We start from the raw sequence: 57671 nt of genomic DNA on the forward strand, positions 1-57671 counted from the left end.
GATATTAAAATCCAACAAGCCAAACTTTATACAAAGTATAAGCTTTTAGTAGAGCAAGCTTATAACCTTAGACAAACAGATTCTGCTTTGAGTGATATTTCAGAATATAGAGCTATTAAGTTACTTAACAAGTTAAATAGGTTGGAATATCTTCAGAGAGAACAACTTCAAACTAACATTTAGGTTTATTTAATAATTCTTTAACATCTTCATTACATCTAAAACTCTCATTTACACGTACTTTATATATATAAAAAGAACGTAACATGAACACACAATTTTGTAGAGTTGGAAAAATTAAAGCCAACCTAAATCAGTCAATTAGTTTAAAAGAGTTTGAAAGAAGAATAGCAAACTTTGTAGATGATACTACTAAAGTTGATTATTCTGAAGATTTAAACGGAGCGTTTTAAAGTAAACAAACGCTTTTGTTAATCTAGAGCCATACCAAGAAAACATTTCACCATCAGCTAATATTATAGTTGCATTGGGGTAAAATTCTTGTAACCCTTTTTTATGTGTTTCTTTGAACGGAAAAGGTTCAGAAGAAAGCATTACCAAATCTATATTTTTAGATTCTTCAGAATTTGCTAGTTCAATTTCTGGATATCGTTCTTTGTTCTCATATACATTTTGGAGTTTATTTAATAGAAGTAAATAATTTATAAATGTATTATTTCCTGCTACCATCCATGGATTTCTCCAAATAAAATAGGCGACTTTTAATGTCGGTTTGTTTTCAATAAAGGTGTTGAAGCTATTTAATTCGGTTTCAATATCATTTATTAATGATAAGACTTTTTCTTTACAATTAAAGATTTCACCGTACTGATGAATTAGTTCTAAGCTATCTTCAATATTATAAATATCAGATATATGAACAGCACAGATTTGTTCGCAAAGTCCTACTATATCTCTTGTGTTTTCTTCCTTATTACAAAGAATAATATCTGGTTTAAGTGCTTTTATTTTTTCAAGATGAATTTGTTTTGTGCCTCCAACAACTGCAACATTAGTTTTAATATGATGCGGATGCACGCAGAACTTTGTAACACCAACTAAATAGGATTCTAAACCTAAATCACAAAGTAATTCGGTTTGACTTGGGACTAATGAAATGATTCTCTTTGGAGTTTCTTTTAAATCAATACTTCTGTTCAGTTGATCTTTAAAATTCTGCATAGTATCAGAATTTCAATTAACTCAAAATAACTTCCATCTCTTTTTGAAGTTCTTCAGCTTTTTTAGCTGCAGCTTCACCAAAGTCATCATCGTTAGAAGCATAAATAATACCTCGCGAAGAGTTTATCAATAACCCAACATTCTCACTCATTCCGTATTTACAAACGTCTTGTAAATTTCCGCCTTGAGCGCCAACACCAGGAACTAATAAAAAACTATTAGGTATTATTTTTCTAATATCTACCAAATACTCTGCTTTAGTAGCGCCGACAACATACATTAAATTTTCAGAATACTTCCAAGATTTTGAAGTTTCTAAAACATGTTTGTAAACTTCTTTACCATCAATGTCTTGTGTTTGAAAATCAAAAGCTCCTTGGTTTGATGTTAAAGCTAAAAGAATAGTGTGCTTATTTTCAAAAGCTAAAAAAGGTTCTACAGAATCTTTCCCCATATAAGGTGCAACAGTAACAGAATCGAAAGCTAAATCTTCAAAAAAGGCTTTAGCATACATGGTACTTGTATTACCAATATCTCCACGCTTAGCATCAGCAATTGTAAAAATTTCTGGATGGTTTTCGTTTAAATAGTTAATCGTTTTTTCAAGAGCTTGCCACCCTTTAATACCATAGGCTTCGTAAAACGCCGTGTTAGGCTTGTATGCAACACATAAATGATGTGTTGCATCAATAATCGATTTATTAAAAGAAAAAATAGGATCTTCTTCTTTTAAAAGATGTTTTGGTATTTTATTTAAATCAACGTCTAACCCAATACATAGAAAGGAGTTCTTCTTTTTGATTTGCTTAACAAGTTGGTTTGTTGTCACGTAGTTTATTTTAGATTACATCAGTATTAGCCTTTAACTTTTCCGTATTGTCAGCTAGTTGTAATTCATCTATAATTTTTTGAATATCTCCATTTACTATGTTTGATAAATCATAAAGTGTTAACCCTATTCTATGATCTGTAACACGACCTTGCGAATAGTTATATGTTCTAATTTTAGCACTTCTATCACCGCTTGTTACCATAGTACCGCGTAGAGCAGCATCTTCCTCCATCTTTTTAGCTAACTCTAAATCGTATAAACGCGAACGCAGCACTTTAAAGGCCTTCTCTTTATTTTTATGTTGAGACTTTTGGTCTTGACATTGTGCAACCAATCCTGTTGGAACATGCGTTAATCTAACAGCTGAATATGTAGTATTTACAGACTGACCTCCTGGACCAGAAGAACAGAAAAAATCAATTCTAACATCTTTTGGATTTATTTCTACATCAAACTCTTCGGCTTCAGGAAATACCATAACGGTTGCCGCACTTGTATGCACACGCCCTTGTGTTTCTGTTTGAGGTACTCGTTGTACACGATGCACGCCGGCTTCAAACTTTAACGTTCCGTAAACATCATTACCAGTAACTTCAAACTGAATTTCTTTAAAGCCTCCATTAGTTCCTTCACTAAAATCGACAGTATCAACCTTCCAACCTTTACTTTCACAGTATTTAGTGTACATTCTAAATAAATCGCCTGCAAAAATACTAGCTTCGTCTCCTCCAGTTCCTGCACGTAATTCTACAACAGCATTTTTAGAATCTTCAGGGTCTTTTGGTATTAAAAGCATTTTTATTTCCTCTTCTAATTTAGGAATACCTTCTTTAGCCTCGTCATATTGCATTTTAGCCATTTCAACCATTTCTGCATCACTTCCATCTGAAATAATCTCTTCGGCTTCAGCTAAATTATTAGTCAATTCTAAATATAATTCTCGCTTATCCATAAGAATTCGCAAGTCTTTATATTCTCTATTTAATGCAACGTACCGCTTTTGATCAGTAATAATATCTGGTTGGATAATTAAATCACTAACCTCATCAAAACGCTGTTTTACTATTTGTAATTTCTCTAACATCTGCCTTTTTAATTGGGAATCAAAAATACGATAATTTATGAATTTTCAATGATTACACACTACCGTTATTGGCTAAATAAAAAATATTCTTTAACAAACAGCGTTATTATAGATACTTATGCAACAACTAATATCCATATTAATATTTTATAGACCTTTTATAATATGGTCTTTGGTTGTAAATATGTTCTTTTCTTTTTTAAGATTTGAAGTTGTTATGATAATGATATCGAAATTGTTTTTGTTTTTTTTATTATGGCATATTTTAAATGAAACTCGAGCTAAAAGGGTATTAAGACTCTATAAGGGTTTGGGAGTATCTACAGCAAAATTATTTTCACTTTTATTTCTAATGGATTTAATTATAAGCATTCCTTTTTTATTAATTTTAAAAGAATTTATTTAAATTTAATAAAAAACAAAAGGAAGCCAATTGACTTCCTTTTATAACCAACTAACTTATTATTAACCACACTTAGAGGAACCGCAATCTTTACATGTTAGGCAGCCCTCTTGGTATATTAAATTTTCAGATTTACAGTTATCGCATGTTTGTCCTTTTACCTTAGTTCCATCGGCCACGTAACGTTTTAAAGCGCGTACAACACCATTTTTCCATGTATTTATAGACTCACTATCCAATTGTAAACTATTAATTAAATCTACAATCTTATCTATTGGCATGCCGTGGCGTAGTGTACTAGAAAACAGTTTAGCGTAATTCCAAAACTCTGGATTAAATTTATGTGACAATCCTTCAATAGTTGTTTTATACCCTCTTGTATTCTTATATTGAAAATCGTATCGAGAAGTACCGTCTTCATTTCTATTTTTAATGATTAGCCCTTTATTTACCCAACGCGGAATTAAAATACCGTCTTCATCATCAACAAGACCTGTAAATACTTCATATGGTTTATCATCAATTAACCCAATAAATGCAATCCACTTTTCTTTATTATTTTGAAAGCGAACCACATCAGCTTCTAAAACTTGAGGTCGTTTTATTGGAAATGCCGTTAGTATATCCTTATTTTTTTCTTCTTTATTATCATCGTTAGAAATTAAAACCCCAGAACGTGAACCATCTCTATAAACTGTAACGCCTTTACAACCAACTTCCCAAGCTTTTAAGTATAAATCCCCAACTAAATCTTCAGTAACGTTATTTGGAAGATTAATTGTTACGCTTATAGAATGGTCTACCCATTTTTGAATAGCTCCTTGCATACTTACTTTACTTAACCAATCAACATCATTAGATGTTGCCTTATAATACGGTGATTTTTTAATCAACTCATCTATTTCGTTTTGCGAAAAATTCTTAGCGCTATCAATACCATTAACTTCCATCCATTGTTTAAAACGATGATGAAATACAACGTACTCTTCCCAAGAATCTCCAACCTCATCAACAAAATCTACCCGTGCATCCTTATCATTGGGATTAACTTTTCTTCTACGCTTATAAACAGGCATAAATACAGGTTCAATTCCAGAAGTAGTTTGAGTCATTAAACTCGTGGTTCCTGTTGGTGCAATGGTCAATAATGCAATATTTCGTCTACCATGCTCTAACATCTCGTAATACAACTTACTATCTGTTTCTTTCAAACGCTTAATAAAAGGATTGTGTTTTTCTCGTTCTGCATCAAAAATTGAAAAGGCTCCACGCTCTTTAGCCAAATGGACGGAAGCACGATAAGCTTCAATAGCAATAGTCTTGTGCACCTCTAAAGAAAAAGCATTCCCTTTTTCGCTTCCATATTGAATACCCAAGGCAGCTAACATATCACCTTCGGCAGTTATACCGACACCGGTTCTACGTCCTTCTTCGGCTTTATGCTTAATATTAACCCATAAGTTACGCTCTGTTGCTTTTATTTCATCCAACTCTGGATCGGCATCTATTTTTTTAATGATACTATCTATTTTAATAAGCTCTAAATCTATAATATCATCCATAATACGTTGTGCAACTGCAACGTGCTTTTTAAACAAGTTAAAGTTGAAACTAGCTTGTTTTGTAAAAGGATTTTCCACATACGAAAACAAATTAATAGCTAATAATCGACAAGAATCATAAGGACATAGCGGTATTTCTCCACAGGGATTTGTAGATACTGTTTTGTAACCCAAATCTGCATAACAATCTGGAACAGATTCATTTATAATAGTATCCCAAAACAAAATTCCTGGCTCTGCAGATTTCCAGGCGTTATGTACTATTTTTTTCCAAAGCACATTGGCTTTTATTGATTTGGATACTTTTGGGTTATCACTGAATATTGGATACTTTTGAATGTAATCAGAGTTATTTTTTACAGCCTTCATAAAGCCATCATCAATTCTAACCGATACATTTGCCCCTGTAACTTTTCCTTGTTCTAATTTAGCGTTAATAAAATCTTCTGAATCTGGATGATTAACAGAGACCGACAACATAAGTGCCCCGCGCCTTCCATCTTGAGCAACTTCTCTTGTAGAATTAGAGTAACGCTCCATAAATGGTACAATACCAGTTGAGGTTAATGCCGAGTTTTTTACAGCCGAGCCTTTTGGACGAATATGAGATAAATCATGACCAACACCACCACGACGCTTCATTAACTGTACTTGCTCTTGATCTATTTTCATGATACCACCATAGGAATCCGAATTTCCATCATTTCCAATAACAAAACAATTAGACAATGAAGCTATTTGAAACGGATTTCCAATACCAGCCATTGGACTTCCTTGCGGAACTATATACTTAAAGTCTTTAATTAGATTAAAAATATCATCTTCAGATAAAGGATTTGCATATTTTTCTTCAACACTTGCAAGTTCTTTAGCAATACGCTTATGCATATCGTTAGGTGTTAACTCATAAATATTTCCCTCAGAATCTTTAAGGGCGTATTTATTTAACCAGACACGCGCGGCTAAATCATCGTTGTTAAAATATTTCAAAGAAGCATTAAAAGCATCTTCTGAAGTGTACGTTTGGGGAGGTTTTTGGGCAGTTTTTGTGTCCATTAGTGAAGGAAAATTTTAAGTTTAATAGATTATTAACAATATGTAAATAAACTATAAATGCCCAACTTAAAACATGATAAATATCATGAAGTTCACCAATAAAAACAACTAACATACTGATAATAAGGTAAATAAATATTTATCAACATTAAAAAGTTAACAAATATTTTAAACAAATAGATGGTATTATTTTTTAGAAATCTACAGCTACCCCTACGCCTAAAAACTGTTTCCATTGCACTTTGGCTCCAGATTCATCAAACTCACCTTCAATCTCTGATGGTATTTGCGTTTTAACATCGTCATCATACCGTAAATGCGAACCCAAAGTAGCCCTAACGAAAGAATTCACTTTAAAGTCAAAATCTATTCTCCAGTCTAAATCTAGATTTCCAAAGTTATTTACGTAATCTGAATATAAACTGACCTGGTTTTTTATATTAATGTTTTCAACTACTTCCATTTCATAGCTATTGGTAACTAAAACACCTACTTCGCTTCTAATTTGTTCGCCAGGAACTATAACATTTCCATCGGAATCTAGAACTGCTGGGGTAACACCAAATGAGCCTGCATTAGCAAGATCTTCATCTAAAACAAATGTTGCTTTTAACGTTAATGGTGAGAAATAAAAAGATAACTTATCTATGTTTTTCCCGTATTCCATACCACCACCAAAAAACAAATAACCTGGAGCAAATAATCTAGAAATAGGTTCATCTCTATTTGGGTAATTATACCCGTTAGTTAATTGTGTTCTTAAGTTAAGTCTTGCAGAATAAAACCAACTAGATAAACTATCAGGCTTATAACCTATATTAGAGTTTATCTCAAATAAATCATCGGTTTTTCTGAGTTCTCTAGCTTCTTGCTTATTTACACCATACCTAACTTCTACATTATTCTTCCAAACAAAAAACTTGTCTTTATAATTAAGCTTTGATTTTAAACCCAATAAACCAGAAATAGAATTACTACCACCAGAATTCCAGTTTACAAAAGCGACTTCACTTAAATCAAATGATGCTTTGTTTTCCTGAACCCATTCTGGGCCTGTATACTTTTGTTTCTTTTCTTTTATGTAAAGAGAATCGGGTTGAGCATTTAAGAATTGAAAGCAGAGGGAAACTATAAATAATAGTAAATACTTCATGGTTATGTTAGATTATTTTTAAATTATCTTAATCCTCAAAAACTATACCAAATGAATGAGAATTTATGTAATTAATAACTAAACTCTCCAAACTCCGATTTTATTGTAAGTTTTTTTGTTTTTGAAGCTTCAACTCTACCAATAACTTTAGCATCAACATTGAAAGATTTTGAGATTTCAATAATATTTTCTGCAACTTCAGGAGATACATAAAGCTCCATTCTATGTCCGCAGTTAAATACTTGGTACATTTCTTTCCAATTTGTTTTTGATTGCTCTTGTATCAATTTAAAAAGCGGCGGAATAGGAAACATATTATCTTTTATAATATGAAACTCATCAACAAAATGAAGAATTTTTGTTTGTGCACCTCCAGAACAATGTACCATGCCGTGGATGGTATCACTATTATATTCTGATAGAATTTTTTTGATTATTGGTGCATAAGTACGTGTTGGAGACAATACTAATTTACCAGCATCAATAGGTGAGTTTTCAACATTGTCAGTTAGTTTTACACTTCCAGAATACACTAAGTCTTCAGGTACAGAAGCATCAAAACTCTCAGGATATTTTTCAGCCAAATATTTACTAAACACATCGTGGCGTGCAGAAGTTAACCCGTTACTTCCCATGCCGCCATTATATTGTTTTTCGTAATTAGCTTGACCAAAACTTTCTAAACCTACAATTACATCGCCAGCTTTAATATTTGCATTATCAATAACATCTGTTCGTTTCATTCTAGCTGTTACTGTAGAATCTACTATAATGGTTCTAACTAAATCGCCAACATCGGCAGTTTCGCCACCAGTTGAATGTATGGTTACACCGAAAGATTTTAAATCTTCAAGAAGTTCCTCCGTTCCATTTATAATTGCAGAAAGCACTTCTCCTGTAATTAAGTTTTTATTTCTTCCAATGGTAGAAGACAGCATAATATTATCTGTGGCACCAACACATAATAAATCGTCAATATTCATGATTAGAGCATCTTGAGCTATACCTTTCCAAACAGAAACATCTCCAGTTTCTTTCCAATACATATAGGCTAAAGATGATTTTGTTCCTGCACCATCTGCATGCATAATCAAGCAATAATCATCGTCATTAGTTAAATAATCTGGGACTATTTTACAGAATGCTTTAGGAAACAATCCTTTATCTATATTCTTAATAGCATTGTGCACATCTTCTTTTGATGCAGACACACCACGTTGTGCGTATCGTTTTGAAATTTCTTGACTCATGATAATATATTGAGTTGCAAAGAAAAGGAATATTTTAAAAATTAAGAGGCTTTAATTTAATTATGAAAAGGGTTTTATTAACGGGTTTTTAACCAATTAGGAATTAAACAATTACTCTAGATTCTTCTACTTAACTTTGTAAAAATTTTCAACCGCCCTAGTTTTACAATAAGCTAGGCTCCTGAAAACATTCTGTATTCAAATCATGGTGGTTCTACTTTCTAAAAATTTCGCCATATTTAAGATTAGTTCTATGGAATCAAAAAAGGATAAACAAAATCTCTGATTTGGTTTATCCTTTTAAAGTTATAATAAGAATCTAACAATAGTAGGGTTTGCATTGCTAATCACAATTTATTCTATTAACATTATAGCAACATCCATGTTGGTTTACATAATAAATTAAAACACAACTAGTCATATTGACTGTGACATATTACAATTTGCCCACACTACAGTATTTTAAAAGTTACTCCTCTACCTCCTTAAGGGCATAAAATGTACCATCCAATGCACCAAAGAGTACAAGCTCATCAATGACCTCTACCGTTGAAGAAACTCCATGATCATAAAGACCTGGCACGACACTAAACTTAAATCTCCAAACTAAATCACCTGTAAGCCTGTCATACCTGGCAACGCCCCCCTTAAAGTCCCCAGAATTCGTATTTTCTAAACCTACGGCACCGCTATAATATCCTTCCTCGGTAAGTTTTGGAGTAGCATATGCCGCACCTCCAGCATCTATACTCCAGTATATTACACCTGTTCCTGGATTAATAGCAAAATTTTTAGCAAGAAAAGAAGAACCAATATAAAGCGTGTCATTATAAATGGTTGCCCCTGATTCTACCCAAGATCCGTTTTCGTAAGGTATTTTCCATGAAACTTCGCCAGTACTAAGGCTTAGGCTGTAAAGATTTTTATCTCTACTACCTATAAAAACCTTGTTATTATAGATGGCAACGCTAGGTGTAACTGCCCCCCCAGTTTTAAACTTCCAGAGTTCAGTACCGCTATCTTTATCGATTGCATAGATATAACCATCAAAGCTACCAAAAACAACATATTGGTCAGCAATAATAGGTTTTGAACGAATAATTCCATTAGTTTTAAAATGCCATCTCTTGCTTCCGTTAGCAGCATTTAAAGCGTATAAATTATTATCAGCACTTCCTATATACACTACTCCATCTAGCTCAGTAGGTGAAGAACCTCTATAATCCCAACGGAAATTATTTGGAGAATTATCCGCTGGAGCGTATCTTATATCAGCTTCTTCTTCATTAATATTTGCTTTCCATATTTCAATACCACTAGCAGTGCTTAGTTTATATAAGTTACCATCATCTGAAGCAATGTATAGATAGTTATCATATACAGACACATTGCCATGAATGGGTCCATTTGTCTTATATTCCCACTTTTTAGCTCCTGTCTTTGAATCCAGTGCATAAACTTTACCATCTGTACTACCGAAATAGGTTATATTATTTTTTGTAGTTGAAGAACCCCAAATTGGTCCTCCAGTTGTAAATTCCCATTCAGTTACTGGCTTAATTACTTTTTCCTCATTTTCTTCATTTTCCTCATTTTCTTCCATTATAATCTCGGTTTCGTTTCCACTAGCGCAACCTAAGATAAACGAGGTAGCAATAATGGCTCCAAATACGATAAGAAAATACGTTGTTTTAAATGTTTTCATTTTTGTTTTTTTTAATGTTTTCATTTTTGTTCAAATTTGATTTGTTTGGACAAATATTCAAATCTTTAGCGTACAAATCGACCGAATATTAGATACTCGAACTTTTTTCAAAATTTTATTTTATTTCAGATTAGCTCGCCAATATTTGACATTAACAATAAGGTAGAGAAGAATGAGTTCTTCCTGTATTCTTGGAAAATGCATGTATAACATGCTTGTTGATAAGTTGAAAAATAACAGCAATTTTCTATGTTCTAAAAGAACGAATGGAAAATTTACAACACGCATCAATCACTTTAGAAAACACAATAAACCCTATTTATTGAATCTCCATACTTACCCATTTATTATGTTTGGTAAACTTTTCAAGATTCCTATGAATAATCTGAGCTAAGCTCTAAAAAAACAGCTAAATCTTGTGTTGAATTTGTTCTATAGATAGAGATAATTATTTGAATACTCTTTTTAAGAAGTCACGGAATTGATACTTACATCTTGCTAGAAGATGACATTGTGGGCTCGGGAGATTTATAGCTTTGTTGAAGAAATGCTTGTCGATATGCTCTTGGTGTTTTACCCGACATTTTTTTAAACATAGTATTGAAAACGGATTTTGTGTTAAATCCAGACATAAACATGATTTGAGTAATGTTTTTCTCAAGATAAGCTGTAGAAGCTAGCATCTGCTGACATTCATTCACTCTATATTCGTTGATGAAATTGTGAAAGTTTTGTTTTTGACATTTATTCAATACTTTAGAGACTATATGTGGTTTGTAACCAACACTAATGGCTAATTCACTTAAATTGAAATTGGGGTCTAAATAAGGCTTTTTATCTTGCATGTAGGATTTTATTTTTTCCAAAATTTGAAACCCAGCTTCTATTTCAATAAGTGTGGGCTGTGTTTCGGCTCTTTCACTAACAAATTTTACTGCAGGTTGCTTAAGGTTTTTATAAATTATTACACAAGCAAATATAAAACCAGAACCAATTAAAAAAGGTCTGAAATCCATTATTTGTAATATTGGTAGGTTTGGATTAGTAACCCATAAATAGCTGTTTAAAAAGTGAAAAGCCCAGTTAATAATAAGACCACTTCCTATGAATAACATCCACCTTAAACTAATCCTTTTTAGTGAAGAAAATTCTTGTTTTAGTCTTCTATTATATTTTATTATTAATACAAGTATTAAGGAAATATAAATTATAAAATGAAGGTGATTAAAGATAAGTGAAAATATTTTTTCATTTAAATCAAAAGCCGTTTGCGTAGTGATTAAATATCTTTTTTCTTCTACCGATTTGCTATGAAACTTAATAGTAAAATATATGAAGTGAAAGGCAAAAGGAATAAAATGCACTATCATCCATGATTTAAATTTAAAACGAGCTTCAGTAATTGATCTGATGTAAAGGTATAAAAAAGGACCAGTGAGTAATTCAAAAGAAATTCCGAAGTAATACATATGAGGGAAATTATCAAAGAAGAATTTCCAAAAACTAAATGTAACGTTGTTTAAATAGCTAAATGCGAACGAACCAAGAAAAAAAGCTAAAAAAAAATATCGAAGTTCCTTATGTTTATTGGTTACCAACAAGAAAGTAGCATAAAACAGCAAAAGGAATAGTGTTATTGTATAGAACACTGCGTAAAAAACATTCAACTCCATGAAATGATATCTGATTTATAGTAAAATATTTAACAGACCTAAGTTAAGTAGGTTTTTATTACAAAGGTATGATATTTTTAAGACTTTTGATTCATATCTCCACACTTGACAGGACGACTATTTCTCGAAATGTCGTTGCAACACCACTTACTACGTCATACACAGTGAACGTTAAACGAACCGCTCCAAAAATAATTTATTTTTAGTTAAAACCCTAAGCTAGCAAACACGCCCGCGTTAAGGATTGCAGGGGAAAGCCTATAGTAAGGCACGAACGAAGACTTGTAACATAAAGCCCGACCCTTTGTAACGCCAAAATAAAAACATTACCTTGTAAATAACAATTCTCTGTATTTTGTTAGAGGCCAGATTTCGTCATCAACCAACAACTCTAATTTATCGCAATGGTAACGAATATCATCAAACAATGATTTAACGTTATTGCAATAGGCGTGTGCCTTTTTTTCAATATCTTCAATGTTATTTGCTTTTTTTCGAGCACCAATCATTTTAGTGACATTAGCATTTATACCCTCGATATGATTTGAAATCTCTTCGATTAAATTAATTTGCTCTTTAGAAACACTGTTGTATTTCTCTTCAAAAATCTCTTTTAAACCTTTTACGTTTTCGATTAGAATATTTTGATACTTTACAGCAGTAGGCACAATATGATTACGCGCAATATCACCCAATACTCGACTCTCTATTTGAATATGCATGATGTAGGCTTCAATTTCTATTTCGTAGCGTGCTTCGGTTTCAATTTTACTCATTACGTTCATTTCTTCGAATAACGCAATACTTTCTTTTGAAATTCTAGCTTTTAAAGCTTCGGGAGTGGTTTTATTATTGCTTAAACCTCGCTTTTTAGCTTCTTTTTCCCAAGCTTCGCCATAACCATTACCTTCAAACAAAATAGATTTAGTAGATTTAATATACTCTCTTAAAACATTAAAAACTGCCTCATCCTTCTTTAAATCTTTTTTACCAATTAAAGCATCAACCTCAACTTTAAAATCTTTTAATTGCTTGGCTACAATGGTATTTAAAACCGCCATAGGATTTCCACAATTAGCTGTTGAACCAACAGCTCTAAATTCAAATTTATTTCCAGTAAATGCAAAAGGCGATGTTCTATTTCTATCGGTATTGTCCAATAAAACATCTGGTATCTTACCAACAACATTAAGTTTTAATTCTGTTTTTTCTTGAGGCGATAATTTTCCCTTGGTAACACCTTCTAGCTCTTCTAAAACCTTAGTTAATTGCTCACCAATAAATACAGATATTATTGCTGGTGGCGCTTCGTTTGCCCCTAGCCTATGATCGTTGCTTGCTGAAGCAATAGCTGCTCTTAAAAGTGCTTCATGCGTATGCACCGCCTTAATCGTATTTATAAAAAATGTTAAAAATTGTAGGTTACTCATAGGGGTTTTACCTGGTGACAATAAATTCACACCAGTATCGGTTGAAAGCGACCAGTTATTATGCTTTCCTGAGCCATTTACACCAGCAAATGGTTTTTCATGTAATAAAACTTTAAAATTATGACGAGATGCTACGCGCCCCATAATATCCATTAACAGCGAATTATGATCAACTGCTAAATTAGCTTCTTCATAAATGGGTGCTAATTCAAACTGATTGGGAGCCACTTCATTATGTCTAGTTTTTACAGGAATCCCTAAAAGCATACATTCAGTTTCTAAATCGCGCATAAAATTTAATGCTCGGTTTGGAATCGAACCAAAATAATGATCATCTAATTGTTGTCCTTTGGCTGAGGAATGTCCTAACAAAGTACGCCCTGTTAATGTGATATCTGGACGGCTAGCTGCCAACATTTTATCTACTAAAAAGTATTCTTGCTCCCAACCTAAAGAGGACGTTACTTTTTTTACGTTTTTATCAAAATATTTACAAACTGCTGTTGCTGCATCATCAACAGCGTGTAAAGCTCTTAATAATGGTGTTTTATAATCTAATGCCTCTCCTGTATATGCCACAAATATGGTTGGAATACACAAAGTGGTTTCATATATAAAAGCTGGTGATGTGGGATCCCAAGCGGTATAACCTCTAGCTTCAAAAGTGTTTCTTATTCCTCCATGAGGAAAACTTGATGCATCTGGCTCTTGTTGTACTAATTGGCTTCCTCCAAATTTTTCGATAGCCATTCCATGTCCTATAGTTTCAAAAAAAGCATCGTGTTTTTCTGCAGTAGACCCTGTTAACGGCTGAAACCAATGTGTATAATGTGTTACACCCTTTGATAATGCCCAATCTTTCATAGAAGACGCTACTTGTCCAGCTATATTTCTGTCTATTTTTTTTCCAAACTGTATGGCATTAGCAACACCCACAAAAGCATCTTTTGTTAGGTATTGGCGCATGGTATTTTCGTTAAATACGTTTTTACCAAATAAATCGGATCGACGTTCTTTTTCCTCAACTAAAATAGCCTTATAAGCAAGTGATTCTTTAATAGCATGAAACCTTAATGTTGACATTCTTCAAATAATTTAAAACGTTTGACTATGAATAACTAAGCAAAAGTAAACAGGTTTGACAAAAAAACATGAAAACTGAAAAATTCTTTTAAGATTTTTTCAGTTTTTCTATAAAATAATAGTCTTTTTTTAAAATAAACCCGAAAAAAATAGGGTATAAATAAAAATAACTCATGTATTTATTAAAATACCCCACGTAAATACAAAGTAAAAAGAGAAACTTATATATTTGTGATATTATTATCAATATTTCAATTATAAAATATTCATTATGGCAAAAATTAAACTAGAATACCTTTGGTTAGATGGTTATTACCCAACTCAAAATTTGAGAAGTAAAACTAAGGTTGAAGAGCATGAAAACTTTCAAGGAACAATAGAAGAATTAGGAAACTGGTCTTTTGACGGTTCATCTACAAAACAAGCTTCTGGAGGAGCATCTGACTGTATTTTAAAACCAGTTGCTATTTATCCTGATCCTACACGTAGAAACGGATATTTAGTTATGACTGAGGTATTAAATGCTGATGGAACTGCACATGAGTCTAACGCTCGTGCAACTATTGAAGATGATGATAACGATTTCTGGTTCGGTTTCGAGCAAGAATACTTTATTATGGATAGAGAAACTCAATTACCATTAGGATTCCCTATTGGTGGTTACCCAGGGCCTCAAGGTATGTACTACTGTTCTGTTGGTGGAAAAAATACTTTCGGAAGAGACTTCGTTGAAGAGCATGCAGATTTATGTATCGATGCTGGATTAAACTTTGAAGGGATTAACCAAGAGGTTGCATCTGGACAATGGGAATTCCAATTATTTGCAAAAGGGGCTAAGAAAGCTGGTGATGAAATTTGGGTTGCTAGATATTTATTAGACCGTTTAACTGAAAAGTATGGATGGTACATTGAATACCACCCAAAACCAATTAAAGGAGACTGGAATGGTTCTGGAATGCACGCTAACTTCTCTAATACAATATTAAGAACTTGTGGTTCTAAAGAGAAATATGCTGAAATTTGTGAAGCTTTCCGTCCTGTAACTAAAGAACATATTGATGTATATGGCGAGTTTAACGACCAACGTTTAACTGGATTACACGAAACTGCATCTATTAACGATTTCTCTTGGGGAGTTTCAGATAGAGGAGCATCAATCCGTATTCCAATTATCGCTGTTGAAAAAGGATATAAAGGATGGTTAGAAGATCGTCGTCCATCTTCAAACGGAGACCCATATAAAATTGCTGCAAGAATTATCAAAACTGTTAAACCAGTTAAATAATTTTACTCCATTTATAATATTAAAAACGCCAACATACATGTATTTGTTGGCGTTTTTTATGCGTTAATTTTTTGGGTGTTACCACAAGGGTCGGGCTTTCACTACTCGCTTCCTCCTTCGTCGGTGAGCTCAAACATGCCGTTCAATCCCTAACGCCTTTGTTTGCAAGATTAATTTCTAAATCTTAAAGTAGTTTGTTTTTGTCAGGTTCGTTTAACGGTAACGTATAAGAATAGTAGCGGGTTTTACGCACTTATTATTCGGTTTATTATTATCTCTTGGTTTATATATTTCATTTTCGTTTTAGGGATTAAGCCGCTATTATTTTTATACAATGTTCTATGCAGTTATTATTCTCCAAATTTTCCATTCATATCCTTTAAAATTAATTTTGGGTCATACCCATAACCATCTTTGAAAACTAACTCAACATTGCGAATATTTTTTTTAATATCTCCATTAATTACTACAAAATCTGCTTTTTTTCCGTTCTCAATTACCCCAACTTCAGAGTTGGAAAGAACTTTCGCGCCATTACTCGTCATAATTTTGATTGCTTCCTCGTTCGTGAATCCTGCTTCTTTTAGTAATTCAAAATTTCTTTGGTCTCCAAAACCTGGAAGAACGTGTCTGCCTGCATCAACTCCTGCTGTTAAAGTTCCACCCATTTTGAAAAATTGATATTCAAATTCCATGATTCGTTTTAATCTTCTTTCCCTTAAGTTATCACTCGATTTTTGGCTATCGAAATTATTTCTTCTCTCACTATATTGAGATTTTAAAAATGATGACATTACTTCTAATGTACGTTCATCTGCAAAGGCTCTATTTGGAACACTTGACTCATAAATTGCCAATGTTGAAGTCAAAAAAACGTTGTTGTCAATCATTAACTGTTGAAGCCGTTTTACTTTCTCACTATCAATATTCAACTCATCTATATATTCTCTTGAGCCATCACAAATACCGAATGTCTTATTCTTTCTAAAATCACTTGTGCTATTCAGTCCGTGTTCTATTCCGTCAATTCCAAAATTTGTTGCTTGCTCAAATGTGATTGAACACAAATGTCCTGTTACTTTCGCATTCCGTTTATGTGCCTCTTGGATGATTATTTCCAAGTCGCTTGGTGTTGTATGGCGATAAACTTTAAACCATCGAACCCCTTTTTTTGTCCAATATTGAATTGTATCCTTTATATGTTTTTCGTCACGTGGGATAATCATATTTGGATTACCTCCTTTTCCTGTAAAATATGGACCACTTGTTATTATATTGGGGCCAATGAATTTACCTTGCTCAATTTTTTTTGACAATTCTACTCCTTGTTCTGGTGATGCTGAACCACAAGTTTGAATAGTTGTTACTCCCGATGCCAAGTAAAGTTTTGAGGCTGTTTCTCCAACAAATGGAAATCTTGGAATATGTAGATGATTGTGAACTCCTACAATTCCCGGGATAATTGTTTTTCCTTTTAAATTTATTGTAGTCGCTCCTTTTGGTATGTCAATTTTCGAACTTTGTCCAATTGCTTGAAAATGACCATTTTCAACAATCAATGTTTGATTTTCTTTAGCTGGATTTCCCTTTCCGTCAAATACTGTCACATTCGTTAAAGCTAGAACATCAGAATTATATTTTACATAATTGAGTATATTTTGATTTAATTCTTTTCGCTCTCGGATAGAGATTTTATCCGAACCCAGAGCGATAAATTCAGATTTAGAATTTTGCTTACAACCAAGAAAGATTGCTATTATGAGTATGAATGTTAATTGTTTCAAAGAGTGTTTTTTATTATTGCATAGAATACAAAGATAAAGTTCCGTTTCAATGAACTTTATCGATTGTTAAACGAAGTTAGCAAATTTTTCTGACAAAGTCAAGTAATAAACTTTATAGATTTACAAACTTAAAGTTTCCCTTGCGTAAATACCAAAAACATAAAAACACCATAGCCAACAACTAAAAAGAACCCCTTACCTCTACTAATTTGAAAACGTTTAAAAAGAAATATAAGAGGTATTAAAATGGCTGAAAAACCAAGCATCCAAAAAATATCGTTCGACAATATTTGTGGCTCGGTTACCGGAATGGGCTTTATTAAAGCCGTTAACCCTAAAACTGAAGCTATATTAAATATATTCGAACCAATTAAATTACCTAAAGAAATGGCTTTTTCTTGTTTTGCTGCTGCAATTACAGATGCAGCTAATTCTGGCACACTTGTTCCGATAGCTATTAATGATACTCCTATTACAGCTTCACTAACACCAACTGACCTAGCTATTTCTTTTGAACCATTAACCAACCATTCGCTTCCAAAATAAAGTGATGCCGCGCCTATTATTAACCACAAACCTATTTTAAAATTAGAAACTGTTGATAAAGCATCATCAACCCCTTCTGATACAGTATCCTTTTTTGCGCTTCTAATTAGAAAAACCAAAAAAGTAACGAGTCCAGCAAATAAAATACCGCCTTCAATAGCTGTTAAAACATTATCATTCTTCAAAAAATAATATAGTATAATAGAAAACACCATCATAACTGGCCAATTAACCCTGTAAAACGATTTATCTACAGCAATAGCACCAACCATAGCCGTTATACCTAATACTAACCCAATATTTGCAATGTTTGAACCTACTACATTATTAATAGCAATTGCTGGAGAACCCGATAATGCCGCTTGTAAACTTACTAGTAACTCTGGAGCAGAAGTGGCAAAAGAAACCACCGTCATACCAATTACCATTTTAGAAATATTAAACTTAAATGATAAGGCCACTGAAGAGCGTACTAAAAACTCCCCTCCTACTACTAACAAAATAAAACCAAGGATAACCCAAAGGATACTCATAAACTTTTTTTTGCGAAGATAAATGAAAGTGAAAAGCTAGAAGTTAAAAGTTAAAAGTTTTTCTACACTCATATAGCAAATTATAGATATACAGATTGATAAATCTAATAACAATTTTTTAATAAAAAATAACGAAATAGACTAAAAAAGCAATTTATAAAACAAAAAAGCCCTAGGGATACAAATACCATCATAAAAAAGCCCTTTAATTATTACACAACAATACAATAATATATACTTATGATTTCAAAATAAAACTTAATTATAGATAGTCACATTAATATTGAAATTAATTTCATATTTATGATTACAAATTCGTATTTAAATTCATCGATTTTAATAAAAATACTTGGTGAGCATATTAGTAAATATATATCTTCAAAAAACATTGATATAAATAATTCATTTACTAACCCTTAAAACCTAAAAATATGATAACACTTGCCAAAATTGTAATTGATGTAATACTCTTTATTATTTCAATTATCTAAATCCAAAACCATGTAAAACTTAGTCTAGAATAAGTTTTACTATTTTTACACTTTAATTAAGTGTTAAGTGAAAAAGCAAGTTTTTAAATTTTTAGCTAAAGTAAATAAACTAATACTTCCGAGTTATTCTAAAAGAAAATTAGATTTAACAAAAGCAACCAAATTACAAATGGTAATTATTGGCTGGAGATGGTTTGTAACTAGAAACACGTTAGATTGATAGATAAAAACAAGCATTTCGGCTTAATTTTTTCATTTTAGCTATTTCTAATATTACATTTACATTGAATAATCACAAATGCCCTCTCAAATCTATAAAACCTATGGTTAAACATATTTATCCATTATTAGTATTTTTAAGCTTCACCGTACAATTATTTGCCCAAGAAGCTAGTATTTCTACTAAGTTCTCTCAAGATGGTAATTTATACCAATCTGAGAATCAATCTTCTGAAATCATTTCTCAGTTTAAAGAAAACCAAAGATGTATTGTAACAGCCTTCTTAGGCAACTATACCTATAAAATAAAATACAACAATTTAGTAGGCTATGTTAGAGACCAATACTTGTTTGTTAATGAACAAATGATGGATTTATATTTTGATCATGAAGAAAAGCAGAGAGAAAAAGCTATCGAAGCTAGAAAACTAAGACAAGATAAAGCAGAAGCTATTGCAAGACAAGCACAAGAAAAGCTAGACTTAATTAAAAAAAGGCGTACAGATTCTATAGCTAAAATTGAAGCCGAAAAACAGAGAATACTTTTAGAAATTAAACGAAACGATTCTATAGCCAAAGCAAAAGAAGCACAAAGAATACAACGTATTGCTCAGGCCAAAAAAGATTCCATTGCTAAAGTTATTAAAGAACAAAATAGGTTACTAGAAGAAAAACAAAGAAATGACTCCATTGCTAAAGCAAGAGAAGAAGCTAGAAAGCAACTTATAATCCAAAAAAGAAACGATTCTATAGCTAAAGCTAAAGACATATTAAAAAAGCAACGCATAGCGAAAAGAAAACAAGATTCTATTACTCAAATTATTAAAGAGCAAAAAAGAGTATTAGAAGAGAAACAAAAAAATGAGGCTATTGCAAAAGCTAAGGAAGAGGCTAGAAAGCAATTAGAACTTCAAAAACGAAACGATTCTATAGCCAAGGCAAAAGAAGAACAAAGAATACAGCGTATTGCTCAAGCTAAAAAAGATTCTATTGCTAAAGCTGAAGAAGCACTTAATTTAGAACGCATAGCTCAAAGAAAGAGAGATTCTATAACTCAAGTTAAAAAAGAACAGAATAGATTATTAGCCGAAAAACAAAAAAATGACTCTATAGCTAATGCTAAAGAAGAAGCTAAAAAGCAAATAGAACTTCAAAAGCAAAAAGATGCCATTGCCAAAGCCGAAGAAAAATTAAAAAAACAACGTTTAGCAAAAGCTAAGAAAGACTCCATAATACAAGCTAAAAAAAACGCTAAAAAACAAATAGAACTTCAAAAACAAAAAGATGCCGAGGCTAAAGTTGCAGAAAAATTAAAAAAGCAACGTATTGATCAAGCTAAAAAAGATTCTATTATTCAGGCTGAAGAACTCATTAAGCAACAAAAGGAAGACGCAGCTAAACAAGCTATTGAAGAGAAGCATAGAATTTTAAAACACAAGAATGATTCAATTAAACTAGCAAAAGACAAGAAAAAAAAGGCTCTTGAATTATTAAAAAAACGTAACGATTCTGTAGTTAAAATAAAAGCAAAACAAAAAGTAATAGCAGAAAGAAAAACACAAGACTCAATTGCTAAAATTAAAGCAACCAAAGAAAGAGAACTTGAAGCACTTAGAAAAAGGAACGACTCTGTTGCAAAAGCTAAAGCACAAAAAGAAGCATTAGCCGAAACTCAAAGACAAAATACAATTAAACAAAATCAAGCAGAAAAAGAGTTAAGAAATCAAAGTATTGAAAAAAACAGATATGACTCCATTGTAAAAGCAAGAGAACAAGAAACGAAACAATTAATTAAATTAAGAAGACAAAACGATTCTATAGCAGCGGTTATAGAAAAAGAAAGAAAAGAACTAGAAGCATTAAGAAAGAATGTTGCTGTAGCTCAAGGAACTAACAATTCCAATTCTAACCAAGAAGAAGATAATCAAAAAAAGGCACTTATTGACAGAATGAAATTTAGAGATTCATGTCATTATCAAATTAATGAATATGATAAATTTTATAACATAACCACTGTTAGAACCGAGCCATATAGTTTAGGCAACAATTTAACCGTTGAATTATATAAACAAAACCGAAAACAAAATATCTTCTTTAACTATATTGGTGATTTAGGATGTGCTACATACCTTCCTAACAAAAGATCAAGTGTAAAAGTAACACTAGAAAACGATCGTACTATTGCTTTTTATCATTCCTGGGATATTGAATGCGGAGAAACGTTTCTTTTCAAAGCCAGAATAACTAAAACTCAAATGGATATTTTAAAAAATTCTCCAATAAAATCTATTGTACTAAAAGGAACTCAAGGCTTTAAGCAAATAAATTTTATTGATTATAAAGAATTTTTTATTGATAAATTAAAGTGTATTGAATAAAATACTTTTTTTTATAATTGAACCACTTTACCTCTATAATAATCTAAAACTTTAACTCGCAATAAATACTCGTATTTTGCCCGATTTAAATTTAACTGCGCATTATCCATATTGTTTTTACTTGTAATATAATTTACAATATTAGAAACACCATTATTAAAACGAACTTCATTTATTCTGAATGACTCTTCATAAGCTTTAACTTGATCTTCTAAAACATCATATTTATTAAATGCAGCTTCCATATTATTATAAGCCTCTTTTATATTTTGATTAAAAAGTGTTTTTATATTTTCTAACTCTAATTCACTCTCTTTTAATCTTACTTTTTGCAAACCTATATTATTTTTTGCTCTAAACCCATTAAACAAAGGCACACGAACAGAAACACCAACTACAGTACTTAAATTATTATCAAATTGGTCTTTATAGCTTATCTTATTACCTTCAAATTGGGGCTTATTATTAAGTACAGGGAAATCTTGATTATCTATAGTTACAAAATCTCCCGTTTCTATAATACTAGAACCTGTCTCTGTAAAAGTTTCTGCTAAACTCGAATAATTAGTGTTAAACTGACCAAAAAGAGATACTTCTGGGAAATAATTTGCCCTAGCGACTTTTAAGCCTTTATTGGCAGCTTCAACTCTAAACTGTCTAGATTTAAATGTTGCTAAATTTTGCAATGCATCGTTAAACACATCATTTGCAGATAATTTATATTTATCAAATGCTATTAAATCTGAAATGTTTTCGAATTCTTTCTCGTCTTCGTTTTGTATATTTAATATCCTTTTAAAACCTAATACTGCCGATTTAAAATTATTCTCTGCTTCTATAATAGCAACTTTATCTAAAGCATATTGTCCCTTTATATCACTATAATTAGCAGGGTTACCTTCCCCTTCTTTATAATTTGCTTCCAATCTTTTTAACTGCGCCTCGGTTGTTTTTAAACGCGCTTTAGAAAGCTCCACACGGTCTCGACTATTTAAAATATCAATATACCCTATTGTTACATCCAAAATTAAATTTTGCTTTGCTTCTAATTGTTCCATTTCGGCAGCTTTCATGTTAAACTTACTTTGCTTAATACTATTTAAAACTCTAAAGCCATTAAAAACAGTTAAACGTAAATTCATTCCAAAATTAGAGAATGTTAATTCCCTGTTACTGTAAGTATTTGTAAACGGATCAATGCTCCTACCATCATTAACACCTAAATTGTAATTTGCATTTAAATTTGGTAATAATTCATTTAGAGATTGTTTATAATTTATTTTAGATGTTTTTCTTCTTAATTCTGCTGCTTTTAAATCTAAATTGTTTTCTATGGCAATGGCTATACAATCATCTAAAGTAAAACTAGATTGCCCTATGTTTTGACTAAAACTAATTCTAAAAAGCAAACAAAAAACAGTTGATATTATTATTTTTTTTATCATAATTAAATTATTTATTTACAATCAACCCATCTCTTAAATGTATGGTTCGCGATCCGTAAGCAGCATTACTTTCAGAATGTGTCACTTGAATTATAGTAACACCTTCATCATTTAATTTTTTAAATAGTTGCATAATTTCTTCTCCTTGAGCTGAATTTAGGTTACCCGTAGGTTCATCAGCCAAAATTAATTTTGGGCTAGACACCAAAGCTCTTGCTATACCAACTAATTGTTGTTGCCCACCACTTAATTGCGATGGAAATAAATCTTTTTTCCCCACAATATTGAATCTATCCAGCATATCGGCTACCATAGCTTTTCGTTCTGCTCTACTGTGTTTTTTGTATAACAAGGGCGTTTCTATGTTTTCGTAGACTGTTAATTCATCAATTAAATGATAAGACTGAAATACAAAGCCTATGTACTCTTTATAAAGGTTAGCGCGGTGCTTCTCTTTTAAATTATGAACAGGCTCTTCTAAAAAAATGTACTCCCCTTCGTTAAAATCGTCTAGCATGCCGATAACGTTCAATAATGTTGTTTTTCCAGAGCCTGATGGTCCCATGATGGATATAAATTCGCCTTCATTTACAGTTAAATCAATGTCGTTTAATAAGAAAACTCTATTTCCTCCTGAGTTTACCCATTTAAACAAGTCTTTAAGTTGTAGTATCATGTTTTATTTGATTTTTTATTGATTGATTTTTTTATTTAAAAACTTCATAATAATAAAATAGTGAATACTGTGCCGTTTTTGTAATCACTTAATAACAAGCGAATTACAATGATTTTATTAATTTAAAGTGTTCGAAATCGATACAATAGTGTTCTATATCATAACACTTTTTGTATCGATTAAAACGAATTGCATAACATTAGGAATGATTTACTCCGTTCGTAAACTTTTTATTGGGTTAGCAATAGCTGCTTTAATGGAATGAAAACTCACGGTTAGCAGTGTAATGCCTATGGCTCCCATGCCTGCTACGACAAAAATCCACCAAGAGATTTGGGTTCTATAAGTATAGTTATTTAGCCAACTGTTAACGCCGTAATAGGCTAAAGGCGTTGCTATAACTATAGCTAACACAACGAGCTTTACAAAATCTTTAGAGAGTAATTTCCATAAATTAAATACAGAAGCCCCCACCACTTTACGCACTCCTATTTCTTTTTTACGTTGTTCTGCCATAAAAGATGCCAAACCAAAAAGCCCCAAACAACTTATAAAAATGGCGAAAAATGCAAATAGATTGGATAATTTTTGAATGCGCTCCATAGTATTAAATTTCTTTGCAAAAGTTTCATCCACAAATTGAAATTCGAAAGGTACATTAGGTACATGTTTAGCAAAAACAGTTTCAATGGTTGTTAAAGCTTCTGAAATGGGTTTTTCAGGATTTAATTTCAATCTTACAAAATTGGTGTTATCGTAATTTATCATATAAACACCTTGTTTTGTAGGCTCAAAAGGAGATTCTCTCAGTATATCTTTAACAACGCCTATAACTTTGTACTTTTTCTTACCCCATCGAATTGTTTTACCCACAGGGTCCGTTAAACCCATATAATTTACCGCAGTTTCATTAAGCACAAAAGCTGTAGAATCGGTTGGAAATGCTCTGGAAAAATCACGTCCTTCTAGAATATCCCAACCTATAGTTTTACCATAATCGTGAGAAATACAAAAAAGCCCCATATTAGTTACAAAATTGGGGTCTTTTCCTTCCCAATTAAACCCGCCCCCTGTAGACCACACATCTGTTAAAGGGCTAGAAGCTTCACACATTTCTACCACAGTACCCGTTTTTATAAGCTCGTTACGTAGTGTATTGTATTTGCCTTTGTAGGCCTCGGTGTTTTTACTTATCGTTATTAATCCTTCACTTTGATATCCTATTGGTCTGTTTTTTGAATACGTTATTTGTTTTTCAATAACAATAGCGCCAATAACAAGAGTTACAGAAATAGTAAATTGTGCAATTACCAATGCCCTTCTAAAAGATGTTGTAGATTTCCCTACTTTAAAAGTCCCTTTTAAAACTTTTACAGGATGAAATGAGGATAGATATAATGCAGGGTAGCTTCCAGCCATAAAGCTGGTTGCTACAATGCATCCAACACTAACTAAGTAAAAAAAGATATTATTAAATGGGAAAATGATATGTTTATCTGCTAGGGCATTAAATGCTGGCATTACCAAAAGCACCAATAGTACTGCTATAATAAATGCAAATACTACTACTAGAAATGATTCGCTTAAAAACTGATGGATTAATTGTTTTTTAGTTGAACCGATGGATTTAAGAACACCTACTTCTTTGGCGCGTTTCTCTGATTGCGCTGTACTTAAATTCATGAAATTAATACATGCCAATCCCAATACAAAAACACCTATAAAGCCAAAAATCCATACATATTGAATAAACCCACCTGTATTCACTCCATTTTTCCATTCAGACTGTAAATGCCAATCTTTCATAGGATAAAGCACTAACTCTCGTAGGCTTCTTTTATTATTTCCTGGCACATTATCCTGCACCACGGTTTTAATAGTTTCGCTAACAGATGCCATAGTCTTACCATCCGCTATTTGCACATATAATTTATACGAATTATTATCCCATAAATTTTTGTCTCTAGCTTCTTTTACCCAAGGGTAAGATATTGTATATAGTTCCCATGGTGCTATAAATTCTAATTCATGGAACTCTGAATTATAGGGCAAGTCTTCAAAAACACCTGTAACAGTTGTATTTAATTTATCATCAATTTTCATGTGTTTGCCTACGGGGTTTTCTGACCCAAAAAAAGTACGTGCCGTAGATTGAGATATTACTATAGAATTTGGCTTTTTTAATCCGTCCCAATCGCCGTAAATCATATTTAAGGAAAGCATCCTAAGTGCATCAGACTCCATGAAACCGCCATATTTAGAGAGGTTGTTATTATCTTTAGACAGTACGTAATCCCAATAAAAAGAACTCATAACAACATGCTTAAAATCGTCACTATATTTAGCTCTTAATTCATTACCCAAAGGGTATGGCATGGGTCTTCTTGTTCTGGTCTTTCCGTTCTCCGTTTTATGCATTAAAGCAAGGGCAATGGTGTCGTAATTCTCATGGTTTTTGTTATAGCTAACCTCATCATATATCCAAAGGCTTATTAACAGCACTACAGCCATACCTACCGCAAGGCCTCCAATATTAATGGCTGAATAGCCTTTGTTTTTAATTAGGTTTCGCCAAGCGATTTTAAAATAGTTTTGTATCATGGTAGTTGTTTTTTATTTACTATAAAACAAGTCAAAAGGAAATATCTCAGAATCCTCAGCATTAGGCTTTAAATAATAAAAGGCATAATCTTTCTTTTTACCTTTCTTAAGAAATGAGAATTTAATAGGATAATAACCAGATTCTAAAGGCAAAACATAGCTTTTACCATACTTTACATTATGCATACCTATTTTAGTTATAATTGGTTGGTTATTGATATACATTTTTATATCGTAACCTGAATTTAGAACAAAAGTATACATCCCAGCTTCTTCAATTTTTATATAACCTTCTAACACACAGCCATAGTTTGTCTCTTCTGGAAATAATGAAAAATCAAATTTTTTTTCAATCTTACCTTCTTTTACAGGTTTAAGCGAACTAAAATCAGGTAAAGTATCCCACTTTCCTTTATAGTACTTATACTTTAAACTAGACACTTGTGAATTTTCTAATTTAGATATAGCTGGGAGAGTTTTTCCCAATGTATAGGTGTTGATACTGGTTTTATTAGTTTTATTGTTTCTTTTTTCTATAATCTTTGTTTTAAGTATTGCTGGTTCTTCTAACAATAATGTTTTTCCAAAAATCTTAGAGTCTTTAGTTGGCTCAGTACCATCAAGTGTATATCTTACATTTGATTTTCCAGATGTATTAAATAGTTTAATAGGTTGATTTTTTAACATAATCCCTGCCATAGGATGGATTATTATTCTTTTTCTAGAATAACCTTCATAGGCATATTTTAATCCATCATAAACACTTTTATAACGAATAGAACCATGGGTTTCTCCCTGATATTTCATGCTTTTCCAGTCTAACGCTGCAGGAGCAAAAGCGCTTAAAATCGAATCCATAGCAGCTATTCCCATACCTTTATATGGCGTTCCTTCTCGTCCTGTATAAAATAAAGTTTTACCATGCAATGCAGGGTTATTAATTTTTTCTTTAGTGGTAGCTATCATCACTTCATCATCCCACCAAAAAGAAGGGTCAACAGCAATATACGCTTCGAATAAATGAGGTTTATTGAGTAAAGCTGTCATTGCATATACTCCTCCAAAAGAATGTCCATAAAGAATATTTGTTCCATTGCTTGGGTATTTTTCATTGATGTAAGGCATTAATTCCTTTTCGAAAAAATTAAGAAACTGCATAGCTCCTCCTGAAGTTGGAAAATTTTCTTGATTAGTGGGGAGAAAATCACGATTACGGTCTGTGTTTTGAATAGCAACTATAAGCATTGGTGGCATTTTACCATTTTTAACAATGAATTCTTGAGCATTGCGTATTACATCTATATTTTTATCATTTCCATCAGTAACATAAATCACTCCATATTTCTTTTTCGATTTAGTGCTAAACGTATTAGGTAACACGATTTCAATTTTACGCTGTTCTTGTAAAATTTTTGATTTAATAGTATCTGTAATAACTTTATACTCCTGAGAAATCAAAGAATTACCCATAAGTATAAAGCATAAAAAACATAAGGTTTTTTGTACCCATTTGTTAAACACTATTTTTGTATGTAATTGAATTTTTATCATATCAAAACTTTAATTATTAATCTTCAAACCTTTAAATTTTCCAGAGGAACCATTTCCTACCCAAAGCCCAATTGTATCCGATTTTATTTCTGTAAGTCTTTCGACCACTAAATCGGGGACTTTCGAATTATTTACATAAACACGCACTTCTTTTTCTCCTACTTCAATTTTTAGGTGAAACCAATCCTCTGGATTCGGTGGTGTTTTAATTTCATTTTCAAACTCGCCCGTTCTAGTTGTTCTCAACTCTCGCCATGTGTATTTTGGTTGACAGATGTATTGTAGCATGTGACTTTTTCTGGTAGCTTCTTTTGCTAAAAAGTTAAAAGGTCTAAAGTATATGGCTTCATAAGTAGCGTTGTCTTCAATATTAAAAGCAAACCCAACAAAACTTTTGCCTTTTAAATTCTGCCCTAAAAGGTCCAATTCTATAGTTCCTTTTTTAAATGCTATATTTTCAAAAATGACTAATCCATCGCCTTTATTCGTATTCATAAAAATAATCGAGTCTTTAGAAATAGACCTATTAACGGTCTTTACTTCAATCTTATCAAATCCTACAATTTGCTGTTTTTTTTGTGCAAAGGCACTGGTGCTTACGATTATAAAAAAGGCTACTATTTTTAAAATTTTATTTGTTTTCATTGTATTTGTTTTTATTCTGTTCTTAAACTGTTAATCGGGTTTGCACGTGCTATTCTCGATATATGAAAACTTATAGTTATTAGCGTCATTAAAATTGCACCTGCAATAGAAACCACAAAAATTGACCAAGAAACATTAATTCTATATTCAAAATTGAGTAACCAAGCATTCATATAATAGTATGCGATTGGCACTGCTAATACGCAAGACAGTATAACTAGACCAACAAAATTTTTAGAAAGCATAATCCAAAGGTTAGATATCGAAGCCCCTAAAATTTTCCGAACACCTATTTCTTTGGTCCGCTGTTCTACCACATAAGATGTTAACCCAAATAGTCCCAAACAACTAATAAAAATGGCGAGTAGCGTAAATAAGCTAGCTAAATTTGAAATGCGTTCTTCTTCTGCAAATTTTCGTCCATATTCCTCATCTATAAATTGATATTCAAACGGCGAATTAGGAAAGTGCTGCTTAAATACTTTTTCTATTAGCTTTAAATTAGCACTCATACTTTTTTCTGGGTTTAATCTTAAATTATAATAGCCTAAATCGCCGCGCTTATTAAATGCATATATCGCTTGTTTTACAGGCTCGTAAGGCGACTGGGTTATCATATTTTCTACCACACCAATAATTTTCCACTTGCCTTTGTGGTAGCCTGTTGACTTTAAATAAGTCCCTACAGGATTTTTAAGTCCCATGTACTTTACAGCTGCCTCATTAATAAGTACAGCACTAGAATCTGTAGAGAACCTTTTCGAAAAATCTCTTCCCTCTACAATCTTTAATCCTATGGTTTGAGCGTACTCATGCGAGACTTTAGTCCATGCAAAGCTATCTACAAAGCCCTCTGGCTTTCCTTCCCATAAAAAACCACTTTCATTAGATTCTATTGCTGTGGTTGGACTGGTTGAAGTTGCCATTTCTACAACAGCCCCAGACCTCAAAAATTCATTACGCATTAATACATCTTTACCATAAAAACGACCATTCGCAGTTGGTATTTGTATTAAACCATTTTTATTATAACCTACAGGTCTGTCTTTGCTAAATTGAATTTGTTGCATTACAACTATAGTACCTATAATAAACACTACAGAAACAGTAAATTGAGCTACTACTAGTATTTTTCGAGGTAACATTGAAAAACGCTCTGGTCGAAAAACACCTTTTAATACGCTTACAGGTTTAAAAGAAGACAAATACAATGCGGGATAGCCTCCAGAGATAAAGGTAATTAGCATTATAAATACTAATGAGCCTAACCAAAATAGAGCACTATCCCATGGGAAATAAATGTGCTTATTTACAAGTTCGTTAAACCCATATAAGGACAATTGCACAATAACAACGGCAATGCTATAAGCAAGGCATACCACTAAAAACGATTCGCTTAGAAATTGATATATCAATGCATTTCTACTGGAGCCTATTGCTTTTCTAACGCCTACTTCCATAGCGCGCTTTTCCGATCTAGCCGTATTTAAATTCACGAAATTTATACACGCTAATAACAAAATGAGTAATCCTATAATTGAAAATAAGCGTACATATTTAATCCTACCACCATCTGTTTGCTTTCCGCCTTCAAAATTCCATCTTAAATGCCAATCGTTCATAGGAAACAAAAACAATTCTGGATTAAATTTTTTAGTGCTCTTGCTTAAATTCTTTTTCAAATCTTTTATCTTAGACGATAGGGCTGCCATTGTCGTATTATCTGCTATCTGTACATAAAGTTGAAAAGAGTTGTTACTCCAATTATTTTCGGCCTTTTTAACCCAACGGTTCGTCTTTACATAAAAAGCCCACGGCATGACATATTCTATACCTTTAAAAGAACTTTTAACAGGGAAATCTTTATAAACTGCAGTTACTTTTACGTTATATTTCGTGTTCACTTTTACAATCTTCCCTACAGGGTCTTTATCTCCAAAAAGTGCTTTGGCAGTAGACTCCGAAAGCATAATAGAATTCACTTCCTCCACACCATTTCTTTTACCTTTTAAAATTTCTAAACTAAACATATCAGGCCCTCCAGATTGTACAAAAAGTCCTTCTCGTGAAATAGAAACGTCTTTAAATCCCATAGTCTGCTTACCGAAAGATGCCATCGCTATGTGTTTAAAATAGCTATCGTAATCAGTTCTTAAAGCTGTTTCTAAAGCTCTTGGGATGCCACCATGCGTTAATACTTCCCCATTAAAAGTTTCATTTTGAAGCACTAACGCTATTTTATCTCGATGTTCAATATGGTCATTATACGTTAATTCATCATAAACCCAGAGTGAAATTAAAAGTGTCGCAGCTATACCTATTGCTAATCCTCCAATGTTAATAGCAGAATACCCTTTACTTTTTATAAGGTTTCGCCACGCGATTTTAAAATAGTTACGTAACATGATTTTATATTTTGATTGATGATGGAATAATTTTATTCCGCCCTTAAACTCTTAATCGGGTTAGTAAAAGCAGTTTTAATAGTTTGATAACTAATAGTAACAAGTGTTAATAGTAATGTAGACAGAATGGCTACAACAAAATACCACCAACTTACCTGTGTTCTATACGCATAGCCTTGTAACCATTGCTCCATGACATACCATGCAATGGGTGTGGCAATGGCTCCTGCTATTATAATAAGTTTTATAAAGTCTATCGAGAATAAAGCCAGTATGTTCTTAACGCTACTGCCCAATACTTTTCGAACACCAATTTCTTTTATTCTTTGGTTTACAAAAAACAGAATCAAACCATAAATACCAAGACACCCTATAAAAATGGCTAAGCCTGAAAATAGTTTTGACAGTGATAAATACCGCTGTTCTGTTTCATACTGTTCCGCAACTCGTTCATCTAAAAAACGGTGTTCAAAAATGTTATCGGGGAAGGTTTGAGACCAGATAGCATCTATCTGAGCTAATGCCGTTTTTGTATTGGCATAATTTAATTTTACAGCAATTTCTTTATACCAATTAGGATTGGACGTAATGATGGCCGGCTCTATTTCTTCTGTGAATTTTTGATTGTGGAAATTTTTAAAGACTCCAACAATAGTTGTTTTTTGTTTTTGAAATTGTAGTGATTTGCCTAGAACCTCTTCTGTAGAAGTAAGCCCAAGGTTTTCAACAAACTTTTCGTTTACTAGTACCTCTGTAGTTTTATCATCTTTAAAGAAACGACGCCCAGTAACTAAAGATATTTTAAATAGTTTTAAATAATCTATATCGCCTGCTTTAAGAGTGGTACTAAATTCTTCATTTTCTGGCCTGCTATTATATTTTACTCCAGTCCCCCAATTATTTTCTGCAGCTCCAGGGCTACCAAAACAACTAGACACTTCTTGAATGCCTGAGATGTTTTTTAGACGCGCTTTTAAAGTGTTTAGGGTCGTTGGCTTAGTATTAGACGGAATATCGAACATAACGATGGATTCTTTTTCAAAGCCCAAATCGCCATTAACAGCATAGGTAATTTGTTTAGAAATTACCAAAGTGGCCACAATAAGTATGATGGATATTGCAAACTGAGTTACCACCAATATTTTTCTTGTAAAAGTACCACCTGTATCATTAGGGTTCAACTTCCCTTTAAGCGCTAATACAGGCGCAATACGTGCTATTAAGACGCCAGGGTAACTTCCCGCTAAAAATGACACTATGCACAATAAAACAGTAAAAAAAACAATAAACCTGAACTCAAAAAGACTTTTTAAAGAGAGCTCTAGCTCAAATAAGTTATTAAAAGCTGGTAAAACCGATGCTGTTACAACTATTCCAATAATGGCTGCCAATGCACTAATTAAAAAGGTTTCTACCAAAAACTGCCAGAATAAGTGTTGTTTTAAACTTCCCAATACCTTGCGTACCCCTATTTCTTTAGAGCGATAAAAGGCTTGGGCTGTAGATATATTGATAAAATTAATGGAGGCAATGCTTATTAAAAACAATCCGATAATCCCAAAAATGATTAAAAACGTAGGGCTTAAACCACCATAATCTGTATTAAAGTGTATATCAGATAAGGGCTGTAATCTATATATATGTTTGTTTTTAGCTCTTGGCCTGTATTTTTTAGGCAGTTCTAAAAGTACTGTTTCAACAGCTGCCATATCTTGATTGGGCTTTAAACTTACAAAACACTGTAAAGCAGAGGTCGTTCCATTCCACCTTTCAGATGCTATAAAATTCCATATCTTTTTAACGTTTTGAAAAGAAATAAAGATTTCTGTATTTAAAAATGTGGTTTTAGGCAAGTCCTTTAAAACCCCAGTAATTTTAATAGACGTGTTATTATTAAGTACAAAAGTTTCCCCCACAACATCTTTTTTACCAAATAGCTCTAAGGCCTTTTGCGCTGTTATTAGCGCTGTATTTGGATTAGATATCTCTACATCATGACTTCCATCTACCAATGGAAAATTAAAAATTTTAAAAAAGTCAGCTTCAACAAATGACATATCTTGCTTAAATTTCGCTTTGCCATTACGTTTTGGGATATCAACTATTACATTAGTTAGTCTTACTATTTTAGCCACTTTATCTGTAAAGGCAAATTCTTCTCGAAATACTTTTGCAAATCCTGGAGGTGCAGAAGCTATATGATGAATTTGCCCCATGTGTTCTTCTGTAGTAACTCTGTATATGTTATCTGAGTCCTCATGAAATGTATCAAACGCCAAATGATGACTTATAAACAAATAAATAAGTATGCTACTAGAAAAACCAATAGCCAACCCTAAAATGTTTATAGCTGTAAATACTTTTCTCTTTACTAGATTTCGCCATGCGATTTTAAAATAGTTGCGTATCATGGGTGTTTGTTGATTTATTAAACAAGAATTAATTAGAGATAAATAGGCTTATTGTTTTTTATACCATTTAGGTACGATAGAGATTTTAGTGCTGCGATTCTTCATCTCTTTATAGTTTTTTTTCCAATTTTCAAATAAATTAGAAAGAAGCTCTACTGCAGATGTTTCACCAGGATTCATACCAATAACACTTAAATCTAAATAAGGAATAGCTTCATTGTCCTTTGGTTTGGCAACAGTGATATAAGCTGACCTAGCTCTTTGCATTCCACATCGTTTATCTCCACCTGCTTCTGCACCAGCTTTGAGAGCCCTCATCAGGCGAAATGCCAAAGGTTGTTTTTCTGCTGTATTGAAAGCTTCAAAAGCGGCTAAAACTACATTTTCATCAGGTAGAGTATTGCCAATAACTATAAAGTCATTAGATGTTTTATGACCATTCCATTTCCAAATATTTTTGCCGTGATAGAAGGCTGGAGTTGTATGCTCCTCTAGTGATATCACAGCATATTGCTGTTCTTCTGGGTTAAATTTTTCACTCCTCATTGCTTCGATGATTTCTTCTGGAGAAGAACCGTTTGATAGCATTTCAATGCCAAGTTTTCTTGGTTCTGAATTGCTTTTAGCTTGAACCACCACTACACCTTTACCTGGCACACATATACCAACACCTCTAACATCCCAAGTGCATGAAGCGCTAGCAATACCTATTTCTCTCGTAGTTCGGTCAACAGCTATTATAGACCAAGTTGCATATGTATTCGTTTGGATTACAAAGATGAAAAGTAGTAATATTAGTAGTTTCGAATTGTTTCTTAAGTTTTTCATAAGTTTATTTTTTGCTTTCTCAATGAGTTTCTATAAGGACTTTAAAATCACTTAATTATTACAGTATTCGAGAAATCAGTAAACATTTTATTTCTTTTTACTTCGATAGTATTATATTGAGTTACTTAATTGCACAGCCAACAAAAAACTAAACCAAACTATTCTCAGCCACCTTTTGGCCGTCTAGTAAGCGTATAATGCGATGCGTAAACTTCGCATCGTGTTCACTATGGGTAACCATAACAATAGTAGTTCCTTGAGCATTTAACTCGGTTAAAAGTTCCATAACCTCATTACCATTAGAGCTGTCTAGGTTTCCTGTTGGCTCATCGGCAAGTATTAAATTGGGGTTATTAACAACCGCTCTAGCAACAGCAACACGTTGTTGCTGCCCTCCGGATAACTGTTGCGGAAAGTGTTTGCGGCGGTGCATAATCTGCATTTTTTCTAAAACTTCATGCACGCGCTTCGTACGTTCTGCTTTTTTAACTCCTATATAAATTAATGGTAGCTCCACATTTTCAAAAACAGAAAGTTGGTCTATAAGATTAAAACTCTGGAATACAAATCCAATATTATGCTTGCGTAAATGGGCGCGCTTACGTTCGTTATAATCAATAACCTCTTCATCGTTAAAAACAAAACTGCCTCCATCAGCGTCATCTAACATTCCTAAAATATTAAGTAAAGTCGATTTTCCGCAACCTGAAGGCCCCATAATCGCTACAAACTCGCCTTTTTTAACCTCAAAAGACAACTTGTTAATAGCTATGGTTTGTAACTCTTCTGTTTTATAATACTTTTCTAAGTCTGTAATTTTTATCATGATGTATATATTATTCTTTTAATACTAATTCTTCTTTATCTCCAAAATTATCGTAGCTAGATGTTATTACTTTATCGCCAGGAGATAAACCTTCTAACACTTCATAATACTCGGTATTTTTAGTTCCTAAACGTATATCTACTTTATAGGCTAGCGTGCCTTCTTCATTTAATTTAAAAATCCAATTTCCTCCGGTTTTTTGAAAAAATCCGCCTTTAGGCACTAAAACCGCTTGTTTTTCATCACTTAAAGCTAATCTAATTTGAAGCGATTGCCCTCTTCTAATACCTTCAACTTTTTCATCAAACAACATGTCTACTTGAAACCGCCCTTCTGTTACTTGCGTAAACACTTTCTTTATAATCAATTTATAATCTTTTCCATTAAAAGAAAAAGTACCCTGTTGACCTGTGTAAATTCTAGAAATATAATGCTCATCGATATCTGCACGTACTTTAAATCCGCTTAATACATCAACCTGCCCTAAACGCTGCCCTTTATTTTTAGATTGCCCTATTTCTGCATCTAACGATGTTAATTGCCCATCTACAGGTGCTCTTACCACCAAGTCGCCTACTTTTTTTCGCATTAATTTTAATGCACTTTGCGTTCTCCCTAAAGAATTTCTTTTTTGGTTCGCTTCCTGCTTTGTAGATATAGAATCTTGTTTTAAAATTTCTTGTGCTAACTTCATACGCTGTTTCTGGTACTTATAATTATTTTCAGATTCTTTAAATTCTTGCATACCAATAGCTTTTTCTGCCAATAGCTTTTTATTAAGTTGGTAAACACGGTCTGCTTCAATTAATGCGTTTTCAACATCAGTTAATCGGTTTAATCTATTAATAGTATTTTGGCTTGCTGCATTTTGTGAAATTTGCATTTGCGTTAATAAATTATAAACCGATGTTTCTTGATTTATTAAACTTAATTCTAAATCTGTATTAGAAAGACGCAGAATAGGGTCGCCTTGTTTCATTAGGGCACCATCTTCTACAAAAACTTCATCAACTCGCCCGCCTTCTAAAGCATCCAAATAGATAGTAGTAATAGGCATTACAACTCCACTAACAGGAATATTCTCTTGAAATACACCTTGTTTTATTTCATTAATTGAAATTCGCTCTAAATCAACATTTAATTTTGAATTACCTCCTGTAGAACTAATTACAAATGTTATTAATGCAATTATAAGTGCAATGCCTATAATAAGGCTGATTCTTTTTTTACTAAAACGTTTTTTTTCTAAAACAATATCCATGAACTATTAATATTTTACTTTGTTATAGTTACTATCGTGCCATAAATACAATTTACTGATTTTAAGTAATTTAAAAAAACACTACTGAATATGTAGTGTTCGAAAATGATACACCTGCGTTCGGTAACATCACACTTTTTTAGCGTTTTATTTTAGTGGTTTAATAATTTTAAATGCCCTCAATAATATTGTAATATTGTAATTATGCTATTAAAAAATGCTAACATATTAGTTGTAGACGATGATGCCGATGTGCTAATTGCATTGCGATTGCTATTAAAAACCAAAGTTAAAAGTGTTACAACCGAGCAGAATCCGGCCAATTTAGTCCACCTTATTAAAACACATAAATTCGATGTTGTTATTCTAGACATGAATTTTAATGGCCTTATAAACACAGGAAACGAAGGTATTTACTGGCTTAATAAAATTAAGGAAACTGATAATAACTTAGCCGTTATTTTAATAACAGCTTATGGCGATTTAGATTTAGCCATTAGATCCTTAAAAAAAGGCGCTTCAGATTTTTTAGTAAAACCTTGGAAAAATGATAAGCTCATTGATTCGCTTTACGATATTCTTGACAAAAAATCTTCAAAAAAAACCAAGACTTCAATAACCTTAGAAAAAGGTAATGAGTTATTGGGAGATAGTAACGAAATGAAAGATGTTTTTTTTAAAATTAAAAAAATAGCCCCAACAGATGCTAATATTTTAATTTTAGGAGAAAATGGCACTGGAAAAGATTTAATTGCAAAGGCTATTCACAATAACTCTTTAAGAAAAGACAAACCCTTTGTTAAAGTTGATGTAGGTGCTTTAACTGAAACCCTATTTGAAAGTGAATTGTTTGGTTATAAAAAGGGAGCTTTTACTGATGCGCGCGAAGACCGAAAAGGACGTTTTGAAGCCGCTCATGGTGGCACACTATTTTTAGATGAAATAGGAAATATTAGTTTACAGCAACAAGCCAGATTATTAACCGTTTTACAAAACCGACTTGTAACGCCATTAGGCTCTAACCAACCTATACCTATAGACATACGCCTTATTTGTGCTACAAACTTACATATAAATTCGCTTGCAGACGAAACCCATTTTAGAAAAGACTTAATTTATAGAATTAATACTGTTGAAATTATTGTTCCGCCTTTAAGAAACAGAGGAAAAGACATTATTTTATTAGCAAAACATTTTATTGATTTATACAGTGATAAATATTTAAAATCTAGTTTTAAGCTAAGTGATAATTTTAAAAAAAAGCTAAGCAATTATCATTTTCCAGGTAACGTTCGTGAGCTTCAATACGCCCTAGAACGTGCAATAATAATGACCGACGATTCTATATTGCATGAAGGTGATTTAGTTTTTTCCCCTATTGAAAAAAGTACGCAAAAAATAAACGAAAATGATTTAAAATTAGAAACCATAGAGAAAAATGCTATTTTAAAAGTCATTGAAAAAAACAATGGTAATATTTCTAAATCGGCTAAAGAATTAGGTATTACAAGAACAGCACTCTACAGGAGGCTTAATAAATATGGCTTATAACAAATTTAAATACGCCCTGTTTTACAGGGTCTTCATTTTATTTTTAGCGCTAACAGCCTTAGCGTTTAGCCTATTTGCTCTAGATTTTAATCTAAATCACCCTTTGAGATTAATTAGTATAGGTTGCTTTTTAGTTCTTGCTATTTTTTCTTTCAAAAACCTTTTCAAATTTGTTTTTAAACGGTTTTCTGAAATAGACGACTTCTTCGAATCTATAAAATATAAAGATTTTTCGCGATGGTTTAATGAAGATTCTGGAACTCCTGATATTCAAAAACTACATAAAAACTTCAATGTCGTTAATAGAAGCATCATTCAAATAAATAAAGAAAAAGAAGAGCAACATTTATATCTAAAAAAAATATTAGAACTTATACAAACTGGAATTATAGCCTACAATATTAAAACAGGCAACGTTTTATGGGTTAATGATGCCTTTAAAACTATATTAAAAATCCCCTCTTTAAAAACCACTCATTTTATTGAAAAAAGAAATCCAAAACTTTACAATACCATTTTTACAGACAGTTATACAACGGAAGACAGTATAACGCTAGATGTTGAAAATGAAAAGGTTAAATTATTAATATCGAGTTCTGTTTTTCAAATAAAAGACGACACTTTTAAATTAATTGTTTTACAAAACATTGATGACACTTTAAATAAAAACGAATCTGAAGCTTGGAAAAAACTATTAAGCGTCATGACTCATGAAATCATGAATTCTATTGCTCCAATTTCATCTTTAGCAGATACACTTCAAAAAAATTTACAAGTAGCTATTGAAAACCCAGAAGAATCTCATTTAGAATTAGAAGACATTAACTCCGGAATAAAAACAATAAAAAATCGTAGTGAAGGCCTCTTAAAATTTGCAAAAACATATAGAAGTTTAAGTAAAGTAACTAATCTTAATTTACAACGTATTAGAGTTTCAAAATTGTTTAATAATATTCAGTTACTCATGGAAACATCCATAAAAGCTAAAAATATTGGTATAGAATTTTCAATTTCAGAGCCAAAATTAGAGTTAGATATTGATACACATCTTATCGAGCAAGTATTAATAAATTTAATATTAAATGCTGTTGATGCATGTAAAAATCAAGACAAACCAGAAATAAAAGTACTGGCATCTCAAAATCCAAATAGAGATATCATCATCAAAGTATACGATAATGGTTCTGGTATTCCAGAGGACATTTTAGAAAACATTTTTGTACCATTCTTTACCAGTAAAGCTACAGGTAGCGGAATTGGGTTAAGCCTTTGTAAGCAAATTATGTTACTTCATAAAGGCAGGGTTATAGTAAAGAGTATTGAAGGTGAAGGTTCTGTATTTAGTCTTGTCTTTTAAGACTAATACTAAATGATTATGGGTTTAGAAAAAACTTCGTTTTGAAAAGCAAAAATCCCAGTTTATAAATTCAAGCAAGCTTGATTTAACACTGGGATTTTATTTTATTCGTGACCATGGCAGGATTCAAACCTGCAACCTCTTGAGCCGTAATCAAGTGCGCTATTCAGTTGCGCCACATGGCCTTTTTTCGTGGGTGCAAATATACATTTTTTATTAAAACACCACCAAACAATTTCTTTCAATTTTTTAAATCATTACTTTTGAATATGACTTCAACCCAGCTACAAGAAAAATTCAGTAATATTTTAGATAATGAGCTAATAAACGAAATTGAAAGTGTTGGCAAAATAGCTTCATTTAAAAAAAACGACATCATCATTGATATCAATCAGCCTTTAAAGCACATTCCACTATTACTAAACGGAAACATCAAAATACTCCGCGAAGATGCAGATGGTAATGATCTCCTTATCTATTTTCTAGAAGCTGGGGAAACCTGTACCATGTCTCTCACCTGTTGTATGGGCACAACAAAAAGTAAAATTAGAGCTGTAGCCGAAAAAGATTCCACACTCATCATGATACCCGTTCAAAACATGCAAAAATGGTTTCACAGTAACACAAGTTGGCGCAATTTTATTCTAGAAAGTTACCAAACCCGTTTTGACGAAATGCTCGAAGCCATAGACAACCTCGCCTTTATGAAAATGGACGAGCGCCTACACAAATACCTCATCAACAAAACAAAACTTCATGCCTCAAAAACCATAATTGTAAAACACCAAGACATCGCCGAAGATTTACACACCTCAAGAGTTGTCATATCTCGACTATTAAAACAACTCGAAAACGAAACCAAAATCAAACTCAGTCGAAACAAAATAGAAGTGCTTTAAATAATTTTGGGCGCTACCTAAAGGTCGGGCTGTGGGCTTTCCTTTTCAATCCCTAGCGCAGCCATCCGCCATATTTAGCTTCAAATTTCAATTTGGTTACCTTTATGCTAGCTTAAGTAACATTTATTACAGTCACTTAAAAACGTTAAATTTAAATTCGCATTAAATTATCAGGTATGAATTATGTATTAAACCCTTGGCCTTGGTATGTTTCTGGCCCACTTATTGCTTTTGTAATGGCACTACTACTCTACTTTGGAAAAACATTTGGTATGTCATCAAACCTTCGCACCATGTGTACAATTGCCGGAGCCGGTAAATTTGCAGACTTTTTTAAGTTTAAATGGAAAGACCAACTATGGAATTTAACCGTTGTTTTAGGAGCAATTATTGGAGGCTTTATTGCTGTTCAATATTTATCAAATAATAGCGAAACAAATTTAAACCCAACAACGGTTATTGAGCTTCAAAACATGAATTTCAAAAACCCAGGTTCAACATTAGTCCCAAACGAAATGTATAGCTTAGATGCTATAACAAACCCAAAAGCATTAATACTCTTAATTGTTGGTGGCTTATTAGTTGGTTTCGGAACACGTTACGCTGGTGGTTGCACATCTGGTCATGCCATTACAGGTTTAAGCAGTTTACAAAAACCCTCCTTAATTGCAGTAATCGGTTTTTTTATTGGCGGCTTAATTATGACTAATTTTATTTTACCATTAATATTTTAAGTATATGAAATTTTTAAAATTTTTATTAGTAGGTATATTTTTCGGTATAGTTTTAGTAAAATCCGAAGCCGTTTCATGGTATCGTATTTACGAAATGTTTAGGTTTCAATCCTTTCATATGTATGGGATAATAGGTACAGCTATTACATCAGGAATTCTCTTTTTACAGATTTCTAAAAAAGGGTATATAAAAAGTATAAAAGGTGCTGATATATTTGTTCCTAAAAAAGAAAAAGGATTAGTAAGATATATTCTTGGAGGCACCATTTTTGGTTTTGGCTGGGCACTTATTGGAGCTTGCCCTGGCCCAATGTACATTCTTTTAGGCACAGGTGTTTGGAGTATGGTTATTGTTATAGCTGCAGCAATTCTTGGAACCTTCATCTACGGGTTATTAAAAAATAAATTACCCCATTAAATGGATACTATTCAAATTTTGGGATACATCGGTGCCCTAGTTGTTGGTCTCGTATTAGGCCTTATCGGTGGTGGTGGTTCCATACTTACTGTACCACTTTTGGTTTATCTTTTAGGGTATAACCCCGTAATTGCAACAGCATATTCGCTTTTTGTAGTAGGTACATCATCTATGGTTGGCACGTATCAAAAACACAGAAAAGGACTCGTTGATTTTAAAACAGGTTTAGCTTTTTCTTTCCCTTCTTTTGTTGCGGTGTATTTATCCAGAAGATATTTGGTTTCTGGTATTCCTGAAACCTTATTTTCTATTGGTGAGTTTCAACTTTCCAAAAGCATGGGCATCATGATATTTTTTGCTATCATTATGCTTTTGGCTTCTATTTCTATGATTAAAAAAGGAAATAACAAAGAAGTAACATCAAAACCTCAGGCCTATTATAAAACCTTTATTCAAGGCTTAATTATTGGTACAATTACTGGTATTATTGGCGCTGGTGGTGGATTTTTATATGTACCAGCATTAGTACTTTGGGCTAATATCCCCATGAAAAAAGCTGTTGGAACATCATTAATTATTGTTACAATAAACTCCTTAATTGGTTTTACAGGAGATATGCAAACACTAGATATAGAATGGACTTTCCTTTTAACATTTACCTTAATTTCAATTATAGGCATTCTTATAGGCGTATTTCTTTCAAAATTTGTAAGTGGCGAAAAATTAAAAAAGAGCTTTGGTTTTTTTGTATTAATAATGGCTGTTTACATTATTTACAAAGAGCTAAAATAGTTTTAAATGTGATATAAGTTACAAACCAAAAAAATAAGGTTTCGTAATTTTGAATCATTAGATAAATTAATCATGAAAATAGAACAAATATATACAGGTTGTTTAGCTCAAGGAGCTTACTATATTGAATCAAATAGCGAAGTTGCTATAATAGACCCATTGCGTGAAACACAACAATATGTTGATAAAGCAGATAAAGAGAATGCCAAAATCAAATATATTTTTGAAACCCACTTCCATGCAGATTTTGTTTCTGGTCATGTAGATTTGGCTAAAAAAACAGGAGCCAAAATCATTTTTGGCCCTGGAGCTGAAACAAAATACGATGCCCATATAGCTAAAGATAACGAAACTTTTAAATTAGGAAATGTTACTATAAAAGTACTTCATACACCTGGACACACCTTAGAATCATCAACCTTTCTTTTAATTGATGAAAATGAAAAAGAACACGCTATCTTTTCAGGAGACACTTTATTTTTAGGTGATGTTGGACGACCAGATTTAGCTATAAAATCTAATTTGACTAAAGAAGATTTAGCTGCGATGTTGTATGACTCTTTACGTAATAAAATAATGCCTTTACCAGATAATATTATTGTATATCCTGCACATGGTGCCGGTTCTGCTTGTGGAAAAAATTTAAGTAAAGAAACTGTAGGTATTTTAGGTGACCAAAAAAAAACAAATTATGCTTTAAGAGCAGATATGACAAAAGCTGAATTTGTTAAAGAAGTCCTAGATGGTATTGCGCCACCACCTCAATATTTTGCAAAAAATGCCATGATGAATAAATCTGGTTATGATACTTTTGAAACCGTATTAAAGAAAGGAGACACTGCCTTAAACCCAGATGACTTTGAATTGATAGCAAATAATGAAGACGCCTTAGTTCTTGATGTGAGAACAGAAAAAGAATTTATTAATGCACACATACCAAACTCTATTTTTATTGGTATAAATGGAGGGTTTGCGCCATGGGTTGGTGCTTTAATTACAGATTTAAAACAACCAATTCTTTTAGTAACTCCTGAGGGAAGAGAAGAGGAAACTGTAACAAGATTGTCTCGTGTTGGCTATGATAATACTTTAGGCTATTTAGAAGGAGGTATTGAAGCTTGGAAAAAAGCAGGTAAAGAGATTGAAACTATTGAATCAATTTCTGTAAATCAATTTTCAGATGATTACAAAAACAAAAATATTAATATCTTAGATGTTAGAAAAGATGGTGAATACAAATCTGAACACCTAGAAGGTAATCAAGTACAACATTTTGCCTTAGATTATATTAATGATAATATGAATGCTATTGACAAAAACAAAACCTATTATGTGCATTGTGCTGGTGGCTATCGCTCTGTAATTGCAGCATCTATTTTAAAAGCACGAGGTTTTAATAATTTAATTGATATTGCTGGCGGTTTTGGAGCTATTAAAAACACAGATTTACCAACTACGGATTTTGTATGCCCAACAACTATATAAGTAATAATTAAAACGACATATACATTATGAAAAAAAACATGGGAACTTTAGATAAAGGCATTAGAATAGTAGTTGCTATTACGATAGCTCTATTATACTATTTTAATGCTATTTCTGGAACATTAGCATATGTACTAATGGCGGTAGCTATTATTTTTCTATTAACAAGTTTTATTAATTTTTGTCCTTTATACTCACTTTTTAGAATTAATACGTGTAAAATAAAAAAATGAAAACAACCCTAGAAATACAAAATTTAAAATGTGGCGGTTGTGCTAATACAATAAACAAAAAAATTTCAATATTGGAAGATGTTTCTGAATTAGAGATTAACAATGCTAATAATTCGGTTTCATTTCATTACGAAAATGAAAACACTTTAGAAAAAGTAAAAGCACTTCTAAACACAATAGGATATCCTGTTGTAGGACATAAAAATGCATTAACTACAAAAGCTAAGTCTTTCGTGAGTTGTGCTATTGGAAGATTAAATAATTAAATAATTTCTGCGCTTAAGCCTGCTTCTATAAGCATAGAGCAGCGTGGTTTTAAATCTTTATACTCGCCTGTTTTAACTGTACATTTGCCTTTATAATGTACTAAAATTGCACATTGTTCGGCTTGTTCTGCAGAATGGTCGCAGGCATAAATAAGGGTTTCAATAACATGATCAAAGGTATTTACATCATCGTTAAACAATACAATCTCATTTTGAGTTAGTACCGCTTCTTCAAGTAATAATTTTTCTGATGTCTTTTCTTTTGTACTCATTTTCTAATAATCTTTGGGGATTAAATACACTACTAATTTAAAAATTTTAATGATACCCAATTGTTTCTTTCTAGTTTTTCTTTAAAATTTAACAAATGTTTTTCACATTCACTTTTAATCATTGGGATATCATCACTATAAAACCCGCTTAAAAATAACATACCATCTTTATTCAAACAAGATATATAGGTTGCCATATCTTGCATTAAAATATTACGATTTATATTAGCTATTATTATGTCGTATTTATTTTTTAAAACTGACGCATCGCCTTCAATAACAGTAATGTGTTTACAATTATTACGCTCTACATTTTCTAAACTGTTTAAATAGCACCAATTATCATAATCTATGGCATCTATGGGTTTTGCACCTTTTAATTCTGCTAAAATTGCTAAAACACCCGTACCGCAACCCATATCTAAAACAGATTTCCCGTCAAAATCGTTATTTAAAATATGCTGAATCATCATGTGCGTGGTTTCATGATGCCCTGTACCAAAACTCATTTTAGGTTCGATAATAATATCGTATTCTGTATCGAATTTATCATGAAACGGCGCACGAACCGCGCAAGCATTATCAACAACAATCGGGTTGAAATTCTTTTCCCATTCGGCATTCCAATTAGTTTGCTCGATATCTTCAAAAGTATAGGTGATTTGAAATTCATCTGAGTTTAAAATTTGAATGTTATCAAGAATATTCTCGTTCCACTCTTCTTTTTGAATATATGCTGTTGCGCCTTCTTCTGTTTCTACAAAACTTTCAAAGCCAGCGTAACCTAATTCGGCTATTAGAATTTCAACAGCTGGTTGTAGTGGAGAAACCTTAAACTCGTAACCTATATAAATGATGTTTGACATAGCCTGATTTTTCAAACTACAAAGATAAAAGTAAATACTATAACAACTCCTTTTCTATAGCTATTTTAATGATACCTACACTATTTTTCGCACCTAATTTGCTCATAATATTCATACGATGTGTTTCAACTGTTTTGGGACTGATAAATAGTTTTTCAGAAATTTGTTGTGTAGTTAATTCTTCAGAAATAGCCACCAATACATCATGTTCTCTGCGGGTTAAATTTGGTTTTAGCCCGTTGTTGTTTGTTTTGCTTGTGGTTTGACTTAATAATCGTTCTTGAATATCTTTTTGTAAAAACAATTCACCTGAAAGCACTATTTTCATAGCTTTAACCAACTCAAACTTATCGGTGTTTTTTAACAAATAACCATGAACACCATTTTTAAGCATGCGTTTTACAAACGAAATATCTTCAAAATTAGTGAGTGCTATTATTTTTAATCCTGGGTTATTATTTAATAATTGCTTACTTAAATCGATACCATTTATGTCAGGTAAATTAATATCCAACAATAAGACATCTGGCTTATCTTTTTCGATATTAGCAAGCGTGTTTTTTGCATTGTTATATAAACCAACTACTTTTAATTCTGGTGAGCTTTCAAGCATAGACGCAATGCCTTGCAATACCATTTGGTGGTCGTCTGTTATGGCTATTTTAATTATCATTTAACTCTGTATTATTAATATCTATGGTATATGATGTGCCATTTTTATTCGATAAAAAATCTACTTCGGCTTTTAAGTAATCTAGTCTTGATTGCACATTGCTTAATCCAATACCATCAGAAGTAATTACTTCTTTATTAAAACCTTTGCCGTTATCTTCTACTGTTATTTGAATGTTGTTGTTATGGCAGCTAATTTGCACATTTATACTTGAAGCATTGGCGTGTTTCAAACTGTTAGTAATTAGTTCTTGTATAATTCTGAATACATTAATCTCAGCTTTTTTAGTAAGAACAACAGTATCTCCTATATGCTGAAAACTTAAGTCTATTTCAGGGTTTACATCGTTTAAATTAGCACAATATAAATCGGTCGCTTCTACTAAATTAAAACTTTCTAATGATGGTGGTACCAGATTATGAGAAATAGCTCTTACTTGTTTACAAGAATCATCAATCATGGTTATCGCTTCTTTAATTACAGTATTATTCATTTCCAGAAGTGAAGATAGCTTGTATTTTATGGCAGATAAATCACCATTTACACCATCATGTAATTCTTTGGCAACACGCAAACGTTCTTTTTCTTCCCCTTCTATTAAAGACTCCAATGTTTTAATTTGGAACTCTCTTTTCAAAGTTAGTAACTCTTGGTTTTTTCGTTTTTGACGTTGTTTAAATAAAAAACCTAACAAAACTGCTATTGACAATAGAAAAATAACTGTACCTAACATATAATTATTTTGAGTTTTCTTTTTTTGAATTTCAGATTTTTGTTCCTTTAATGCTAATTGTTGGGTGGCTATTTCTTTATCTTTTTTTTCTGTTTGGTATTTTACATCCAACTCGTTAACTTTTTCCTTAATTACTATGCTTTGAATGCTATCATTTAGATCTTTTCCTTTTTTATAATATGTATATGCTCTACCTCTTTCTCCTCTATTTTCATAAACTTTAGAAAGTCCTATTAAAACTTTTGATTGATTTGCCCTTGACTTAATCTCTCTTGATAGTACTAAAGCTTTATCAAAATTACTTTCAGCTTTACTTAAATTAGCTGTTTCTAGATAAAAATTTCCCAAATCATAATATGAGCCACACAAAGGTAATTTTTCACCCATTTGTTTTCTTATTTCTAAAGCTGATAAATAATTTTTTTCTGCTAAAGCAAACTTCTTTTGTGTATGCTGAATAAGCCCAATGTTTCTTAATTGAAATGATTTTATAATTAAATCTTCGCTATTTTTACTTAAATCGTAACCTTTATTAAAATAATTTAAAGCTAAATCTAAACTATCTAAGTGCTTATATACTACGCCAATATTATTATAAATCAAACCTATATCGTGTAAATTATTAGATTCTAAATATGATTTTTCTACTTTTTTATAATAGTTAAGAGCTTTTTTATATTGCCCCATTTGATCATAAATAGCACCCAAAGCATTTTGGTTGATTAGAGCTCTTTCTTTATTATTAGTAAGTTCTGACAGCTCTAAGGATTTCAGAAGAAAATCTACGGCTTCAACCTTTTTATCAAGCCCCATATAACTAACTCCAATTTGATAGTAGGTAGAAATTAAGTTGAAAGTATCTTTTTTCTTTTCAATAGATTCTTTATAATCCATTAAAAGTCTCAAAGCTTTTTCAGAATCCCCTAAAACTCTATGCACAACTGAATAATTATACAAGGATAACATCTGTAATTCATCGTTATTAATTTCCTTACTTAAACTAGCTAAAGAATCATTATATTTTAAAGATATTTTAGGTTTATTGTAAATATAATTTCGAACTAAATCATTATATAAGCTACATTTCTTTACTTGGTTTTTTTCAACAAGTAATATTTGTTCCAAACTGTCAATTACAATATTCGTTTGGCAAAACAATAAACTTGTGGACAAAAGAAAAACAAAAACGACTAATACTTTCTTCAAAATAATTTGTTTTAAGTGCTATAAATGTAAGAAATTAATTGTGTTACCTTTTTATTATTTTCCCTGCGGCCTTCTCAATATTATTTCCATTTAACTTATACAGATATACACCAGAATTTAAATTACTTATATCTATTTTTATGCTAGAAATGTTAATTCTATTGACCTTTGTAACTAAACGACCGGACAAATCGAAAATATGCAATTCTAAATTTTCATTTGTCGTAAATGTACTTTTCGAAATATCTAAGGTAAATGTATGTGTTACTGGGTTAGGATAAATTCTAATTTGATTTTCTAATACAACCTCCTCTTCAATATTTAAAGTTTCACTGCATTTTCCATTAGAGCCTGCGTTATAAATATCTTGAATTTCGATTTCAGAAAGCGCTCGATTGTAAACTGTAACCTCATCAATTTGTCCACCAAAAAAACTCACATAGTCATCATTTTGGTTATCATATTGTGCACCAATAGTTAATGGCAATCCAGAACTACTTGCTGGAGGGTTAGTAAATGGCACCCAACCAAAATCGAAACCATCAGCATAAATGATATGTTGGTTACCCTGGCGAACATAGGCATAATGATGCCATTGAAAATCTTCAAAAGATGGCCCTCCTAATTCTACAATAGTTTCATCTGTATCTTGAAAAGCACAATTAAATGTTGCTCCTGAAAAATACATGGAAAACACAGTAGGTTCATTTTTGGCACCTTTACAAACCGCCATATTTTCGAGATTGAATACTGTTTGTAATGCCCAAAACTCTACTGTAATATCACCTGTAATATCTAAATTATTATTACTAGAAACCACTACCAGATCATCTACTCCATCAAACAAAAAGGCTTTATTTACCGCGCCAGTTGCATAGGATACTCCGTTAGGTGTGCCATGGTTACTGCCTTCAGAATCATTAGCATTATCTTCGGCAGCCCACCAACTTATTAAATTGTTTGGCGGCGCAACACATTGTCCAAATACATTTATACCAAAACATGTAATTATTACTAAGAATAAGTTTTTTTTAAAATTTTTCATAATTAGTATTTTAAATTTGTTATTTCCTTTTTTTGATTCATCAATAGAATCATATTTTTTCTGGATTACATTAATTATGGAATATGTATCACATAATCCTCGATTCTTATATCCTCTACTTCACCAATACACAAACAAGTATTAGTTTCCCAAAGGGTTTCTGCGCTTGTAGCATTAAATTTTGAGCTTTTTAAGATTGATTTTTGTAAATCTTCGCTTTCCGTAAACCAATATACTTGCTGGTTTTCTATATCTAATTTCATTCTATGTGGATAAAAGATTGAAGTAACAGGGCTATTTTCAGCTATACTGGCAAAGCTTAAATTGATTTCAGATAAACCACTATTAAAACTTTTTGTAGCAACCGTATAATGTTTTCCGTTTTCTTTATAATATGATAAAATCATATAAAATATTTCGTTATCATAATCTATAGCTAGATCATGTATTTCGAAGTCTTTAGAAAAATATATAGTAGAAGCTTTTAGAGTACTGTGAATATCTGGATTATAAGCATAAACCGAATTTCTATCATGCATGTACAAAAGGGGTGCTTCACTATTCTTGCTAACCAATATCTTATCAATAGCATTTGCTCTAGTTGCATTATCAACTTGAGTTAACAATGTTTGATTAGAACCATCTGCATCCATTTTATACAATCTGTGATTGCCTACTTTGGTTAAATCTGCGCCGTCTAAAAAATAATAAACTGTTTGTTGCGTATAATCTTTTGCTAATGCACCAAACAAATAATTTGCATCGGAAACTCTATTAGTTATCAGGTTTTCTTCAATAGTATTCATTGAAAAAACATCTATATCTAGCCCAGTTTGAGTTGAACCAAACATTAACTCACTTTTAGGCACATTTAGAGTCATCGCTTGAGCATCAATAACATCTCTTGCCAATACTGTTTCTACAATAGAGTCATCATCATAAAAATCAACTCGAATAACTGTTTCATGCGCTCTATCTGACCCATAAAGCTGCATTGTAATAGCTTTTCCTTCTTCTTCAGTTCCCTCTTTAAATTCTATAGTAATTGACGTTGAAGCATTATTATCGTTCGCATCTCTAAACAGAAAATTAAGCGAATATATTCCGGAATTATCGGGAGTAAAATCTGCTGTTAATTCTAATACTTTGTTGTTTTCGCTAAAATTACTTTCCACATCTGCATCAACTAAATCGCCCTCTTCATCGGTAATAGTTAAAATACCAAAAACAACAGCATTATTATCTGTTGCCTTGGCCTGTATTTGTATTGAATTTGTTGATATAACACTATTATTTGTGTAAAAAACTTCGTTATCTATTGGTGATATAATTTCTATTACTGGTGCTTCTTCGTCACCTTCCAAGGGTTCTGCTTTACAGCTTTTAAATAAGATACTTGTTACTACTACGAGTAACATAAATTTTAAGATTTTCATAAGATTTTATTTTATTGATTAATAACTGACGGCAAGTTAATTTCAGTCTTCAATAAAAAACTCAGGGCATTCACCCAAAAGCAAAAAATCAGGGAATACCCTTAGTTTGGTAATTAGTTGATTTTACGGTATAAAAAAACCTGTTAACTTAAAATAGTCAACAGGCTTAGACGTTTGGTTTTATTACTATACTTTGCAAGCAAACACGTTAGCAATTGCAACGACATCCTTTTTTAAGGAACGAAATAAAGATATAGCGTAAAGCGCGACCCCGTTTTTTTCGGGTAACGCCCAAATTTTATTTATTTAAAATGCGTTTACTATCGCAAAAAAATCATCTGCATTAAGTGCTGCGCCTCCTATTAAACCGCCATCTACATCTGGCTTAGAGAAAATTTCTTTTGCATTTCCAGGCTTGCAACTTCCGCCGTATAAAACGGACGTGTTATTAGCTACATCACTACCATATTTAGTTGCTAATGTTTTTCTAATAAATGCATGCATATCTTGGGCTTGCTCTGGGCTTGCAGTTTCGCCTGTACCTATGGCCCAAACTGGCTCGTATGCTAGTACAATATTTTTATAAGCATCGGCGTTTAAATGAAATAATGCATTACTTATTTGGCTTTCTACAACAGCTTCTTGGTTGTTAGATTTTCTATCTGCTAATACTTCTCCAAAACAGAAAATAATACGCAAATTGTTAGCTAAAGCGGCGTCTACTTTTTTTGCTAAAGTTTCATCTGTTTCATTAAAATATTCGCGACGTTCACTATGCCCTAAAATAACGGTTTTAACACCTACACTTTTAAGCATACTTGCGCTTATTTCGCCTGTATATGCTCCACTTTCTGCAAAGTGCATATTTTGTGCAACAGCCTCAATTCCTGAACCTTCTAAAGCTTTTGCAGCTGAAGCTAAGTTTACGAAAGTAGGTGCTACCATAACTTCTGCATTTGTTGTTTTTGTTTGATTTTTTAAATTGGCAAGTAATGATTCAGTTTGAGCAACATCATTGTTCATTTTCCAGTTTCCTGCTACTATTTGTTTTCTCATAATGACTTGATAACCTTCCTCTTTAGAGAAGGACTAATTTTTATTTTAAGTTAATTGTTTTTCTTTTGTAGTGCTAAAATAGTTAATTTTTTAATGCTTCAATCAACTTATTGTCATTAGCTTCAATAACATTAAATACAACGATTTCGCCAGCTTTATTTACAACCATATATCTAGGAATCCAGCTTATATTTACGAAGTCTGCAAAATCACATTTTTTAGCATTTTGCATAAAATAATGCTCGCCTTTTACATTATATTTTTTTATGCCTCGTTTCCAAGCATCTTCTCCCCTATCTAAAGAGAAAAATAAATAGGATACCTCTTTAAATTGGTTTTGTAGGGCTTTTACTTTTGGCATACCTTTTATACAATCGCCACACCAAGATGCCCAAATATCTATTACTATAGTTTTGCCTTTGTGCTTTTCTAAAATACTTTTTACAGTAATTTGATTACCCTCTAAAGTTGTGAAGGTATCGTTTAATGCTGCTTCTGAAAATTGTTTTGGTTCTTGTGAATTGCAACTCAAAATGGTTACAAAGACTATGAACATATATATTATATTTTTCATGTTATATTTTTAATTTGAAAGATTACCGCCTTCGCGGAAATGCAAAAAAACTATTCTAATTTTACTTTTGGGTCCAACCAAACATAAATTAAGTCGACAAAAATATTGATAATTACAAACATAGTAGCAATAACTAACACGGCTCCCATAATTACTGGTAAATCTAGTGTGTTTAATGCGTTTACAATTTCTTTACCTAATCCGTTCCAACCAAAAATATACTCCACAAAAACAGCTCCAGCAAGCATAGAAGCAAACCATCCTGAAATGGCAGTTACAACCGGATTCAATGCATTTTTTACAGCATGTTTTTTTATGATTTGAAATTCGCTTAGCCCTTTTGCTCTAGCTGTTCTAATATAATCTTGATTAAAAACTTCTAATAAAGAATTTCTCATAAGCTGAATAACAACAGCCAATGGACGGATACCCAATACCACGGCTGGCAATATTAAGTTCTTCCATTTGATGTGCATGGCTTCTCCAAAATCATCAAGCTCATATAAACTTCCTGTCATTTCTAAATTGGTAAAATCATGTAGCAAATAGCCAAAGAACCATGCGAATAAAATGGCACTAAAAAATGATGGAATACTCATACCAAAAGTGCTGAAAATTTGAATGGTTTTATCCAGCCACCTGTCTTTATACAGCGCTGAAACTATTCCTAATAAGACTCCTAAGATAATAGCTATTATAATAGCTGATACAGCTAACACAAATGTATTGGGTAAGGTTTCTGATAATACTTCACTTACGCGCTTCCCTTGTTTTGCAAAAGATTCCCTTAAATAAGGTTTTTTTAAAACTGTTGTTGTACTTCCTAGCGAGAATAGTTTGGTAGCACTATATTTTCCGTTACTAAGAAACGTATAGTCTTCTGAATTGTTGGAGTGAAATGAAATGGGAGATAAATCATTTAAATAATATAAATATTGTGTGGTTACAGATTTATCAAATCCGTATTTTTTCTTAACGATTGCTAATTGTTCGCTGTCATCATTTTGTCCCATCATCATTTGTGCTGGATCTCCGGGAAGCACACTAAATAAAAAGAAAATAACTGTTATTACTCCTATTAAAGTGAGTAATGCATAAAAGATTTTATTTAGTAAGTAGTTTATCAATTGTTTGTTGTTAAGTTGCTAGTTAAAACTATTACTTTTTTAATTCAATTATAACAATACCACTGTAATTACCATTATATAAATGATATATAGAATCTATGACTTTTTTATTGTCATGAATAACACGCACCGCTTTTATATTATCTTTGTTTATGGCATCTATTTCAGCTTTTGTTAATGGCTTGTTATCAACAAGGTATAATATATCTTGAATTTCTTTTACTTGTTCAGATTTTTTCTCAACCTCTGGCAAAATCAAATCATCAATATCATTCCAATGTACTTTTTGCTGAACTAAGCCTTTATCTAACTCTAATATTCCTGGGTTAGAACGTACTACTGTTTTAAGCGCTTTCTCATCACATAAATACCAATTAAAATCTATATTATAAGCTTCGTTAATACGCTTTTTCGCTTCATCTCCTGAAGCTGTTAAGCCTATAATTTGATAATTGTTCTTTCTAGCTTCATCTTGTAAAGCCTTTAGTTTTAAAGCTCCATCTCGTTCAATTTTCTCTAAACTATAAGATACTACAACTACTAAATTTTCTTGATCTAAAAAGTGGGTTGTTAAATCTTCATCTATACTTTCAATCGAAAAATCTACCACTGGAGGTGTGTAACCCTCTTGAATTACCTCGGTTTCAACGCTAACAAAATCACCTTCAACTGATGGATATGAACCATTTGTTTTAATCACCTTTTCTTCTCCATTAACATTAAATTTCCAGCTGTATTCTTGAATTGGTTTTGGAGCATCTTTTGGCACAATCATACCCTCTTGTATATTCTTACCAATGGCGTAAGCTCTAAAATCTATAGAAGGTAAGTGCATTAACACATGATAACCAAACCATAAACTGGCTATAAACCCAAATAAAGCGATAACCGTTGTTGGAAGTTTTCCGAATACAGGTTTTATCTGTTTTACACCTATAAAAAGAATTATAATTAACACTAAAAGTGCAACATCCTTCCAAAATGTTTCCCAAGGTTTTAATTTAATAAAATCTCCAAAACAGCCACAGTCTTTTACCTTTTCAAAATACGCCGCATAAAATGTTAAAAAGGTGAAGAATACAATCATTGCTAACAAACTCCAAACTGTAAATTTAGGTTTGTAACCAATGAGTAAAAACACACCTAAAACCACCTCAAATACAACCACGAAAACCGAAATGATTAAAGCATAAGGTTCTAAAAAAGGGATATTTAAAACATCTGGACTAAAATACTCTTGAAGTTTATACGAAAACCCAAGTGGATCGTTGAGTTTTATAAACCCAGAGAAGATGAATAATACACCAACTAATATTCTACTTATTGATACTAATGTTTTCATATATATTTCGTTTGAAAAGACCTTTCGACTGCACGCAAGACAACACCTCGTTTTAAATTACCTTTCGCTTAAGTGAATCATCGCAAATATCGCGTAGTTAATCATGTCTTGATAATTAGCATCAATGCCTTCACTTACTAATGTTTTTCCTTGGTTATCTTCAATCTGTTTAACACGCAATAATTTTTGTAAAATTAAATCGGTTAAACTGCTTACTCTCATATCGCGCCATGCTTCACCATAATCATGATTTTTATCTTCCATAAGCTGCTTAGTAATAGCTACTTTTTCTTCGTACAATTTTGTAGCTTCTTTTGTAGACATATCTGGTTGCTCAACAACACCTTTTTCTAATTGAATGAGTGCCATAATGCAATAGTTTATAATACCTATAAATTCGCTTTCTTGCCCCTCATCAACCTTCTGAACATCATTTTGTTGCAACCCTCTGATACGCTGTGCTTTTATAAAAATTTGATCTGTTAAAGATGGTAATCTTAAAATTCGCCATGCACTACCGTAGTCACTCATTTTCTTAATAAATAAACTTTTACAGGTATCTATTACCGCATCGTATTGTTTTGAAGTATCTTGCATCTATAAATTCAATTTTCCGTAAATTTCGCATAAATAATTAAAACCTTCAAGGTTTATGGTTTAAAGTTTTAAACTATGTACCAACACAATACAAAACACTATAAATGACTATTAATTGCAAAGGCAAACTCATCGATTTATCTTCACCGAAAGTGATGGGTATTTTAAACATTACTCCAGATTCGTTTTATGATGGCGGTGCTCATAAAAATGAAGCGGAAGTTTTAAAGCATGTTGAACAGATGCTAAACGAAGGTGCTGCCTTTATTGATGTTGGTGCGTATAGCTCTAGACCAAATGCCGACCATGTTAGTGAAGCTAACGAATTAAAACGTATTCTTCCGATAGTAGAACTAATTCTGAAAGAATTCCCAGAAACCTTACTTTCTATTGATACTTTTAGAAGCAAAGTCGCTAAACAATGTATTGAAGCAGGTGCTTGTTTGATTAATGATATTTCAGCAGGTTTACTAGATAAAAACATGCTGCAAACCATTGCTGATTTATATGTACCTTATATCATGATGCATATGCGAGGAACACCTCAAACTATGCAACAGCTAACCGAATATGACGATTTAGTAAAAGATGTTCTATTCTATTTTTCTGAAAGAATAGCAGCTGCAAAAGCTTTGGGTATTGTTGATATTATTATTGACCCTGGATTTGGTTTTGCAAAAAATTTAGAACAGAATTTTGAATTATTGAATAAACTAGAACTTTTTAAAATGATTGAGAAACCGCTACTAATTGGTGTTTCAAGAAAATCCATGATTTACAAAACTTTAGACACCTCAGCTAAAGATGCTTTAAACGGAACTTCTGTTTTAAATACCGTTGTACTGCAAAAAGGCGCTTCTATTTTAAGAGTGCATGACGTTAAAGAAGCTATAGAATGTATAAAATTAACTAGATTGTTAGATTGTTAGAAATTATGAGAAAGATTTTATTGGTTATTATATTTATAATTGTTCTTTCCTGCGGAAATGAAAAAGTACTCCAATTACCAGAAATAAGTTATTCAGAAATTACAGATTTAAAAGATGTATCTCATGCCTATTTATTTTATGATGAAACCAAAGAAGACAATGTGGAACTGAACAGAAAAAACCTCATCAGCACCACAAATTGGTTGATTAATGTAGATAAACGCTTAACTCTAAAACAAGCTATTCCTCATATTAAATACTTACAAGATAAAAAGGCTAATTCTAGTCATAAAAATGAAAAGGCTAAGAATTACTATACTTGTAATGATACGAGTATAAACAACTTAGGGTTTATTGAATTCACTAATGTTTCTTATAAAAATGAATCATTAGATGATTATTCAGGTATATTATCAAGTGTTGGGGATTCTGAAAACTCAACCGCTATTGCTTTTGAAGATTACAATAACATTACAATTGCAAGTACTGTTTTAAAATCCATAGTTTTAGAAACAACCAAAGACAGTTTATCATATTACTTAAAAAAATGCGATACTAAAGACGGGCTTATTTTATTGAATTTTCATGAAGAATTATCCTTTCAAAATTACATTGAATACAAATCCATTATTTCTGAAACAGATTTAAACGACTCAAAAATATCAAACAACGAATTTATTTTTAATTAACCCTTTTTTCTTAAATTTACCAAAACACACCACTATTGGATATTTTTAAAGACCTTTTAAAACTTACTGTTGTTGACATCATAGATGTTATATTAGTAGCACTACTACTCTACTATGCTTACAGATTAATTAAAGGCACGGTTGCCATCAATATTTTTATAGGCATCATAATTGTTTACGGTGCTTGGAGATTAACGGACTTTCTAGAAATGGAACTACTTACTGGTATTTTTGGTGGTTTTATGAAAGTAGGTATTATTGCTTTAATAGTCGTTTTTCAGCCAGAAATAAGAAAGTTTTTGCTCATGGTTGGTTCAACTAATTTTGGTAGGCGACGCAAATTTTTACAACAAATAAAATTCTTAAAAACAGAGAGTAGCGATGAAACTGATGTTGATGCCATAATTTCTGCCTGTGATAAAATGTCAGCGTCTAGAACTGGGGCGCTTATCGTTTTTGAGCGTAATAACAATCTAGATTTCCTATCGCAATCTGGTGATGAAATGAACATTAAAGTCACGCAACCCATTATAGAAAGTATTTTTTTCAAGAATAGTCCACTGCACGATGGCGCTATAATAGTTAGCGACAATATCGTAAAAGCAACACGAGTTATTTTACCTGTAAACAATGAAAAAAATATTCCGCAACGTTTTGGTTTACGACATCGAGCTGCTATTGGAGTTACCGAAAAAACAGATGCTCTAGCATTGGTTGTAAGTGAGGAAACTGGCCATATATCGTATTTTAAAGATGGAGAGTTTGTAGTTTTTGAAGACTCAACTGAACTTAATACCATGATTAAAACCGATTTAGCTTAATAAAACAAAACTATCTTGCTTCTTTAAGCAACCGACTTTAACTATAAACAAATACCTAATATAATTTTTTTGATGACATTTTAAAGTTGTCTTTATGTAGAGATATAACACATTAATATCTTTTCGAATGAAGACTCTATTTAAAATCATTTTATGCTTCATGATTGTTCTTTTTAACTACTCATGCGGACAATCTTCAAAATCATCAGAAACTCAAACCATTCAACTTAACGGAAAAACCTATACACTAAAAGAAGGTATTAACGCTTCCA

General features: G+C 32.0%; 50 protein-coding genes and 1 tRNA gene (2 of these 51 running past the window's edge). 18 read left to right on the forward strand and 33 right to left on the reverse strand.

What is annotated here, in order from left to right:
* Positions 1-183, forward strand: the 3' portion of a protein-coding gene (locus Q0870_RS02680) for a Lacal_2735 family protein (protein ID WP_298550830.1). Its footprint begins 15 nt before the window's first position; only the last 183 of its 198 coding nucleotides appear in the window; its start codon lies beyond the left edge, outside the window; its stop codon occupies positions 181-183.
* A gap of 83 nt (positions 184-266) precedes the next feature.
* Positions 267-413: a hypothetical protein gene (locus tag Q0870_RS02685; protein ID WP_298550832.1), complete on the forward strand. Its 147-nt coding sequence runs from the start codon at positions 267-269 to the stop codon at positions 411-413.
* Here the strand turns inward: Q0870_RS02685 and Q0870_RS02690 are convergent.
* The 9 genes from Q0870_RS02690 to Q0870_RS02730 all read right to left on the reverse strand — a co-directional run bounded on the left by Q0870_RS02690 (position 373) and on the right by Q0870_RS02730 (position 14413).
* Positions 373-1182, reverse strand: coding sequence for a helical backbone metal receptor (locus Q0870_RS02690; protein WP_298550834.1), 810 nt, complete (start codon positions 1180-1182; stop codon positions 373-375). The genes Q0870_RS02685 and Q0870_RS02690 overlap by 41 nt on opposite strands.
* Before the next feature lie 16 nt (positions 1183-1198).
* Positions 1199-2011, reverse strand: coding sequence for an orotidine-5'-phosphate decarboxylase (gene pyrF, locus Q0870_RS02695; RefSeq protein ID WP_298550836.1), 813 nt, complete (start codon positions 2009-2011; stop codon positions 1199-1201).
* 10 nt (positions 2012-2021) lie between these two features.
* Positions 2022-3098 (reverse strand): peptide chain release factor 1, encoded by a 1077-nt coding sequence (prfA, locus tag Q0870_RS02700; protein WP_298550837.1) that lies wholly within the window; start codon positions 3096-3098, stop codon positions 2022-2024.
* 465 nt (positions 3099-3563) lie between these two features.
* A complete protein-coding gene (locus Q0870_RS02705; protein ID WP_298550839.1) occupies positions 3564-6119 on the reverse strand; it encodes an adenosylcobalamin-dependent ribonucleoside-diphosphate reductase in 2556 nt (851 codons plus the stop codon).
* A gap of 193 nt (positions 6120-6312) precedes the next feature.
* Positions 6313-7272 carry a DUF3078 domain-containing protein gene (locus tag Q0870_RS02710; RefSeq protein WP_298550840.1) on the reverse strand — a complete coding sequence of 320 codons (960 nt, stop codon included), beginning with the start codon at positions 7270-7272 and terminating at the stop codon, positions 6313-6315.
* Positions 7273-7343: 71 nt separating this feature from the next.
* Positions 7344-8522 (reverse strand): AIR synthase related protein, encoded by a 1179-nt coding sequence (locus tag Q0870_RS02715; protein ID WP_298550842.1) that lies wholly within the window; start codon positions 8520-8522, stop codon positions 7344-7346.
* Between the two features lie 469 nt (positions 8523-8991).
* On the reverse strand, positions 8992-10227 hold the full coding sequence (locus Q0870_RS02720; RefSeq protein ID WP_298550844.1) for a PQQ-binding-like beta-propeller repeat protein: 1236 nt from the start codon (positions 10225-10227) through the stop codon (positions 8992-8994).
* 488 nt (positions 10228-10715) lie between these two features.
* Positions 10716-11342, reverse strand: coding sequence for an AraC family transcriptional regulator (locus Q0870_RS02725; RefSeq protein WP_298550845.1), 627 nt, complete (start codon positions 11340-11342; stop codon positions 10716-10718).
* Positions 11343-12226: 884 nt separating this feature from the next.
* Positions 12227-14413, reverse strand: coding sequence for a glutamine synthetase III (locus tag Q0870_RS02730; protein ID WP_298550846.1), 2187 nt, complete (start codon positions 14411-14413; stop codon positions 12227-12229).
* Positions 14414-14684: 271 nt separating this feature from the next.
* Between Q0870_RS02730 and Q0870_RS02735 the strand changes: the two genes are divergently transcribed.
* Positions 14685-15698 carry a glutamine synthetase beta-grasp domain-containing protein gene (locus Q0870_RS02735; RefSeq protein WP_298550848.1) on the forward strand — a complete coding sequence of 338 codons (1014 nt, stop codon included), beginning with the start codon at positions 14685-14687 and terminating at the stop codon, positions 15696-15698.
* 350 nt (positions 15699-16048) lie between these two features.
* Here Q0870_RS02735 and Q0870_RS02740 read toward each other — a convergent pair whose 3' ends face one another.
* Positions 16049-17482 (reverse strand): amidohydrolase family protein, encoded by a 1434-nt coding sequence (locus Q0870_RS02740; RefSeq protein ID WP_298550850.1) that lies wholly within the window; start codon positions 17480-17482, stop codon positions 16049-16051.
* Between the two features lie 128 nt (positions 17483-17610).
* The gene (locus tag Q0870_RS02745; RefSeq protein ID WP_298550852.1) at positions 17611-18561 is read right to left on the reverse strand and encodes a calcium/sodium antiporter; all 951 of its coding nucleotides are present in this window, start codon (positions 18559-18561) and stop codon (positions 17611-17613) included.
* Between the two features lie 558 nt (positions 18562-19119).
* On the opposite strand from Q0870_RS02745, the gene Q0870_RS02750 reads away from it, so the two are divergent.
* Together Q0870_RS02750 and Q0870_RS02755 are read left to right on the forward strand one after the other, a co-directional pair.
* Positions 19120-19272, forward strand: coding sequence for an SsrA-binding protein (locus Q0870_RS02750; RefSeq protein WP_298550854.1), 153 nt, complete (start codon positions 19120-19122; stop codon positions 19270-19272).
* Between the two features lie 103 nt (positions 19273-19375).
* A complete protein-coding gene (locus tag Q0870_RS02755) occupies positions 19376-21649 on the forward strand; it encodes a hypothetical protein (protein WP_298550856.1) in 2274 nt (757 codons plus the stop codon).
* 11 nt (positions 21650-21660) lie between these two features.
* Here Q0870_RS02755 and Q0870_RS02760 read toward each other — a convergent pair whose 3' ends face one another.
* The 10 genes from Q0870_RS02760 to Q0870_RS02805 form a co-directional block, all read right to left on the reverse strand.
* Entirely contained in the window at positions 21661-23094 is a 1434-nt protein-coding gene (locus Q0870_RS02760) for a TolC family protein (RefSeq protein ID WP_298550858.1), read from the reverse strand.
* 7 nt (positions 23095-23101) lie between these two features.
* Complete coding sequence (locus Q0870_RS02765; protein ID WP_298550860.1) at positions 23102-23770, reverse strand: ABC transporter ATP-binding protein; 669 nt, start codon at positions 23768-23770, stop codon at positions 23102-23104.
* Between the two features lie 210 nt (positions 23771-23980).
* Positions 23981-26371 (reverse strand): ABC transporter permease, encoded by a 2391-nt coding sequence (locus tag Q0870_RS02770; protein WP_298550862.1) that lies wholly within the window; start codon positions 26369-26371, stop codon positions 23981-23983.
* Between the two features lie 12 nt (positions 26372-26383).
* Entirely contained in the window at positions 26384-27922 is a 1539-nt protein-coding gene (locus Q0870_RS02775; RefSeq protein WP_298550864.1) for an alpha/beta hydrolase-fold protein, read from the reverse strand.
* A gap of 9 nt (positions 27923-27931) precedes the next feature.
* Positions 27932-28567 carry a hypothetical protein gene (locus Q0870_RS02780; protein WP_298550865.1) on the reverse strand — a complete coding sequence of 212 codons (636 nt, stop codon included), beginning with the start codon at positions 28565-28567 and terminating at the stop codon, positions 27932-27934.
* Between the two features lie 11 nt (positions 28568-28578).
* Positions 28579-30972 carry an ABC transporter permease gene (locus Q0870_RS02785; RefSeq protein ID WP_298550867.1) on the reverse strand — a complete coding sequence of 798 codons (2394 nt, stop codon included), beginning with the start codon at positions 30970-30972 and terminating at the stop codon, positions 28579-28581.
* Positions 30973-31004: 32 nt separating this feature from the next.
* Positions 31005-33383, reverse strand: a complete 2379-nt coding sequence (locus tag Q0870_RS02790) for an ABC transporter permease (protein ID WP_298550869.1) — start codon at positions 33381-33383, stop codon at positions 31005-31007.
* Positions 33384-33431: 48 nt separating this feature from the next.
* Positions 33432-34211: a DUF1028 domain-containing protein gene (locus tag Q0870_RS02795; protein ID WP_298550871.1), complete on the reverse strand. Its 780-nt coding sequence runs from the start codon at positions 34209-34211 to the stop codon at positions 33432-33434.
* Between the two features lie 148 nt (positions 34212-34359).
* Positions 34360-35037, reverse strand: coding sequence for an ABC transporter ATP-binding protein (locus Q0870_RS02800; protein ID WP_298550873.1), 678 nt, complete (start codon positions 35035-35037; stop codon positions 34360-34362).
* A gap of 10 nt (positions 35038-35047) precedes the next feature.
* Positions 35048-36298, reverse strand: a complete 1251-nt coding sequence (locus tag Q0870_RS02805; protein WP_298550875.1) for an efflux RND transporter periplasmic adaptor subunit — start codon at positions 36296-36298, stop codon at positions 35048-35050.
* Positions 36299-36502: 204 nt separating this feature from the next.
* Here Q0870_RS02805 and Q0870_RS02810 point away from each other — a divergent pair, with 204 nt between their 5' ends.
* Entirely contained in the window at positions 36503-37849 is a 1347-nt protein-coding gene (locus Q0870_RS02810; protein WP_298550877.1) for a sigma-54 dependent transcriptional regulator, read from the forward strand.
* A complete protein-coding gene (locus Q0870_RS02815; RefSeq protein ID WP_298550880.1) occupies positions 37839-39206 on the forward strand; it encodes a HAMP domain-containing sensor histidine kinase in 1368 nt (455 codons plus the stop codon). Before Q0870_RS02810 ends, Q0870_RS02815 begins: the two co-directional genes overlap by 11 nt.
* A 111-nt stretch (positions 39207-39317) precedes the next feature.
* Here Q0870_RS02815 and Q0870_RS02820 read toward each other — a convergent pair.
* Positions 39318-39391, reverse strand: a tRNA-Arg gene (locus Q0870_RS02820).
* 84 nt (positions 39392-39475) lie between these two features.
* On the opposite strand from Q0870_RS02820, the gene Q0870_RS02825 reads away from it, so the two are divergent.
* The 7 genes from Q0870_RS02825 (at position 39476) to Q0870_RS02855 (ending at position 44033) form a co-directional block, all read left to right on the forward strand.
* On the forward strand, positions 39476-40105 hold the full coding sequence (locus Q0870_RS02825) for a Crp/Fnr family transcriptional regulator (protein WP_298550882.1): 630 nt from the start codon (positions 39476-39478) through the stop codon (positions 40103-40105).
* Between the two features lie 176 nt (positions 40106-40281).
* The gene (locus Q0870_RS02830; protein WP_298550884.1) at positions 40282-40839 is read left to right on the forward strand and encodes a YeeE/YedE thiosulfate transporter family protein; all 558 of its coding nucleotides are present in this window, start codon (positions 40282-40284) and stop codon (positions 40837-40839) included.
* A gap of 4 nt (positions 40840-40843) precedes the next feature.
* A complete protein-coding gene (locus Q0870_RS02835) occupies positions 40844-41257 on the forward strand; it encodes a DUF6691 family protein (protein ID WP_298550886.1) in 414 nt (137 codons plus the stop codon).
* Positions 41258-42049 carry a sulfite exporter TauE/SafE family protein gene (locus Q0870_RS02840; protein WP_298550888.1) on the forward strand — a complete coding sequence of 264 codons (792 nt, stop codon included), beginning with the start codon at positions 41258-41260 and terminating at the stop codon, positions 42047-42049.
* A 72-nt stretch (positions 42050-42121) separates the two neighbouring features.
* Positions 42122-43534: an MBL fold metallo-hydrolase gene (locus Q0870_RS02845; protein WP_298550890.1), complete on the forward strand. Its 1413-nt coding sequence runs from the start codon at positions 42122-42124 to the stop codon at positions 43532-43534.
* A gap of 26 nt (positions 43535-43560) precedes the next feature.
* A complete protein-coding gene (locus Q0870_RS02850; RefSeq protein ID WP_298550892.1) occupies positions 43561-43767 on the forward strand; it encodes a DUF2892 domain-containing protein in 207 nt (68 codons plus the stop codon).
* Entirely contained in the window at positions 43764-44033 is a 270-nt protein-coding gene (locus Q0870_RS02855; RefSeq protein ID WP_298550894.1) for a heavy-metal-associated domain-containing protein, read from the forward strand. Before Q0870_RS02850 ends, Q0870_RS02855 begins: the two co-directional genes overlap by 4 nt.
* Here Q0870_RS02855 and Q0870_RS02860 read toward each other — a convergent pair.
* From Q0870_RS02860 to Q0870_RS02910, 11 genes are all read right to left on the reverse strand, one after another.
* Complete coding sequence (locus Q0870_RS02860; protein ID WP_298550896.1) at positions 44030-44305, reverse strand: ATP-dependent Clp protease adaptor ClpS; 276 nt, start codon at positions 44303-44305, stop codon at positions 44030-44032. The two genes, Q0870_RS02855 and Q0870_RS02860, sit on opposite strands and share 4 nt — an antisense overlap.
* Before the next feature lie 32 nt (positions 44306-44337).
* A complete protein-coding gene (prmA, locus tag Q0870_RS02865; RefSeq protein WP_298550898.1) occupies positions 44338-45171 on the reverse strand; it encodes a 50S ribosomal protein L11 methyltransferase in 834 nt (277 codons plus the stop codon).
* A 37-nt stretch (positions 45172-45208) separates the two neighbouring features.
* Complete coding sequence (locus Q0870_RS02870; protein ID WP_298550900.1) at positions 45209-45844, reverse strand: response regulator transcription factor; 636 nt, start codon at positions 45842-45844, stop codon at positions 45209-45211.
* Complete coding sequence (locus Q0870_RS02875; protein ID WP_298550902.1) at positions 45834-47783, reverse strand: sensor histidine kinase; 1950 nt, start codon at positions 47781-47783, stop codon at positions 45834-45836. Before Q0870_RS02875 ends, Q0870_RS02870 begins: the two co-directional genes overlap by 11 nt.
* Positions 47784-47826: 43 nt before the next feature.
* Positions 47827-48828, reverse strand: a complete 1002-nt coding sequence (locus Q0870_RS02880) for a LamG-like jellyroll fold domain-containing protein (protein WP_298550904.1) — start codon at positions 48826-48828, stop codon at positions 47827-47829.
* A gap of 74 nt (positions 48829-48902) precedes the next feature.
* On the reverse strand, positions 48903-50264 hold the full coding sequence (locus Q0870_RS02885) for a hypothetical protein (RefSeq protein WP_298550906.1): 1362 nt from the start codon (positions 50262-50264) through the stop codon (positions 48903-48905).
* 306 nt (positions 50265-50570) lie between these two features.
* The gene (tpiA, locus tag Q0870_RS02890) at positions 50571-51320 is read right to left on the reverse strand and encodes a triose-phosphate isomerase (protein WP_298550909.1); all 750 of its coding nucleotides are present in this window, start codon (positions 51318-51320) and stop codon (positions 50571-50573) included.
* Between the two features lie 82 nt (positions 51321-51402).
* Positions 51403-51894, reverse strand: a complete 492-nt coding sequence (locus Q0870_RS02895) for a TlpA disulfide reductase family protein (RefSeq protein ID WP_298550911.1) — start codon at positions 51892-51894, stop codon at positions 51403-51405.
* Positions 51895-51944: 50 nt separating this feature from the next.
* On the reverse strand, positions 51945-53021 hold the full coding sequence (locus tag Q0870_RS02900; RefSeq protein ID WP_298550913.1) for an ABC transporter permease: 1077 nt from the start codon (positions 53019-53021) through the stop codon (positions 51945-51947).
* A 31-nt stretch (positions 53022-53052) separates the two neighbouring features.
* Positions 53053-54363 carry a BT_3928 family protein gene (locus tag Q0870_RS02905; RefSeq protein WP_298550916.1) on the reverse strand — a complete coding sequence of 437 codons (1311 nt, stop codon included), beginning with the start codon at positions 54361-54363 and terminating at the stop codon, positions 53053-53055.
* Between the two features lie 57 nt (positions 54364-54420).
* The gene (locus tag Q0870_RS02910; protein ID WP_298550917.1) at positions 54421-54960 is read right to left on the reverse strand and encodes a DUF1599 domain-containing protein; all 540 of its coding nucleotides are present in this window, start codon (positions 54958-54960) and stop codon (positions 54421-54423) included.
* Positions 54961-55064: 104 nt separating this feature from the next.
* Here Q0870_RS02910 and folP point away from each other — a divergent pair, with 104 nt between their 5' ends.
* The 4 genes from folP to Q0870_RS02930 all read left to right on the forward strand — a co-directional run.
* Positions 55065-55889 (forward strand): dihydropteroate synthase, encoded by an 825-nt coding sequence (gene folP, locus Q0870_RS02915; RefSeq protein WP_298550918.1) that lies wholly within the window; start codon positions 55065-55067, stop codon positions 55887-55889.
* Between the two features lie 5 nt (positions 55890-55894).
* Positions 55895-56578, forward strand: coding sequence for a hypothetical protein (locus tag Q0870_RS02920; RefSeq protein ID WP_298550919.1), 684 nt, complete (start codon positions 55895-55897; stop codon positions 56576-56578).
* A 35-nt stretch (positions 56579-56613) separates the two neighbouring features.
* On the forward strand, positions 56614-57399 hold the full coding sequence (locus Q0870_RS02925; RefSeq protein WP_298550920.1) for a diadenylate cyclase: 786 nt from the start codon (positions 56614-56616) through the stop codon (positions 57397-57399).
* Positions 57400-57526: 127 nt separating this feature from the next.
* Positions 57527-57671 carry the start of a hypothetical protein gene (locus Q0870_RS02930; RefSeq protein WP_298550921.1) on the forward strand. The gene runs 953 nt beyond the window's last position, so 145 of the gene's 1098 nt are visible here — the first part of the coding sequence; the start codon lies at positions 57527-57529; its stop codon lies beyond the right edge, outside the window.

It is taken from the genome of uncultured Algibacter sp., assembly GCF_947487575.1.
In the GTDB taxonomy this organism is placed as follows: domain Bacteria; phylum Bacteroidota; class Bacteroidia; order Flavobacteriales; family Flavobacteriaceae; genus Algibacter_B.

Bases quoted from the DNA above. Each gene is read 5' to 3' on its own strand.
- Q0870_RS02685 (WP_298550832.1), top strand. From the start codon at position 267: ATGAACACACAATTTTGTAGAGTTGGAAAAATTAAAGCCAACCTAAAT.
- Q0870_RS02690 (WP_298550834.1), bottom strand. From the start codon at position 1,182: ATGCAGAATTTTAAAGATCAACTGAACAGAAGTATTGATTTAAAAGAA.
- prfA (WP_298550837.1), bottom strand. From the start codon at position 3,098: ATGTTAGAGAAATTACAAATAGTAAAACAGCGTTTTGATGAGGTTAGT.
- Q0870_RS02705 (WP_298550839.1), bottom strand. From the start codon at position 6,119: ATGGACACAAAAACTGCCCAAAAACCTCCCCAAACGTACACTTCAGAA.
- Q0870_RS02710 (WP_298550840.1), bottom strand. From the start codon at position 7,272: ATGAAGTATTTACTATTATTTATAGTTTCCCTCTGCTTTCAATTCTTA.
- Q0870_RS02715 (WP_298550842.1), bottom strand. From the start codon at position 8,522: ATGAGTCAAGAAATTTCAAAACGATACGCACAACGTGGTGTGTCTGCA.
- Q0870_RS02720 (WP_298550844.1), bottom strand. From the start codon at position 10,227: ATGAAAACATTTAAAACAACGTATTTTCTTATCGTATTTGGAGCCATT.
- Q0870_RS02725 (WP_298550845.1), bottom strand. From the start codon at position 11,342: ATGTTATTCATAGGAAGTGGTCTTATTATTAACTGGGCTTTTCACTTT.
- Q0870_RS02730 (WP_298550846.1), bottom strand. From the start codon at position 14,413: ATGTCAACATTAAGGTTTCATGCTATTAAAGAATCACTTGCTTATAAG.
- Q0870_RS02735 (WP_298550848.1), top strand. From the start codon at position 14,685: ATGGCAAAAATTAAACTAGAATACCTTTGGTTAGATGGTTATTACCCA.
- Q0870_RS02745 (WP_298550852.1), bottom strand. From the start codon at position 18,561: ATGAGTATCCTTTGGGTTATCCTTGGTTTTATTTTGTTAGTAGTAGGA.
- Q0870_RS02755 (WP_298550856.1), top strand. From the start codon at position 19,376: ATGGTTAAACATATTTATCCATTATTAGTATTTTTAAGCTTCACCGTA.
- Q0870_RS02760 (WP_298550858.1), bottom strand. From the start codon at position 23,094: ATGATAAAAAAAATAATAATATCAACTGTTTTTTGTTTGCTTTTTAGA.
- Q0870_RS02765 (WP_298550860.1), bottom strand. From the start codon at position 23,770: ATGATACTACAACTTAAAGACTTGTTTAAATGGGTAAACTCAGGAGGA.
- Q0870_RS02770 (WP_298550862.1), bottom strand. From the start codon at position 26,371: ATGATACAAAACTATTTTAAAATCGCTTGGCGAAACCTAATTAAAAAC.
- Q0870_RS02775 (WP_298550864.1), bottom strand. From the start codon at position 27,922: ATGATAAAAATTCAATTACATACAAAAATAGTGTTTAACAAATGGGTA.
- Q0870_RS02780 (WP_298550865.1), bottom strand. From the start codon at position 28,567: ATGAAAACAAATAAAATTTTAAAAATAGTAGCCTTTTTTATAATCGTA.
- Q0870_RS02785 (WP_298550867.1), bottom strand. From the start codon at position 30,972: ATGTTACGTAACTATTTTAAAATCGCGTGGCGAAACCTTATAAAAAGT.
- Q0870_RS02790 (WP_298550869.1), bottom strand. From the start codon at position 33,383: ATGATACGCAACTATTTTAAAATCGCATGGCGAAATCTAGTAAAGAGA.
- Q0870_RS02795 (WP_298550871.1), bottom strand. From the start codon at position 34,211: ATGAAAAACTTAAGAAACAATTCGAAACTACTAATATTACTACTTTTC.
- Q0870_RS02800 (WP_298550873.1), bottom strand. From the start codon at position 35,037: ATGATAAAAATTACAGACTTAGAAAAGTATTATAAAACAGAAGAGTTA.
- Q0870_RS02805 (WP_298550875.1), bottom strand. From the start codon at position 36,298: ATGGATATTGTTTTAGAAAAAAAACGTTTTAGTAAAAAAAGAATCAGC.
- Q0870_RS02810 (WP_298550877.1), top strand. From the start codon at position 36,503: ATGCTATTAAAAAATGCTAACATATTAGTTGTAGACGATGATGCCGAT.
- Q0870_RS02815 (WP_298550880.1), top strand. From the start codon at position 37,839: ATGGCTTATAACAAATTTAAATACGCCCTGTTTTACAGGGTCTTCATT.
- Q0870_RS02825 (WP_298550882.1), top strand. From the start codon at position 39,476: ATGACTTCAACCCAGCTACAAGAAAAATTCAGTAATATTTTAGATAAT.
- Q0870_RS02830 (WP_298550884.1), top strand. From the start codon at position 40,282: ATGAATTATGTATTAAACCCTTGGCCTTGGTATGTTTCTGGCCCACTT.
- Q0870_RS02835 (WP_298550886.1), top strand. From the start codon at position 40,844: ATGAAATTTTTAAAATTTTTATTAGTAGGTATATTTTTCGGTATAGTT.
- Q0870_RS02840 (WP_298550888.1), top strand. From the start codon at position 41,258: ATGGATACTATTCAAATTTTGGGATACATCGGTGCCCTAGTTGTTGGT.
- Q0870_RS02845 (WP_298550890.1), top strand. From the start codon at position 42,122: ATGAAAATAGAACAAATATATACAGGTTGTTTAGCTCAAGGAGCTTAC.
- Q0870_RS02850 (WP_298550892.1), top strand. From the start codon at position 43,561: ATGAAAAAAAACATGGGAACTTTAGATAAAGGCATTAGAATAGTAGTT.
- Q0870_RS02855 (WP_298550894.1), top strand. From the start codon at position 43,764: ATGAAAACAACCCTAGAAATACAAAATTTAAAATGTGGCGGTTGTGCT.
- Q0870_RS02860 (WP_298550896.1), bottom strand. From the start codon at position 44,305: ATGAGTACAAAAGAAAAGACATCAGAAAAATTATTACTTGAAGAAGCG.
- prmA (WP_298550898.1), bottom strand. From the start codon at position 45,171: ATGTCAAACATCATTTATATAGGTTACGAGTTTAAGGTTTCTCCACTA.
- Q0870_RS02870 (WP_298550900.1), bottom strand. From the start codon at position 45,844: ATGATAATTAAAATAGCCATAACAGACGACCACCAAATGGTATTGCAA.
- Q0870_RS02880 (WP_298550904.1), bottom strand. From the start codon at position 48,828: ATGAAAAATTTTAAAAAAAACTTATTCTTAGTAATAATTACATGTTTT.
- Q0870_RS02885 (WP_298550906.1), bottom strand. From the start codon at position 50,264: ATGAAAATCTTAAAATTTATGTTACTCGTAGTAGTAACAAGTATCTTA.
- tpiA (WP_298550909.1), bottom strand. From the start codon at position 51,320: ATGAGAAAACAAATAGTAGCAGGAAACTGGAAAATGAACAATGATGTT.
- Q0870_RS02895 (WP_298550911.1), bottom strand. From the start codon at position 51,894: ATGAAAAATATAATATATATGTTCATAGTCTTTGTAACCATTTTGAGT.
- Q0870_RS02905 (WP_298550916.1), bottom strand. From the start codon at position 54,363: ATGAAAACATTAGTATCAATAAGTAGAATATTAGTTGGTGTATTATTC.
- Q0870_RS02910 (WP_298550917.1), bottom strand. From the start codon at position 54,960: ATGCAAGATACTTCAAAACAATACGATGCGGTAATAGATACCTGTAAA.
- folP (WP_298550918.1), top strand. From the start codon at position 55,065: ATGACTATTAATTGCAAAGGCAAACTCATCGATTTATCTTCACCGAAA.
- Q0870_RS02920 (WP_298550919.1), top strand. From the start codon at position 55,895: ATGAGAAAGATTTTATTGGTTATTATATTTATAATTGTTCTTTCCTGC.